Source organism: Trichocoleus sp. DQ-A1, from assembly GCF_039961955.1.
Lineage (GTDB): Bacteria > Cyanobacteriota > Cyanobacteriia > Cyanobacteriales > FACHB-T130 > FACHB-T130.
This window is the reverse complement of record NZ_JAMPKE010000018.1, coordinates 1-57,671: the sequence shown is the minus strand read 5'-3', so window position 1 is coordinate 57,671 and position 57,671 is coordinate 1. Positions and strand designations below refer to the sequence as shown.

33 protein-coding genes and 1 pseudogene (1 of these 34 running past the window's edge) are annotated in these 57,671 nt (G+C 46.9%); 15 read left to right on the top strand and 19 right to left on the bottom strand.

Annotation, left to right across the window (positions count from 1 at the left end; all coding sequences use genetic code 11):
• The 5 genes from NDI33_RS17495 to NDI33_RS17475 form a co-directional block, all read right to left on the bottom strand.
• Nucleotides 1-167 carry the 5' end (the start) of a non-ribosomal peptide synthetase gene (locus tag NDI33_RS17495; protein ID WP_190677443.1) on the bottom strand. It extends 5,755 nt beyond the left edge of the window, so the window shows 167 of its 5,922 coding nt (coding positions 1-167); the start codon lies at nt 165-167; its stop codon lies off the left edge, out of view.
• A complete protein-coding gene (locus NDI33_RS17490) occupies nt 157-4,935 on the bottom strand; it encodes a non-ribosomal peptide synthetase (RefSeq protein WP_190677441.1) in 4,779 nt (1,592 codons plus the stop codon). Before NDI33_RS17490 ends, NDI33_RS17495 begins: the two co-directional genes overlap by 11 nt.
• 3 nt (nt 4,936-4,938) lie before the next feature.
• Nucleotides 4,939-11,622, bottom strand: a complete 6,684-nt coding sequence (locus NDI33_RS17485) for a non-ribosomal peptide synthetase (RefSeq protein WP_190677438.1) — start codon at nt 11,620-11,622, stop codon at nt 4,939-4,941.
• A 295-nt stretch (nt 11,623-11,917) separates the two neighbouring features.
• Nucleotides 11,918-16,564 (bottom strand): type I polyketide synthase, encoded by a 4,647-nt coding sequence (locus NDI33_RS17480; protein WP_190677436.1) that lies wholly within the window; start codon nt 16,562-16,564, stop codon nt 11,918-11,920.
• Entirely contained in the window at nt 16,557-22,034 is a 5,478-nt protein-coding gene (locus tag NDI33_RS17475; RefSeq protein ID WP_190677434.1) for a non-ribosomal peptide synthetase, read from the bottom strand. The genes NDI33_RS17480 and NDI33_RS17475 overlap by 8 nt, the downstream gene beginning before the upstream one ends.
• Nucleotides 22,035-22,866: 832 nt before the next feature.
• On the opposite strand from NDI33_RS17475, the gene NDI33_RS17470 reads away from it, so the two are divergent.
• From NDI33_RS17470 to NDI33_RS17460, 3 genes are all read left to right on the top strand, one after another.
• Nucleotides 22,867-23,820 (top strand): sucrase ferredoxin, encoded by a 954-nt coding sequence (locus NDI33_RS17470; protein WP_190677432.1) that lies wholly within the window; start codon nt 22,867-22,869, stop codon nt 23,818-23,820.
• 380 nt (nt 23,821-24,200) lie between these two features.
• Nucleotides 24,201-25,043, top strand: a complete 843-nt coding sequence (locus NDI33_RS17465; RefSeq protein WP_199302548.1) for an iron-siderophore ABC transporter substrate-binding protein — start codon at nt 24,201-24,203, stop codon at nt 25,041-25,043.
• Nucleotides 25,044-25,153: 110 nt separating this feature from the next.
• The gene (locus tag NDI33_RS17460) at nt 25,154-26,473 is read left to right on the top strand and encodes an MFS transporter (RefSeq protein WP_190677428.1); all 1,320 of its coding nucleotides are present in this window, start codon (nt 25,154-25,156) and stop codon (nt 26,471-26,473) included.
• Between the two features lie 118 nt (nt 26,474-26,591).
• Here NDI33_RS17460 and NDI33_RS17455 read toward each other — a convergent pair whose 3' ends face one another.
• From NDI33_RS17455 to ptsP, 3 genes are all read right to left on the bottom strand, one after another.
• Nucleotides 26,592-27,869 (bottom strand): styrene monooxygenase/indole monooxygenase family protein, encoded by a 1,278-nt coding sequence (locus tag NDI33_RS17455; protein ID WP_190677426.1) that lies wholly within the window; start codon nt 27,867-27,869, stop codon nt 26,592-26,594.
• A 161-nt stretch (nt 27,870-28,030) separates the two neighbouring features.
• Nucleotides 28,031-28,396, bottom strand: a complete 366-nt coding sequence (locus tag NDI33_RS17450) for a Lin0512 family protein (RefSeq protein WP_190432074.1) — start codon at nt 28,394-28,396, stop codon at nt 28,031-28,033.
• Nucleotides 28,397-28,417: 21 nt separating this feature from the next.
• On the bottom strand, nt 28,418-30,922 hold the full coding sequence (gene ptsP, locus NDI33_RS17445) for a phosphoenolpyruvate--protein phosphotransferase (protein ID WP_190677503.1): 2,505 nt from the start codon (nt 30,920-30,922) through the stop codon (nt 28,418-28,420).
• A 66-nt stretch (nt 30,923-30,988) separates the two neighbouring features.
• On the opposite strand from ptsP, the gene NDI33_RS17440 reads away from it, so the two are divergent.
• Nucleotides 30,989-31,660 (top strand): HEAT repeat domain-containing protein, encoded by a 672-nt coding sequence (locus NDI33_RS17440; RefSeq protein ID WP_190415008.1) that lies wholly within the window; start codon nt 30,989-30,991, stop codon nt 31,658-31,660.
• Nucleotides 31,661-31,724: 64 nt separating this feature from the next.
• On the opposite strand, the gene NDI33_RS17435 is transcribed toward NDI33_RS17440, so the two are convergent.
• Entirely contained in the window at nt 31,725-32,249 is a 525-nt protein-coding gene (locus NDI33_RS17435; protein WP_190415007.1) for a hypothetical protein, read from the bottom strand.
• Nucleotides 32,250-32,386: 137 nt separating this feature from the next.
• Between NDI33_RS17435 and NDI33_RS17430 the strand changes: the two genes are divergently transcribed.
• Nucleotides 32,387-32,947, top strand: coding sequence for a phycobiliprotein lyase (locus NDI33_RS17430; protein WP_190432067.1), 561 nt, complete (start codon nt 32,387-32,389; stop codon nt 32,945-32,947).
• A 48-nt stretch (nt 32,948-32,995) separates the two neighbouring features.
• Here the strand turns inward: NDI33_RS17430 and NDI33_RS17425 are convergent, their stop codons facing one another.
• Together NDI33_RS17425 and NDI33_RS17420 are read right to left on the bottom strand one after the other, a co-directional pair.
• Nucleotides 32,996-33,709 carry a hypothetical protein gene (locus tag NDI33_RS17425; protein ID WP_190677424.1) on the bottom strand — a complete coding sequence of 238 codons (714 nt, stop codon included), beginning with the start codon at nt 33,707-33,709 and terminating at the stop codon, nt 32,996-32,998.
• Between the two features lie 201 nt (nt 33,710-33,910).
• Nucleotides 33,911-35,965 (bottom strand): S-layer homology domain-containing protein, encoded by a 2,055-nt coding sequence (locus NDI33_RS17420; RefSeq protein WP_190677422.1) that lies wholly within the window; start codon nt 35,963-35,965, stop codon nt 33,911-33,913.
• Nucleotides 35,966-36,064: 99 nt separating this feature from the next.
• Here NDI33_RS17420 and NDI33_RS17415 point away from each other — a divergent pair, with 99 nt between their 5' ends.
• The 5 genes from NDI33_RS17415 to purU all read left to right on the top strand — a co-directional run bounded on the left by NDI33_RS17415 (nt 36,065) and on the right by purU (nt 41,995).
• Nucleotides 36,065-37,117: an ABC transporter ATP-binding protein gene (locus NDI33_RS17415; protein ID WP_190677420.1), complete on the top strand. Its 1,053-nt coding sequence runs from the start codon at nt 36,065-36,067 to the stop codon at nt 37,115-37,117.
• Nucleotides 37,118-37,921 (top strand): ABC transporter permease, encoded by an 804-nt coding sequence (locus NDI33_RS17410; RefSeq protein ID WP_190677418.1) that lies wholly within the window; start codon nt 37,118-37,120, stop codon nt 37,919-37,921.
• A 251-nt stretch (nt 37,922-38,172) separates the two neighbouring features.
• Nucleotides 38,173-40,041 (top strand): Gldg family protein, encoded by a 1,869-nt coding sequence (locus NDI33_RS17405; protein ID WP_190677416.1) that lies wholly within the window; start codon nt 38,173-38,175, stop codon nt 40,039-40,041.
• 47 nt (nt 40,042-40,088) lie between these two features.
• Nucleotides 40,089-41,144 carry a DUF4340 domain-containing protein gene (locus NDI33_RS17400; RefSeq protein WP_190432160.1) on the top strand — a complete coding sequence of 352 codons (1,056 nt, stop codon included), beginning with the start codon at nt 40,089-40,091 and terminating at the stop codon, nt 41,142-41,144.
• Entirely contained in the window at nt 41,141-41,995 is an 855-nt protein-coding gene (gene purU, locus NDI33_RS17395; protein WP_190666742.1) for a formyltetrahydrofolate deformylase, read from the top strand. Before NDI33_RS17400 ends, purU begins: the two co-directional genes overlap by 4 nt.
• Nucleotides 41,996-42,007: 12 nt before the next feature.
• Here the strand turns inward: purU and NDI33_RS17390 are convergent, their stop codons facing one another.
• From NDI33_RS17390 to NDI33_RS17375, 4 genes are all read right to left on the bottom strand, one after another.
• Nucleotides 42,008-42,376: a hypothetical protein gene (locus NDI33_RS17390; RefSeq protein WP_190677414.1), complete on the bottom strand. Its 369-nt coding sequence runs from the start codon at nt 42,374-42,376 to the stop codon at nt 42,008-42,010.
• Between the two features lie 77 nt (nt 42,377-42,453).
• Nucleotides 42,454-42,951, bottom strand: coding sequence for a hypothetical protein (locus NDI33_RS17385; protein WP_190677412.1), 498 nt, complete (start codon nt 42,949-42,951; stop codon nt 42,454-42,456).
• Nucleotides 42,952-43,844: 893 nt separating this feature from the next.
• Nucleotides 43,845-44,804, bottom strand: a complete 960-nt coding sequence (locus NDI33_RS17380) for a peptidoglycan-binding domain-containing protein (protein WP_190677410.1) — start codon at nt 44,802-44,804, stop codon at nt 43,845-43,847.
• A 214-nt stretch (nt 44,805-45,018) separates the two neighbouring features.
• A complete protein-coding gene (locus NDI33_RS17375; protein ID WP_190677408.1) occupies nt 45,019-45,930 on the bottom strand; it encodes a peptidoglycan-binding protein in 912 nt (303 codons plus the stop codon).
• Between the two features lie 325 nt (nt 45,931-46,255).
• On the opposite strand from NDI33_RS17375, the gene NDI33_RS17370 reads away from it, so the two are divergent.
• The 3 genes from NDI33_RS17370 to NDI33_RS17360 all read left to right on the top strand — a co-directional run bounded on the left by NDI33_RS17370 (nt 46,256) and on the right by NDI33_RS17360 (nt 51,767).
• Entirely contained in the window at nt 46,256-49,876 is a 3,621-nt protein-coding gene (locus NDI33_RS17370) for an NB-ARC domain-containing protein (protein ID WP_190677406.1), read from the top strand.
• Between the two features lie 281 nt (nt 49,877-50,157).
• Nucleotides 50,158-50,817, top strand: a complete 660-nt coding sequence (locus NDI33_RS17365; protein ID WP_190414997.1) for a sigma-70 family RNA polymerase sigma factor — start codon at nt 50,158-50,160, stop codon at nt 50,815-50,817.
• 386 nt (nt 50,818-51,203) lie between these two features.
• Nucleotides 51,204-51,767 carry a Fis family transcriptional regulator gene (locus NDI33_RS17360; RefSeq protein ID WP_242033220.1) on the top strand — a complete coding sequence of 188 codons (564 nt, stop codon included), beginning with the start codon at nt 51,204-51,206 and terminating at the stop codon, nt 51,765-51,767.
• A gap of 56 nt (nt 51,768-51,823) precedes the next feature.
• Here NDI33_RS17360 and NDI33_RS17355 read toward each other — a convergent pair whose 3' ends face one another.
• Nucleotides 51,824-52,237, bottom strand: a complete 414-nt coding sequence (locus tag NDI33_RS17355; protein ID WP_190677402.1) for a gamma-glutamylcyclotransferase — start codon at nt 52,235-52,237, stop codon at nt 51,824-51,826.
• Nucleotides 52,238-52,665: 428 nt separating this feature from the next.
• Between NDI33_RS17355 and leuS the strand changes: the two genes are divergently transcribed.
• Together leuS and NDI33_RS17345 are read left to right on the top strand one after the other, a co-directional pair.
• A complete protein-coding gene (gene leuS / locus NDI33_RS17350) occupies nt 52,666-55,236 on the top strand; it encodes a leucine--tRNA ligase (protein ID WP_190677399.1) in 2,571 nt (856 codons plus the stop codon).
• A 362-nt stretch (nt 55,237-55,598) separates the two neighbouring features.
• Nucleotides 55,599-56,180 carry a TIGR00730 family Rossman fold protein gene (locus NDI33_RS17345; protein ID WP_190677397.1) on the top strand — a complete coding sequence of 194 codons (582 nt, stop codon included), beginning with the start codon at nt 55,599-55,601 and terminating at the stop codon, nt 56,178-56,180.
• Nucleotides 56,181-56,403: 223 nt separating this feature from the next.
• Here the strand turns inward: NDI33_RS17345 and NDI33_RS17340 are convergent, their stop codons facing one another.
• The 3 genes and pseudogenes from NDI33_RS17340 to NDI33_RS17330 form a co-directional block, all read right to left on the bottom strand.
• Entirely contained in the window at nt 56,404-56,982 is a 579-nt protein-coding gene (locus NDI33_RS17340) for a hypothetical protein (protein WP_190677395.1), read from the bottom strand.
• 309 nt (nt 56,983-57,291) lie between these two features.
• On the bottom strand, nt 57,292-57,513 hold the full coding sequence (locus tag NDI33_RS17335; protein WP_190432011.1) for a patatin-like phospholipase family protein: 222 nt from the start codon (nt 57,511-57,513) through the stop codon (nt 57,292-57,294).
• A gap of 34 nt (nt 57,514-57,547) precedes the next feature.
• Nucleotides 57,548-57,671: pseudogene (locus NDI33_RS17330) on the bottom strand (IS5/IS1182 family transposase); the annotation flags it as partial.

The following is a 57,671-nucleotide window of genomic DNA, read 5'->3' as shown; positions in this document are numbered from 1 at the left end:
ACGCTTTGCCAAGCTTGCTTAAACGCCAAGGCATTAAAATCTCCTTGCACCGTCCAGCTATACTGCTCGAAATACATTGCAGATTTTGGGGCATACAGCGTATGAAACAGCAACCCCTGCTGCATCGGTGAAAGTTCGTAAATGTCTTCTAGATTTTCAACTTTCATGGCGGCTGCCTTTGGCAGATTGACTAATTTGGGCGAGCAACTTGTCAAAGTCGCTGGTACTAGCTTTAGCGGCGATAAAGTCTGAGGGAGTGTAGCCGCCTGCTTCTGGAGATTGACAGTGGGCAATAAGCGATCGCAACGCCTCTATATATCTCTCAGCCAGTCGCTGCACTGTTTCCCGGCGATGTACCGATTCGCTAAAACTCCATTCCAGGCGCAGTTGACCGACTGCAACTAATCCATTAATTTCTAATAGATAGGCTCGGCTTCCCCGTGGGCTGTAAAGGTTTCCAGTAGATTCAGAGGCGATTTTAAATAGCGAGGATGGCGGTAAACTTTGGTCGAATTGACCAAGATAGTTGAAAGTTACCTCCGCTTGAGGCAATGCTTTTAGTGCCAAGGCGACTTCTTCGCTGCTGAGGTAGCGCAACACACCATAGCCAAAGCCACGATTGGGAATCCGGCGGAGTTGTTCTTTAACTGCTTTTAAAGCTTCTCCGGGTTTGCAATTTTTACCTACATTCAGCAGCACAGGAAAGACTGAAGTAAACCAGCCTACAGTGCGCGATAAATCGATTGATTCTGAGAACGTCTCTCGTCCGTGTCCCTCTAGATCCACGAGAACCGAATCCATCCCTGTCCATTGCGAAAAAGCTTGTCCCAAAGCGGTTAGTAACACATCGTTTATTTGGGTGTTATAAACCTTGGGAACTTCTTGTAATAGAGCTTGAGTTTCTTCTTGGCTCAAGCTAACGGATACGGTTTGAACCGTAGCCATTGTATTGATTCCATTAGCATCTACGGGTAAGCAATAAGTCGGTTTTTGCAATTCTGTCAGCCAATGATTTAGTTCTTGCTTTAATGCATCTGAATTTGCATACTCTCGTAGTTGTTCAGACCACTGTTTAAACGAAGTTGTTTTAGCTGGAAGTTGAATGAATTTGCCTTGACTGATTTGTTCGTAACTTGTCTGTAAATCTTCAAGTAGAACTCGCCAGGAAACACCATCAACTGCTAAGTGATGGATGACAATCAACAAACGGTTCGGCTGATTGTCGCCAAGCTGGAATAAAACAACTCGAATCAGTGACCCTTCAGATAAATTTAAGCTAGCTTGAAGTTCATTAGCCGTGTCTTCAATCGCTTGCTTTTGCTGATTTTCTGGCAGGTTAGAAAAATCAAGTTTGATGAGTGGTATTACTTCATCAACATCAGCGTAAAACTGTTGCCAACCGGATGCATCCTTGACAAAATGTAATCGAAGGGAATCGTGATGCTTCAGTAATGCCTGTACCACCTTTTTTAACTGATTGACATCCAGGCGTTGCCGGGTTTCCAGCAAAACTGCCTGATTCCAGTGGTGAACATCGAGTAAATTTTGTTCAAAGAACCATTGCTGAATTGGTGTCAGAAGTACCGATCCAGTGACGATACCTTGTTCGGCTTCAATCGTCGTCTGCGTCGTCCCTGCTACCGCCGCTAACTCTGCGATTGTTTGATATTGAAAAATTTGTTTTGGACTTATCTGAAGTCCTGCATCACGCGCTTTAGAAATTATCTGAAGACTCAGAATAGAATCTCCACCTAACTCAAAGAAGTTATCGTGAATGCCAATTTTATCAACTCCTAGAGCCTGCGACCAAACTCTCGCTAGAACTTCTTCCCTTATGGTTTGAGGTGCGGTGTAAGCTGCTTCAACTTGGGAACAACTGGGATCTAGAACTGGAAGCGATCGCCTATCTAATTTGCCATTAGGTGTTAGCGGTAAAGCCTCCAACACCACAAAAGCCGATGGCACCATATAATGCGGTAGCTTTTCCTTCAAGAAACTACGCAATTCTTTAATTAATTCTGACTCTTGTAGGGACGCGCATCTGTGCGTTTGCCCTAATTCAACATTACTAATATTCCTCACTATATAAGCAATCAAGCGTTGGTTTCCAGGTTCATTCTCGCCAGCTAAAACCACAGCCTCACGCACCGCAGGATGTTGACTTAACACCCCCTCAATTTCTCCTAGCTCAATCCGGTAGCCGCGAATTTTTACTTGATAGTCAATTCTGCCAATAAACTCAATATTCCCATCAGGCAGAAACCGCGCCAAATCTCCAGTTTTATAGAGACGGGACTCTGACTCATTACAGATTTCTTGCCCCCCCTCTCTGCTTGCGGAGAGAGGGCTAGGGGATGAGGTTCTTACTCTAAAAGGATTAGAAATAAACTTCTCTTGTGTCAACTCAGGACGGTTGAGATAACCCCGCGCCAAGCCAGCACCGCCAACGTACAACTCGCCAGGAACGCCGACAGGTAGTGGCTGTAAATGGGAGTCTAAGATGTAAAGCTGAGTGTTGGTAAAGGGACGCCCAATTGGTACTAACTGCTCACTAGATAAATTAGCCGTTCCTTCAAAATAAGAACTATCAATCGTGGCTTCTGTCAAGCCAAAAGAGTTAATCAGTCGCGTCTGACTTCCACAAAATTTGCGATTTTTTTCATACTCTCGTACATACCAACTATCAGAGCCGCAAATTAGCAGCCGCATAAAATCGAGACGTTTTTTGTTATCCTCTACATATTGAACTAAACCCCTTAAAACAGCCGGAACAAATTCCGCACAATTCACTTTTTCCTGGAGCATCAACTCATAAAGCTTTGGCGGCTCTAGTAAGAATTCGCGGGGACACAGAACCAACTTCCCACCAGAACATAAGGCGCGAATGAAGTCTCCTGTAAATACATCAAAGGAGAAATTCGCCATCTGAAGATGACAGCTAGATGCAGCGCGAAGTTGATAAGTTTCTTCCCAAGCTAGATAGATACTAACCAGGCTGCTATGCTGAATCATCACTCCTTTAGCTTTGCCAGTAGAACCGGAGGTATAGATAATATATGCCAGGTTCTCGGCAGTCACTTTGGTAAGTGGATTCTTGGTACTATTTTGTGAAATTACCTCCAAATCTGCATCTAGACACACAACTTTTGCTTCGTGTTGAGGCAGACTCTTTAACAACCGATTTTGAGTCAGCAACACAGGCACTTGGGTATCTGACAACATGAAAGCCAAGCGCTCTGAAGGATAGGCAGGGTCTAGCGGTACATAAGCGCCACCCGCTTTGAGAATGCCTAAAATTCCGACAATCATTTCTAGGGAGCGTTCTACACAGATGCCTACCAAAACTTCTGGTTTTACCCCTAGCTTTTGCAAGTGATGCGCTAGTTGATTCGCCTTAGCATTGAGTTGTGCATAAGTTAGTTGTTGGTTCTCAAATACAACGGCAACAGCATCTGGTGTCTTCTCTACCTGTGCTTCAAATAGCTGATGAATACAGTGATTTTGAGGGTAATTCGCTTGGGTGTCATTCCAGTCAACTAGCAACTGATGCTGTTCGGCTTCTGTCAGTAATGGCAAGTGTGATAGGGGGCGATCGCAATCAGCAACAATACCTTCCAGCAGGGTTTGAAAATGCCCCACCATGCGAGTAATCGTGGTCGCGTCAAACAGGTCAGTATTGTACTCAAACGAGCCAATCAATTCTTCTCCCCGTTCGACCATATCCAGGCTCAAATCGAACTGTGCCGTCCCGCTATCCACTTCCAAGGGACTCAAAGTTAGTCCCGACGCCAGTTGCATCGCTGGCATGGGAGCGTTGTTCAAGGCAAACCACACCTGAAATAGAGGATTTTGGCTCAAATCCCGTTCTGGTTGGAGTTCTTCTACTAGCTTTTCAAAGGGCAAATCCTGGTGAGCATAAGCACCTAACGTTACTTCCCGAACCCGATTTAGTAACTCTTTGAAAGTGGGATTGCCACTTAAATCTGTTCGCAGCACCAAGGTATTGACAAATAACCCGATTAATCCCTCAACTTCCGCTCGGTTGCGATTAGCGATCGCAGTCCCCACAATCAGGTCATCTTGGTTTGTATAGCGGTGTGCTAGCGTCTGAAATGCCGCCAGCAGTGTCATAAACAAAGTCACACCCATTTGCTGACTTAGCGATTTGAGCGCTGCTGTCAGGGTTTTGGAGAGGACAAAAGATTGCTTTTTCCCCGTGTAAGACTGAATGGCTGGTCGAGGGCGATCGCTTGGCAGTTGCAGCACTGGTAGAGAACCGCTCAACTGTTGTTTCCAGTAATTGAGCTGAGTTTCCAAAACTTTCCCCTGAAGCCAGTCGCGCTGCCAAACGGCAAAGTCTGCATACTGAATTGGAAGTTCCGGAAGCGGTGACGGGTTGCTATTAGAAAAGGCTTCGTAAAGTGCTGCCATTTCTCGCAGAAATACCCCCAAAGACCAACCATCCGAGATGATATGGTGCATGGTCAGTAGCAGCACATGATCTGCTTCATCCATTCGTAGCAGCGTGACTCGCCACAGAGGAACTTGCGTTAAGTCAAAAGGTTGTTGGATTTCCGCATTTGCTCTTGCAAAAATCTCAGCTTCTCGCTCAGTTATGGGTAGCGCTGTTAAATCTACAATCGGCAAGTTTAGAGTTAAGCTGGCTCGGATAACTTGCACTGGCTGACCATCTTCAACCGCAAACGTCGTCCGCAAAGCTTCATGGCGTTGCACCATTTCCTTGAGACTTTGCTCTAAAGCAGCAATGTTCAGCTTCCCTGTAAGGCGGACAGCGGCAGGAATGTTGTAGAAAGGACTGCCTGGTTCAAATTGATCCAGAAACCACAATCTCGATTGTGCAAAAGAAGTTGGAAGAACGAAAATATCGTCTTCTTGAATGTCTGTTGTAGCGTCCCAGGAAGAATGCAATGTCATCGTTTACTCTCCCTTTTTTGATTGATTATGGGAACCGCGTCGAGCCGTTCTGAAAATTGGCTGAATCGCCGCTTCCTGAGCATCAGCGTTACTCTCTTTAGTTTGGGCAATGCTTTCAGCAAGTCCAGCAATTGTTGGCAACTCAAATAGATTTCGCAAAGGAATTTCTACTTGAAATGTGCGGCGCACCTTAGAAATCAGTTGGGTTGCTACTAAAGAGTTACCACCTAACTCAAAGAAGTTGTCGTGAATACCTACCCGCTCAAGGTCGAGAACTTCAGTCCAAAGTTGCGCTAGTTTTTCTTCAACTGGATTCCGGGGAGCTATATAAGCAACTTTTGATAAAGATAGATTTTCCGGTGCAGGTAATGCTCGACGCTCGATTTTGCCATTTGCAGTTAAAGGTAACGCCTCTAAAAACATAAATGCAGATGGCACCATATAACTCGGCAGTTTCTGCTTCAAAAAGTCCTGTAGATCGTGAATACTGGGTGCTTGTTCTTTCGGCACAATGTAAGCGACTAAACGCTTGTCACCAGGGTTATCCTCCCGCAACAAAACTACTGTTTCTCGAATAGTTGGGTGCTGCATTAGCGCTGCTTCAATGTCTCCCAGTTCGATGCGGAAACCCCGCAGTTTTACCTGATTGTCAATCCTTCCGAGAAACTCAATGTTGCCATCAGGTAGATAACGCGCCAAATCTCCAGTTTTGTATAAGCGACTCTCCCCCAAAGAGTCCCCTGCTAAGGAAGGGGGCTGAATCGTTAGGTTTTTAAACGGATTAGGAATAAACTTCTGTTGTGTCAAATCAGGACGATTGAGATAGCCTCGCGCTAAGCCAACGCCGCCAATGTGGAGTTCCCCAGCCACACCGACTGGGACAGGTTGCAGGTGCCTATCGAGGATATAAAGTTGAGTATTGGCGATCGCGCGACCAATCGGAACGACAGGGAGTTCGCTTTGCCGTTGACAAGCCCAATAAGTAACATCAATGGCTGCTTCCGTTGGGCCATAAAGATTGTGTAATTCGGCATCCAACCGGGCAAAAAAGCGTTGCTGAAGTTCGGAAGATAAAGTCTCACCACTGCAAATCACTCGTTTGAGACATTGACATTTTTGCACTTCCAATTCTTCTAAAAAAACCTGAAGCATTGGTGGCACAAAATGAATGGTAGTGATTTGCTCAACAGCAATCAGCTCCACTAAATAAGCGCTATCTTGATGCCCTCTTGGTTTAGCGACAACCAGACGAGAACCCGTTATCAAAGGCCAAAAGAATTCCCATACAGAAACATCAAAGCTGAAGGGAGTTTTCTGTAAAACTCGGTCAGTTTGTGTTAGTTGATAAGTATCTTGCATCCACAGTAAGCGATTGCAGATACCGCGATGGGTATTCATTGCTCCTTTGGGAGTTCCTGTGGAACCAGAGGTGTAAATAACGTAAGCTAAATTTCCCGCATTTACACTGCTAGAAGGATTTTCTAAGCTCTCTTGGGCAATGCTTTCCCAATCTGCATCGAGGCATAAAACTTGAGCATTGTGTTTGGGAATATTTTCAACTAAATGCTGTTGAGTTAATAGTACGGTTACTTGAGAATCTGACAGCATGAAAGCTAGGCGCTCTGGAGGATAAGAAGGGTCGAGAGGAACATAAGCTCCACCCGCTTTGAGAATGCCAAGTAGTCCCACCACCATTTCTAGGGAGCGTTCCATACAAATACCAACCAAAACTTCTGGTTCTACGCCTAGCTTTTGCAAGCAATGCGCTACTTGGTTGGCTTGTTGATTTAATTCTTGATAAGTTAATTGTTTGCTTTCAAAAACAACAGCAATATTATCTGGTGTTTTCTCTACTTGAGCGGCAAATAGTTGATGAAAACAGGCATCTTTAGGGTAGTCAACCTGAGTGTCGTTCCATGCTACGAGTAACTGATGTTGTTCTTGCTCAGAAAGCAGAGTGGAGAACTCATAACGTGCCGAAGGTTGGCTTGCCATGACTTCAAGAGTCTTAGCGTAATATCCCCTAATCGCCTCTCTTTCTTGTAGAGGAAATGATGCTTGATATTCCAGCTTGACTTGAACGCGATCGCTGACCGGATTCAAGACAAAATTAGCAATTAAAGCAAAGTTTGTCTCTTCAAAAAAGGCTGCGTCTAATATCTCAATGCTTGCCAGACCTAAAACACTTTCATAAACATGAAAATGCGTAAAGTTGAAAGCTGTTTCAAAAAGCGATTCTCTATTTAAAACATTCTGCAACTCTGGCAGGGGATAGCGGCGAAAAGGTAGCAATTCCCGCTCAGAAGCAAAAGTTTGTTTTATTAAATCTATCCATGTTCCTCCTGGCAATTCTTGGCGAAATGGCAGCGTGTTCAGGAAAAGTCCTAGAACCTTTTCACCATCTTCTTTTTCTAGTCTGCCATTAGAGACTAAGCCAGTTAAAACGGCTGATTGACCGCTCAATAAACTTAATACTCGCAGGTGTGCTGCAAGCAGAACACTTTTTAGGGGAACGCCTGCGGATTCAGCGAGTTGCTTTAAACCTGCGGAAGTCTCAGAAGAGAGGAAAATTTCCTCCGCGCAGGATTTCTTTGGATGCGTTTCTTCAGCGGGAGGAAGCCAGCGAGGCAGTTTAGTAATCGTGCTGTCTTTTAACTTTTCGCTCCAAAAGCTGCGACATTTTTCGGAAGCGATCGCTTGACGTTCTAAAGATACGAAATCCCGGAAATTACTAACAGGTGATGGCGTTGCCAAACCTTTTTCACCTTTCAGCAACGCAGAATACTGTTGAAACAACTCGGAGAATAAAGAAGCTACGCTCCAGCCGTCGAGAATAGCATGGTGAAAGCTGAGAGTGAGTTGAAATGTTGACTCACTACGGCGATGTACCTGAAATTTCAGGAGGGGAGGACGAGTCCAATCAAAATTTCGGCTTTTTTCAATTTCAAACCAATTCGTGAGTGCGTCTGCTTGTTCAGTGTCAGAAAGATGGCTCCAATCTTCTACTTGCAGAGGAATTTTAACTGTGTGATGAACAAGTTGCAGGGGTTCCTTAAAGCTAGTTAAATCGAAGCCGGTGCGTAACACTGCATGACGACTGACTAAATGGTAAATCGCTGTTTGCAGTGCTTCGAGGTCAAAAGTTGCTTGCACCTGGAAGCTTACAATGTCGTGATAAACTGCTGTTTCTGGGCTGTATTCGCTATGGAACAGCATCCCCGCTTGCAACTTGGTGAGGGGATAGGCGTCCTCAATTCCATTGGGTAATTTTTGGCGATCTGCTTCCGAAATCAGGCTAAAAGGTGCAACGGGAGCAGTCTTTTCAATTTCACTCGCTTCTAGATGTGGTGCGAGTTCAGAAATCGTCTGATATTGGAAGAGTTGTTGTAGAGAGAAATTTAAGCCTCGGTTTTGTACAAGCGATCGCACTTGTATACTGCGAATCGAATCTCCACCCAAAGCAAAGAAGTTGTCGTGGATGCCAACTTGCTCCAGCTTGAGAACTTCGCGCCAAACTTCCGCTAACACCTGCTCTGCGGGCGTTATAGGTGCCACAAACGCATCGTCTAAGTTAGGTCTGGATACCCCCGGAGACGGCAATCCTTGCCGATCTATCTTGCCGTTGGGAGTGAGCGGTAAAGATTCCAAAGTCACAAAGGCAGATGGAATCGAATACTCTGGCAGTTTCTGTTGTAAGTAAGAGCGCAATTCGCTAACGGTGGGGACTGCTGTTGAGTTGGGAACCAGATAAGCCACCAATTTAGATCCCGCTTCATCTTCCCGAATTAGCACCACCACGTCTCGAATTTGGGGGTGCTGTGCTAATACCGATTCGATTTCTTCTAGTTCAATCCGAAAACCTCTGAGCTTGATTTGGCGATCGCATCTTCCCAAATACTCAATCGTTCCATCAGCTTGGTAACGCGCCAAATCCCCCGTTTTATAAAGGCGCGACCTCTCCCCCAGCCCCTCTCCTGCTAGGAGAGGGGAGCCGGACTCCCCCTTCCCTCGCAGGGAAGGGGGTTGGGGGGTTAGGTTCTCAAACGGATTGGGAATAAACTTCTCTGCTGTCAATTCAGGACGATTTAAATACCCTCTCGCCACTCCTGCACCGCCGATATGTAGCTCACCAATTACGCCAATCGGGACAGGTTGCAGATGCCGATCCAAAATATAAAGTTGCGTATTCGCAATCGGACGACCAATCGGAATTGATCCAGATTGATGCTTGCCTAAAGGAACTTGATAAATACAACAACCAACAACCGTTTCTGTCGGGCCATATTCATTTACCAACACAGTATCCGGAGCAAACTTTTGCCAAAACGCAACGCTTTGAGCTAAAAGATTTTCGCCGCCAATAATAAAGGCTCTAGTTCGACCTGCGACTTCCTCAGGTACTAACTGATGGCGCAGCAAATCCAACTGAGCCGGGGTGATTTTAATTAAACTAAAGTCACCACCTTGACGCAGCGCAATACTCAGAGCTTCGATACCCTGCGCTTCAGAAAGCAAGATTACCCGATTCCCCACTAATAAAGGTGAAAATAATCCGGTAATCGTCATATCGAAGCTCAGAGAAGAGTGAACTGGAGCGCCTTTCCCAGCTTCGACAGCGTAAGCTTGCGAACACCAACTTAAGTAATTAACCAGCCCTCGATGGGGAATCAAGGTTCCTTTTGGCTTACCCGTGGAACCGGAAGTATAGATGACGTAAGCGAGGTTATCGGCGTTAACTTCTCTGGCTGGACTGGCTATACTTTCTTGAGCAATGCAATCCCACTCTGCATCTAAACAAATAACTTTAGCGGTGTGGTGAGGTAGCTTTTCGATTAAATGCTGTTGAGTTAACAACACGGGCATCTGAGCGTCAGACAGCATGAAAGATAGGCGCTCTTGGGGATAGGAGGGGTCTAACGGCACATAAGCTCCCCCTGCCTTGAGAATGCCGATGAGTCCGACCATGATCTCCAAAGAGCGTTCTACACAGATGCCAACCAGAGATTCGGTTGTTATCCCCTGTTTTTGCAGATAATTCGCCAGTTGGTTCGCACGTTCATTTAATTGTTTGTAGGTGAGATGTTGCTCTTCAAATGTGAGCGCGTTCGCGGAGCGTGCGGTTAGCGCGATCGCATCCGGTGTTTTCTCGACCTGCTGTTCAAACAATTGATGAAAGCAGCTATCGGCAGGGTAATCAGTCTGAGTCTGATTCCACTCCACCAACAACTGATATCTTTCAGCCTCCATCAATAAGGGCAAATCCGACAAACGCCGATCGGGATTCGCCACAATACCTTCCAGCAGCGTTTGAAAATGCCCCAGCATCCGAGTAATCGTGGCTTCATCAAACAAGTCAGTGTTGTACTCTAATGACCCTGTTAGTCCTTGTTCGGTATCCGTTATCTCTAGCGTCAAATCAAACTTAGCAGTGCCAGTTTCCACCTCCACCAGACTCAAACTCAGACCTGGTAACTGTAAGGCTGTTTTAGGGGCAGTATGGAGGGCAAACATCACCTGGAACAGGGGTGCATAACTGCGATCGCGACTTGGCTGTAGTTCCTCTACCAGCCTTTCAAAGGGCAGATCCTGGTGAGCATAGGCTTGTAGCGCCACTTCTCGCACCCTCGCCAGCAATTCTCGAAAACTTATGTTTTCAGACAGCAGCGTGCGTAAAACTAGCGTGTTGACAAAAAACCCAATCAGATTCTCCGTTTCCCTCTGGCTACGATTGGTCATGGGAGTGCCAATCGAGATGTCTTCCTGCCCCGTATAGCGGTAAAGCAGCGTGTTAAAAGCCGCTAATAGCGTCATAAACAGCGTGCTTTCTGACTGCTGACTCAACGTTCTCAGCGATAAGGCAAGCGGTTGGGAAATGGTGAAAAATTGCCTAGCGCCCTTAAAAGTATTAACAGTTGGTCGCGGTCTATTTGTAGGCAGTTCCAGAATTGGGGAAGCACCCGTTAATTGCTGCTTCCAGTAGTTAAGCTGAGTTTCTAGAACTTCTCCCACAAGCTGCTGTCGTTGCCATGCCGCAAAGTCGGCATACTGAATTGGAAGTTCAGGTAAAGGTGAGGGATTTCCTTGACAAAAAGCTTCATACAATGCTGCCAATTCTTGAATAATCACACCACGAGACCAACCATCAGAAACAATGTGGTGCATCGTGAACAACATCAGGTGTTCTGCCTCACTCAGATGCAACAGCTTCACTCGCAGCAGTGGTTCCTGGGATAGGTCGAAAGGACGTTGTGCTTCCTCTTTTTTCGCATCTTCTAACACCTGCTGCCCTTCGTTTTCAGGCAAATCCCGCAAATCAATTACGGGCAGATTTAACACCAAATCTGAAAATTTTTCCTGCACGGGTTCTCCCCCCACCGCCATAAAACGGGTTTGCAGAACTTCGTGCCGTTGTCGAATTTTATTTAGACTTTTTTCTAGTGCTTTTACATTTAAAAATCCTGTCAATCGGATAGCGATGGGGACATTGTAAATAGGGCTAGCTGGCTCTAGCTGATGAAGAACCCACAGCCGTTGTTGATGAAAAGATAAAGGCAACAATTTGGAATCTTTTCGTTGAGTAATCGAGTGATTTTTAACAGAACTCAAACCCTTTTGTTTGAGCCGAAGTTCCAGTAGCGCCCGTTGTTCCGGAGATAAACCAGCAATTCTTTGAGAAATATTATTCATAATTAATTACCCATAAAAGCTTAGTGCTAGAGAAAGAACTGAGAGTATATAGCAATCCCATTTGATTCGTGAGATTTTTTTAACGAACCGCAGAGGACGCCGAGGGCGCAGAGGAAAGAGAAGAAGAGAGAAGATGAGTTCGCGAATCAAATAGGATTGCTATATAGCACCATAAACAATTTGTAAGATTTTCCATTTCTCTTCCTCTCTTCCTTGGCGCTCTTTGCGTCTTGGCGGTTCGTTCACAAAGATAATGTTCGCAAATCAGATATAACCGATCTAATTTTTATGCTTGCTAACGAAAGCTTGCTTGTGATTCTTTAGCAACCAGCGCTTGTATTTCATCCAAAGAGAGATTTTCCACCTCCGCTAACATCTTCTCAATCTCCGCCATTTGTTCTAGATTAGGCTGCTTTTCGGCAATGAAAGTAGCGAGTTCAGCGACTGTAGAAGCTTCAAATAGAAGAGTCCGCAACGGTAATTCCACTTGGAAAGTTTCACGCAGCCGGGAAATCGTTTGTACAGCCAGTAAAGAATGTCCGCCCAACTCAAAGAAGTTATCGTAAATTCCCACTTTTTCAAGTCCTATCAGTTCTTGCCAGATATTAGCAATACCTTGCTCAATCTCATTGCGAGGAGCAACATAGGCATTTGCTTGCAGGGGTCTGGGATGTCTTGTTGTCGATAATTGACTAAAATTCTCTGATTCTTGGGCGGCAGAAATTGATGAATTAAAGTTATTAGTCTGCTCAATTGCATCTGACAAATCTTGCGTTGAAATGATAACTTGAGAAAGGGAATTTTCCAAAATTCGGCTCAAGACATCCACCGCTTCTGCGGATAAAATTCCATTTTTCAGACTTTCTTCCCGCCACTGTTTGAGCTTTTCAGGAACGGCAGTATTCACCGCCATGCCAACTTCTTGCCACGCATCCCAGTTAATCGAGATTGTATGAGCGGATTTAAAAGGATTGCGGTGAGCAAAGGCATCCAAAAAGGCATTGGCAGCACTATAGTCTACTTGTCCAAATCCGCCTTGGATTGAGCTAAGAGATGAACAGAGAACCACGAAGTCTAAATTGACATCCTTGAGGACATCATTTAGTACCAAAGTTCCCATCACTTTAGGAGCAAAAACACTCTCAACAATTTCTGGTGTTTTGAGTTGAATCATGCCACCACCCGCAACTCCGGCAGCGTGGATAACCCCGTGAATCTCACCAAAGCGTTCTAGGGATTGCGCGATCGCATTCTGCATTTGTTCATCATTCGCAACATCGGCAGCAACTACCAGGACATCAGCACCTAATACTTCTAATTCCTGCAATTTCTGAATCTTACGGCTGGTAGGATCGAGCGCATCATGGGTTGCTAGCCATTGCTGCCACTGCTCTTTTGCAGGCAGTGCAGAACGTCCGATTAGAATTAACTTGGCTTGTACTGTCTTGGCGAGGTATTCGGCGAAGACTAAGCCCATCCCTCCCATGCCGCCTGTGATCAGGTAGACTCCCTCTTGTCGTAACCGGGTTTGGCTAGCTTTTTCTAGCGGGACTGGCTCAAATGTCTGAACCCAGCGGTGATTGCCACGGTAGGCAATCATCGAGTCTTTTGAATCTGCCCTTAGTTCTGCGAACAGTTGCTCTACTAAGTTGTTGGTTCCTGATTCCGAAAGCGCCACATCAACTTGACGACAATTGATGTGAGGATATTCTTGAGGAATAACTTTGCATGAACCGATGATGGTTGCTTTTTCAGGACACAATAGCTCATCGCCAATAATGTCATGAAGATTGTTACTGGCAACTAGAAGTTGAATGGAATTGCTAACGGGTTGTTGTCCTAGCGCTGGCGCTAAATAAATCAGACTGTAGAAACCGAGATTTTGGCTGGTTTCCAAGGACTGAGGCGGTGATTGGGTGATACTCCAGAGATGCGCGATCGCATTCGGGGCTTTCCCTTGTTCCCGCACGGCTTGAATCAAGGCGTAATAATCATCCTGGCAAGCTGGATTAATCGTGTAAGCGTTGCTATCAAGTTGCTTAAATTGCTCTCCAACCCGGACAGAAATCGCATCTTGTCCAACTTGTTGCAATCGGTTGACAATTTGAGAACCGATTCCACACTCATCCACAAAAATCAGGTAACACGCAGACGAAATCTCTCTCGTTTTGACCAGGGGAATTTGCTTCCAGGAAGGAACATAAAACCAGTCAGTGATATTGGATTTCCCTGGCTTGCTTTCACCTGTACTGGATGCTGGGGCTTGGGTTTCTGGGGCTTGGGTTTGAGGTTCAATCCAGTAGCGCTGACGTTCAAACGGGTAAGTCGGTAAAGGCACGCGGTGACGGTGTTCGCCAGCATAAAAAGCAGACCAATCCACCGAAACTCCTGCTAGCCAAAGCCGCCCTAAGATATCGAGGAAAAAGGCGATATCTGAGTTTTGCTCTTGGGGATGGCGTAACGAAGGCAATACCACTTGCCCGATTGCTTCATCGGAATGCTGTTTGGCAAGGGTACATAAACTACGCCCCGGACCCACTTCTAAGAGGATGCGATTTGGCTGTTGTAGTAAGGTAGAGATTCCCTGAGAAAAGCGTACTGTCTGCCGTAAATGCGTCGCCCAGTAATTAGGATCTGTCGCTTCTTCTGCTGTAATCCAAGTTCCCGTAACGTTGGAGATAAAGGGAATCTCAGGAGGATTCAGTTTAACTTTTTTCACTTCTTCAATGAATGGCTCTAATAGAGAATCCATCATCTGGGAATGAAAGGCATGAGAAGTATGCAAACGCCGACACTCGACACCTTTTGCTGTGAGTTGCGCTTCAATTGCGTCTATCGCGTCAAGGGTTCCGGAAACGACGCCCAAAGAAGGGGCATTACTGGCGGCTAAAGATAAATTCTCATTCAGTAGGCTTTGAATTTCTGCTTCTGGCAATGAAACGGCAAGCATTGCCCCGGCTGAGATTTGCTGCATCAGTCGCCCACGAATCGCCACCAAAGCTAAAGCGTCTTCAACAGACATGACACCCGCAAGGCAAGCCGCTACATATTCGCCAATGCTGTGACCAATCATCGCCTGGGGAGAAATGCCCCACGACATCCACAACTGAGCTAAGGCATACTCAATTACAAACAATGCGAGTTGCGCAAAGCAGGTTTGTTTGAGTTTTTCTGCGGCGGCTTCAGGATTCGCCTGGTTGGGATAAAGTAGCGATCGCAAATCCATCCCGATATGAGGTTGAAGAAGGGTAGCGCAACGGTCTACTTGTTCGCTAAATATCGGCTCAGTCTGGTAGAATTCCCGCCCCATATTCACATACTGCGCTCCCTGTCCGGGAAACATGAAGGCGATGGAGCGTTCAGTAGGCTCTTGGAAGTGAGTTAAAACTTTTTGAGGATCAGGGGTTTCCAATTGGTTTACTAACTCCTCAACCGTCTGGCAAACCAAGATCCGGCGATGTTCAAAAGCCCGACGACCTACTTGCAGGGTGTAAGCAACATCCGCCAAATTGAGATCGGGGTGCTGCTTGAGGTGAGCCGCCAAATTTGCCGTAGCCGTCTCCAGTGCCGATTCCGTTTTGGCGGAAAGCATTATCAATTGGCAGGGGCGAGAAGTTCCAGACGCTGCCATCGGGAATTCTTCGAGAACGACATGGGCGTTGGTGCCACCAATCCCCAAAGAACTGACTCCGGCGCGGCGCGGCGTTGCACTTGCCTTCCATTCCGTCAGCTGGGTATTGACGTAAAAGGGACTATTGGCAAAATCAATCTCAGGATTTGGCTGTTGAAAATTTAGGCTGGGTGGAATTAACTTGTGTTTCAGCGCCAAAACCGTCTTAATTAGTCCCGTAACTCCTGCTGCTGCATCCAGATGACCGATATTGGTTTTGACGGAACCGATGGCACAAAAGCCTTTTTTCTCGGTATTGGCACGAAAAACGTTAGAAAGTGCGGTAATTTCAATCGGATCGCCTAACGTGGTTCCGGTTCCGTGAGTTTCGATATAGGTGACAGTTTCCGGATCGACTCCAGCTAGCGCCAGTGCTTCTGCGATCGCGTCTGCTTGTCCGTTGACGCTGGGTGCTGTATACCCGACTTTCTCAGAACCATCGTTATTAATCGCCGAACCTTCAATGACCGCATGAATGCAGTCGCCATCTGCGATCGCATCCTCTAATCTTTTTAAAACGACCACTCCCACACCATTCCCAATAATGGTTCCCTGTGCATCAGCATCAAAGGCGCGGCAATGACCATCCGGAGATAAAATTCCCCCTTCTTGATATAGATAGCCGGTTTTTTGCGGTACCCGAATCGAAACTCCACCCGCCAACGCCATATCGCATTGGTAATTTAATAAACTTTGGCAAGCCAGAGTTGTCGCCACTAATGAAGTAGAACAAGCTGTTTGAACGGTCAGGCTTGGCCCTTTAAGATTTAATTTGTAAGAAACGCGAGTCGTGAGGAAATCTTTATCGTTGCTAATCAACTTTTGGAAACTGTCCGCCGACCCAATTTGGTCGCGATTTAAATTAAAAGATAAATAATTATTCAGGCTGGCACCTGCATAAACGCCAATGCGACTTTCACATCTTTGGGTGTCGTAACCAGCATTTTCCAGCGCTTCCCAAGCACACTCTAAAAATACCCGGTGTTGCGGGTCGGTCATTTCCGCTTCTTTGGGGTTAAATCCAAAGAAGGAAGCGTCAAAATACTCGACATCTTCTAATACGGCACCAGCTTTTACATGATTGGGATTATCGAGTAACTCTGGAGCGATTCCAGAAGCTGTTAATTCTTCATTGATGAAGACCGAAATTGATTCGACTCCATCGCGTAAATTTTGCCAAAATTCTTCGACATTCTTAGCACCGGGAAAGCGCCCACTCATGCCGATAATGGCAATGCCTTCCAGAGAATCGTAATTTGTAGCGCTATCCATGAGTCTTTCTACCTTGCTTGCTCAATAATTCTTTTTGGCGATTGATAGCCTCTATTTGCTTTCGAGCGCGCTGGACACTATCGCGTCCAACTTCGCGATCGCGCATCTCTTCAAAAGCAGGCTGTTGTTGGCTTAAATATTGCACCAGCGAATAAATGGTTGGGTTTTGAAACAAAGTAACGACTGATATCTCTCGGTTAAAAACTGTTTGCAGTTTGTGATTCACCTGAAGCATCAGTAATGAATGTCCCCCGAGATCAAAGAAATTATCGTGAATCCCGACTTTCTCTAAGTTCAGTACCGTTTGCCAAACAGTCGCAATTGTTTTTTCAATCTCCGATTGGGGAGGTTGATAAACTGCTAACTCTAAACGCTGATTTTCCGGAACAGGTAAGGCGCGACGATTGACTTTTCCATTGGGTGTCAGCGGCAAAGTCTCTAGGAATACGAAAGCCGAAGGCACCATGTATTCAGGAAGAGTTTGTTTTAAGCGATCGCGCAATTCATTAATCGAAAGTTCAGCATCGTGATTCGGAACTACATAAGCGACTAAGCGGCGGTCGTTGGGCATATCTTCTCTGGCAAGCACCACCGTTTCTCGCACCTGGGGATGTTGTAACAACACCGCCTCAATTTCTCCCAATTCGATACGGAAACCCCGAATTTTTACTTGGTGGTCAATTCTCCCCAAAAACTCAATGTTGCCATCTGGCAAATAGCGGGCTAAATCTCCGGTTTTGTAAAGGCGGCTCTCCCCCTTCCCCACGAGGGCAGAAGGCTCGTTGGTTACGTCTTTAAAAGGATTCTGAATAAACTTCTCTTGGGTCAACTCTGGTCGATTCAGATAACCTCTAGCTAAGCCAAAACCGCCAATGTGTAACTCGCCCGGAACGCCAATCGGGACAGGTTCTAAATGTGAATCTAAGAGATATATCTGCGTATTGGCAATCGGACGACCGATAGGAATAATTCGCCGTTGGCTGTTACGCTGGCAAGCCCAAAAAGTAACATCGATTGCCGCTTCTGTCGGCCCGTAAAGGTTATGTAATTCTACTGCACCTAGACGGATAAAAAAGCGCTTTTGCAAATCAAAAGGCAGAGCTTCACCGCTACAAAATACCCGTTTAAGACTGTTACATTTTACTACACTTAACTCCTCTAAGAATACTTGCAGCATGGAGGGGACAAAGTGCAGTGTCGTGATTCTTTGCTGGGAAATCAGTTGGACTAAATAACCGCTATCTTGATGACCACCTGGTTTGGCTAAAACGAGACTAGCACCCGTTAACAAAGGCAAGAAAAATTCCCAAACTGACACATCAAAGCCGAAGGGAGTCTTTTGCAAAACTCGGTCGGTTGTTGTTAATTGGTAAGTGTCTTGCATCCACAGCAAGCGATTGTTTAACCCCAGGTGGGTGTTCATCGCTCCCTTGGGCTTTCCTGTGGAACCGGAGGTGTAAATTACATAAGCCAAGTTCTCTGGTGTAGCAGATGAAAGAGGGTTTTCTGTACCCTCTTGGGTAATCGTTTCCCAGTCGGTATCTAAACAGATAATCGCTTGATGTTGCGGTAATTGATTAACCAAATATTGTTGAGTTAGCAGTAGTGACACTTGGGCATCTGCCAACATAAACGCTAAGCGCTCTTTCGGATACGTAGGGTCTAGAGGTACATAAGCACCACCCGCTTTTAAGATGCCTAAAAGAGCGACTACCATTTCCAGCGATCGCTCCATGCAGATGCCAACCAAAACATCTGGCTGTACGCCCATCTGTTGCAGGTGGTGAGCTAACTGGTTCGCTCGGTTATTTAACTCGCGGTAAGTTAGAGACTCGATGAATCCCGTCTCTATATTGTCGAAGATTAATGCGATCGCATCCGGTGTCTTTTCTACCTGCTGCTCAAATAGTTGATGGATACACTTTTGGGGGTAATCAACTTGAGTGTCATTCCACTCCACCAGCAAAGTATGACGCTCAGATGCAGTTAATAGCGGCAAATCTGATAAACACTGCTCTGGATCGGCAACAATTCCTTCCAGTAAGGTTTGGAAATGCCCTAACATTCGGGTGATGGTGTCCGCGTTGAACAAATCGGTGTTGTATTCCAGCGTCCCGCTCAATCCCTGTTCCGTATCTATCATCGATAGGAATAAATCAAACTTCGCGGTTCCGCTATCAACTTCTGAAGTTTTTAAAGTTAACTCTGGTAACGAAACCGTCGAAAATGCGGGATTCTGGAGGACGAACATTACCTGAAATATCGGGTTATAGCTCAGATCCCGACTCGACTGTAATTCCACCAGCTTCTCGAAAGGCAAATCTTGGTGAACATACGCATCAATTGCCACCTTTCGCACCCGTCCCAGCAATTCTTTAAAGCTGGGATTTCCTGCCAAATCGGTACGCAACACCAAGGTATTGACAAAGCACCCAATCAAGGATTCCAGTTCAGCGCGATCGCGGTTGGCAATCGGCGAACCAACTAAAATGTCCTCCTGTCCTGAATAACGGTAAAGCAACGTCTGAAACGCCGCCAGCAAGGTCATAAATAAGGTGACACCCTCCTGCTGACCTAGCATTTTGATTGCCTCAGTCAATGCTTTGGGCAGCACTAACTTCTGCTGCGCCCCCCGAAAAGTCTGAATTGGCGATCGCGCCCGGTCAGTTGGCAACTTTAATACTGGAAGTTCTCCCCCTAACTGCTGCTTCCAATAATTCAGATGAGTTTCTAGCTTCTCACCAGAGAACCATCGTTGTTGCCAATCGACATAATCAACATATTGGATGGGAAGTTCAGCAAGTGGCGAAGGCTTTCCGGTCGAGAAAGCTTCGTAAAGTGCTGTCAATTCTCGGACGAAAACTTTAACCGACCAACCATCAGCAACAATGTGGTGCAGCGTCAGCAGTAGCATCGACTCTTCTGCGGTTAGATGCAGCAGTTTTGCCCGGAATAACGGGGTTTGTGCCAAATCGAAGGGCGTTTGAGCCTCTGCGATCGCAAATTGTTGCGCTTGCGCTTGTCTCTCAGCATCGGGCAATTGCCGCAGATCCACCTCTGGTAAATTTAAGGTGACGCAGCTTTCCCCAGAAATCGCTTGCACGGGTTCGCCCTCCACTAGGGCAAAGCTTGTCCGCAAGATTTCGTGTCGCCGGATAATTTCGTGAATACTACGAACCAGCACTGGCACATCCAACCGTCCTGTCAGGCGAACCGCAATGGGAATGTTGTAAGCCGGAGTTCCTGGTTGCAGTTGATTGACAAACCACAATCTAGCTTGAGAAAAAGAAAGCGGATGCTCGTCAGTAGTTTTCTCAACTCTGCACAAAGGTATCGATGCAGACGGAACCGCCTGAGTCAGTTGGTCGAGTATCTGCGTTGCCAGTTGGGTAATGCTAACTCCCTCGAACAAATCCGCGATGGATACAGCTATCCCCAAATCAACCTCGATCCGATTCTTCAACTCGAAAACCATCAACGAGTCGAGACCAAAACGGCTCAAAGGCTGCTCAATACTAATATTTCCTCGATGATTCTTCCTCTGCGTTCTCTGCGTACTCTGCGGTTCGTTCCCAAAATCTAATTCAAACGACGCAACACCCAGTACCCGCGCCACTTGCCTTTGCAGATAAGCCTCTAATCGCTGCTGACGTTCTTCCGACTCAACAGCCAGCAACTCCTCGCGGGTGAGATTATCTTCATTTTCGACAGGATAGGAATTCTCTAAAATACTGCTACCAATAACATCCAATTCACCTGCAAGATACTCCGCACGAGTAGCGCGGCGTTGAATCTTCCCACTGGAAGTCTTGGGAATACTGCCACCTTTAATCAGAACGACCGCATAAACTTGTATCTCATGTTCTTCTGCAACTGCCTGACGAATGGCGGCGGTGACTTCCTCAACATTCGGTTTCGCGCGAAATTCTACCTCTTGCACCACGACAAGCCGTTCTTCATTGCCGACTTCTACCGCAAAAGCTGCACCACTGCCAGAACGCAATCCTGGATAGCTGCATTCTGCCGTTCGTTCAATGTCTTGGGGATAGAGGTTGCGACCCCGGATGATAATTAAATCTTTGGCTCGACCTGTGATGAACAGTTCGCCATTGTGCAAAAAGCCCAAGTCGCCTGTTCTTAAAAAAGGCTTTCCGTCCGTATCTGCCAGGGAGGCGCGGAAGGTTTGCACCGTCTCCTCTGGTCGATTCCAATAGGCGTGACCGACACTAGGACCTGAAACCCAAATTTCACCAATTTCATCTGGCGCACATCGGGTTAAAGTTTCAGGATTAGCAATAACAATCTCCTGTTCTGGTAAGGCGTTCCCGCAACCGACCAGAGGCTGGAAATTGTCGTCATCATTAGCATCAATGACTTGGTTGCGTTCTAGTGCCGTTTTTTGAACAGTTTTCGTTACCGCAACCGCTGCCTTAACACCACCAGAAACGATTAGGGTTGCCTCCGCCATCCCGTAACAGGGATAAAAAGCTGTTTTTAAAAAGCCGCAGGAAGCAAAGGCATCTGCAAACCGCTCTAAAGTATCTTGGCGGATGGGTTCTGCACCGTTAAAAGCGACACTCCATCTGCTTAAATCAAGGGTTTCTTTTTGCTCAGGTGTAATTTTCTGAACGCACAGTTCATAAGCGAAATTCGGGCCACCGCTGGTAGTCCCTTGGTAATCGGAGATCGCTTTCAGCCAGCGATACGGACTCACCAGAAAAGATGCGGGTGACATTAAGTAGCAAGGAAACCCGCCATACAAGGGTTGCAGGACGCCGCCGATAAGTCCCATGTCATGATATATCGGCAGCCAGGAGACAAATTTGCTACTGGGCGAATGTTCCATGAGCCGGTAAGTCATGGCGGCATTGTGCAGTAGGTTGCCATGAGTGAGCATGACTCCTTTCGGCGTTCCTGTAGAACCGGAGGTGTATTGCAGAAAAGCTAATGTGTCTTGATGAATGCTTGGCAGTTCCCAATTCTCTTCGATGCCATTGGGTAAGTTGTCCGTAGTTAGCCACTGGATGTCATTTGGGTCAGTTTTTTGAGCCAGAAGCGATCGCACTTTCGCAAAAATCGCTGTTGTGGTGAGCGCGATTTTCGCCTGTGCATCTTGCAAAATTGCTTGAATTCTCGGCGTGTTGCGTTGGTTGCGAGGCGGATAAGCGGGAACGGCGATCGCGCCTGCATACAAACAACCGAAAAATGCTGCTAGATAATCCAAACCCGGTGGATAAAGCAATAAGGCACGTTCGCCACTTAAACCCATCCCTTGCAGCTGGGATGCGATCGCTCTACTGCGCCGATCCAACTCTCGATAAGTCAGGTTCTCGCCTGGTGTTTCCCCATCCTGCAAGAAGGTAAACGCCAGTTTTTCCGGTTCGTTTACGGCTCTGTAGCGCAGAATGTCTGCTAGAGTGGCAATTTTCTTGGACGGGTTTTCTGGAAAATCTTGGCAAAAATCGACCATGTTACTTTTTCTGCTTTTTCAACCCTGAACTGTTGAATCCGACCACAAAGTTCAAACTCTCTAGTTCAAACTCTCTCGTCAAAGATTCGCATTGCCGAACGGAAACCGCCCATCTCTAGCTCCAATCCGGGTGGTTGGATTAAAAACTGAGCGCTTCATCTGTATTTGCTGTTAAATCGACGTTTTTGGGAGTTTTAGGAACCCTCGGCAGGGCAAAAAACCTCACAAATCCTGGTGTTGGCGTTAGGGTCAACGCTCCTCTTCAAGAGGGTTGTTAGCGGTAACTTTTCACTGCTATTGACATTCATTTTTAATAAGCTTGGATAACCTTAGTACAAAGCTTGCAAGTTTGGCAAGTAGCAATCGCAAAATTTTTTCAGAAATAAAATTCCGGCTTTTGCTCTTCTATGGGTTGGGGGAAGCATGACTTAAACTAGCCGGAAAGCTTCCCCCGACGCTTGTGCAGTAGAGTCTGACATAACCCCAGCCCTTCTCCTACAAGGAACGAGATTTGCTCCGCTTCCCTATCACGGAATGCGGCTGGGGGTTAGGCTTTGTATATGAGCGAACGGAAAACCGCTATAGTTTCATGCTCTCCCGGTCAAGGCGTGCAAATTTTTCTGGACGCTAAATCGGGTATTTTCAGAAAAAACTGACATGAGTTCTCAATAGACTAATTTTTTTTATACCCTTGACATTGGCAGATAAGACGTTATATGTTGCTGACCTAGTGATAATAACTTTCAATAACCAACTAGGTCGTAGTGAGCGCATCGATTGGGCGTGAGGAAATTTGAAGCAAACAAATTGTTACACCGCAAGTAATCAAGCGATGAATGGATTCTTTTGCGCCGAAGAGTCACGCCAAGCTGGAGAAGAGATTATCGGGTGTGCAACGAATCACAAAATCTATGTACTGATTGAGTGTCCACCGCCTTGGACACCCGATCCACTTGATTCAAAATTCCTCCCGGCTAATTTAAAAGCCTTGAAGGAGGAAATTGATACAGAGGAGCTTTCTGTTCGGGTTGTATTGATTCATCGCGACCAAACTAAGCGCGATCGCGGCAAGCGCCTGATAATTTTTCGAGAAAAAACCGGGCTTTCAGCAGGTTACACCAAGCAAGAATTTCTAGTTTCAGATATCAATGATGTAGCTTCTTTACTGAAAGACTGTTTAACAGGCAACGCTCCAGAACATGAAGCTATAAATATTCAAACAAGAGATATTTTAGTCTGTACCCACGGTAGCCATGATAAATGTTGTGCTAAGTATGGCAATCCTTTTTACAAAGCTGCCTTAGCTACTGTCTCTGACTTATCACTCGATCGTGTCCGCGTTTGGCAAACCAGTCACATTGGCGGTCATCGCTTTGCCCCTACTGCAATTGATTTTCCAGAGGGAAGATATTATGGCAGGCTCAACCAAAAATCATTTGCTGCCATTCTGACCCGAACGGGTGACATTCAGTGCTTGAACAATGTCTATCGTGGTTGGGGACTTTTACCTTGGGCAGCTCAAATCTTAGAAAAAGAACTCATCCTCAAATATGGCTGGGATTGGTTTAACTATCAGGTTGCCTATCAGATAATTGAGCGAAGCGAAGATGAAAGTTTTAATCAAGTTGAAATAACTTTTAAAACTCCGAATGGAGTTCTGAGTGTCTATAGAGCCGACATTATTGAAGATAAACATAAAACTCTTCATTTAAAAGGAGAATGTGACAGCAATGAATTGTATGAATTCAACCAATATATTACGAAAAACCTGGTAAGCATTTCGTAGTAATAGATAAATTTCTAAAAATATTATTTTAAGACATAGAGGTTATATTTCGACTGTCAAATCATCTTTTCCTTGCTTTGTATTCTTAACGTCTTGGTGGTCAAATATTTTTTAAAATTAATATGTTTTCAATTAAACAAATAGCCCGTTTTTTAAACAAAGTCGCTATTTATTTTCAGTATTTTACTTTCCGCTGTTATACAATTTGGAATTCAAAGACCAACTATAGTCAGCGTAATATCCGACTGTTGTTAATAACACTTTTAACAATTTGTATCGTTTCTGCCTGTGGGAATAATGCCAAAAAGAATGGGACGAATAACAGTATTAATGTTTCTCTAAACTTGCCTTCTCAAGCTGTACGAGTAGTCAAGCACGCAATGGGAGAAACAAAGGTTCCCGTTAATCCGCAGCGGGTAATTGTGCTGGGAAACTTGGAGAACGTCTTAGCTTTAGGTATCAAGCCTGTAGGTGCCACAACCTTAGGAGATGGGGAGTTTCCCTCCTACCTCCGGAATCAAACCGAAGGAATTACAAAACTTGGCATAAATGGGCAACCAAGCCTGGAGAAAATTTTGTTCTTGAAGCCAGACTTGATTTTGGGTTGGTCTTGGGATGAAGGAATCTATGAGAAGCTATCACAAATTGCCCCGACAGTTTTTGCTGAAGGGAGTATTACGTGGAAAGAGTGGCTGAGAACATTTGCCGAAGCGTTGGGTAAGACGCCAGAAGCCGAAAAGCTTTTAAGGAATTATAATCAGCGCGTCGAAACATTTAAAGAGCAAATGGGCGATCGCTTCTCGCAAATTCAGGTATCTGTGGTTAATTTTTGGGCAGATAAAGTCCGAATCTACATGAAGCGTTCCTTCAGTGGACTCATTCTCAATGATATCGGTATGCTTCGTCCATCAGCGCAGAATAAAGATAAAAACTCGGAAAATCTCTCATTAGAGCTAATTCCCAAAATGGAAGGTGATGCGATTTTCTTAGTACTCGGAGAAGGTAAGGAATCTAAGTTAAACCAATTTACAAATCATCCTCTTTGGTTCCAATTGAATGCGGTTAAACAAGGTAAGGTATACCAAGTCAATAGCGATGCCTGGATTAGCAGTTGGGGCATTATCGGAGCCAATCGAGTTCTCGATGACTTGTTTAAATATTTGGTAACAGAGAAATCAAGCAAGGGCAAGGAATTCCCTAAAGTTGCAGCTTTGACTCAATAGTTTAATCCCTAATCAAGATTCATCCAAAACCGCCCACAATCGATAAAACACTACATTCACCAATGGGAGGGATATTCTACTCGGATGGAAACCGCCTTAACAAAACTAATATGCGAACCTTCTTCATCATTTGGATCGGTCAGCTAGTCTCAACGATCGGTAGCTATATGACCAGTTTTGCCATCCAAATCTGGATGTGGGAACTGACTGGTCAGGCGACGGCACTTGCTTTAGTGGGTTTCTTTACCCTGGTGCCGAGTATCTTAATTACACCCATTGCTGGGCTAATTGTAGACCGCTGGAACCGCAAATTCCTGATGATGATTGGCGACACAGTGACAGCTTTGTGTACCCTGGTAATTCTTTGGCTGTACCTGACCAACCAATTGCAAATCTGGCATCTTTACATCGGTGGCGCGGTTAGCGGTGCTTTTAGCGAAATTCAAGCGCTGGCGTATTCAGTATCGATTGCAATGCTGGTGCCCAAACAGCATTACACCCGTGCCACTAGTCTGGATTCTGCGATTCATTACAGTTCGATTATTATTGCTCCAGCGCTGGCGGGTGTACTTTACTACACGATTGGATTTGCCGGGATCTCGCTCATCGATATCGTCACATTTGCGATCGCGATCGGCACCGTTCTCAAGATCCATATCCCCCAACCCACAAGTAGCGAGACATCCTCTCACGATAAAGGGATCTTCCAGCCGATTATCTTCGGCTTCCAGTATATTCTGGTGCGTCCCGGTCTGCTCGCCATTGTAGTCGCGGCGTCCTTGTTTTGGTTTGCCCACGATCTGGGCGCTGCCTTGTATGCACCGATGATTTTGGCACGCACGGGAAATGATGCCAGGGTCTTAGGCAGCATCGGTTCAGCAGCCGGATTCGGTGGGGTAACGGGAGCGTTTCTTTTGAGTGCCTGGGGCGGTTCTAAGCGCCGCATCCACGGCTTTTTACTGGCAATGGTAGGGGCGGGCCTGAGTAAAACCGTTTTTGGTTTGGGTCAGATGCCAATGATTTGGCTTCCCGCTCAGTTCTGCTCATCGCTGAATTTTCCCTTATTGACCAGTTCCAACACAGCAATCTTACTCAGCAAGGTAAGACCGGATGTGCAAGGACGGGTTTTTGCTGCTCGGTCGGCGATTAAGCAAGTCGTTAGCGCGATCGCTCTATTAATCGCTGGGCCACTTGCCGACCACGTTTTTGAACCAGCGATGATGCCAGGAGGTGTTCTTGCACCCATCCTCGGCAGGCTATTCGGCACGGGATCGGGTGCAGGGATGGCGCTTTTGTATGTCATCACTTCCATCAGCTTATTGCTGATTGGTTTGGGTGGGTATGGCTTCCGCGTGTTGCGCGACGTGGAAATCAGCTTACCTGACCATGATGTGGAGCCAGAAGTTGAGGACTCCAGATGCGGAGGCTGAGGGTGAGGTTTTTTAGGTGCAAGCCAGGTAAGCGGAAGCGGTTAATGAACGCTTCCGCTCTCAGTATTGCTGCATTATTAGAACTTGTGGCGCTAGTCGCTAGCTGTTTACCTCAGCGCTACCCAGCGATCGGCGCTACTGGTCGCCCTTCCTCCTGTTCTATCGAATTCAGCAACGTCTTCTTTGCTAAATATTTTTTACTTTCTTCAGGATCGAAAAACCACGGAGACAGATTGGGTGGATTGTTGATACCGTTCAAGTAATCCTTGGCAACTTCTGGATTTTGAGCCATTGCGATCGCAATCTCTTGCAGATGAGCTGGAGGCGTCAACAAGCAATCCGTTAAGGCATGCCCATGCTGACAATATTGCCAGAATTCATCGAAGACTTCCTGCATCCATGACTCATCAAAGCGTTGGTTGCCATGTTCGACAATCCGTTGCGCGACCAGATGTGCCATCTTTGTGGCGTTATTCGCTCCCTGCGCTCCAACGGGATCGTGCAAAATCACTGTATCGCCAATCCCCATCACCGTTGCACCTGATGGCAAACGACCAATCGGCTTACGCACAGTCGGTGTAATTGCCCCACGAACCCATGCTTGCTCGTCGGTTAATTCCATATCCTTGACTGTTTCGTAGTTCCACGGGGTCAATTCCTGGATGACTTGTTTGCTGAGTTCCACTAATTCTTGACCGGATTGCACCTGGCAAAACCGATCCATTGCTCCACCAGGGTAGGCTTCAAAGGCAACAGTGTAAGCGGAATCTTTGCTGTTGGTATAAAACGGAAACTGGAGCATCTCTCCAGCGCCGGGTATATTACTGACCTGAAAGGTGCGTCCCTTCATCGGATCTCCCTTGAGTCCGGTGTAAATTCCGCCAGCTAAATGGCGCTTTGGCTGGTCGTATTGGGATTTTTGCTCGTCCCGCTCAAACAAGGTCGAGAAGGAGCCACGACCAGCAGATACCACGACCAGATCGTAGTTTTGAGCAGACTCCTCTAAGTCCTGTAACGTCATTGCCTGAACAACTAATTCGCCGCCTCTGCGGACAAACTCCTGCATCCAAACGGATAATTTGAGGCGTTGATCCACACCTCGCCAAGGCTTTTCTAGAGTGGAGGAGACAACTAAGGCAACATTGCCCTGTGGGTCGCACAGGTTGTTATGAAATTGGTCGCAACCCAGAAACTGCTCATCCCAGAAATTGAGTCCCAAGTCACGCTCAAGTTGTAGCGCATCTGGAAACAACAATGGCATTGCCATGATTTTGCCATTGAGGATAGCTTCTGGGGTGCGATCGCTAAATAGAGTCACTGCATAGCCTGCATCCACCAGACTAATGCCTAAGTAAAGACCCGCTTGACCAGCGCCAATAATCGCAATTCGTTTCATGGGAGATCCTCCGGAGTTGAGTAGTTCTAGGTTTAAATGGCGATCGCTTTCAAAGAGAACTCAGCAAGTTACTTTAATAAATTAGCCGATACGAATCTATCTAATATCGGGACGCAGGCTTCCAAAACGAAGCGTGGCAAACGCTTCCACTTCCTACGCAACTAATCGGTTTCCACCAAAACGGTAACAGCCGCAACAGCGATGAGCATTTCGTCATTCTTATCATTGAGTGAGGCAATTGCTCGACCTTGAACGACCATTCCGCCAGACTCAACGGTGAGAGTTTTGCGACCAAAAGGTAACACAGCTAATACCTCCGCTTCCCGCACTTGCTCTGGGTAAGGCACTGCTACCTGTACTTCAACGATCATTTGGTCAGGGTCGCTTAAACCTGCCACTTCCCAGACACCTGGTAGAGCATTGTGAGCGATCGCATTCCTGACAGCTCTGGCTGCGGCGACAGTCGGTTCCTGTCCGTGCTGATCGATTCCCATCCCCATCTCGATAATTAAGCGTTTACGAGCCACCGTTACTCCTCTGACAACACTTTATGTTTTCAACTGACCTGCAATATATTCTCTGACTTCTTTGGCTGAATCTAGCTGCAAGACAGCAGATGCGATCGCTTCCGCTTCATCCATCCTCAACTTTGAAATTGCTGCTTTTACTGTAGAAATGGCTGGGGAGTTCATACTGAATTCATCAACGCCCAATCCGACTAAAATAGGTGTCGCTAACTCTGATGAAGCTAATTCGCCGCACACTCCCACCCAAATCCCAGCATGATGAGCAGCGGTAACAGTTTGCTGAATCATTCGCAGCACTGCTGGTTCAAAAGCATCAGCCAGAGTAGCCACTTTGGGATTTGTGCGATCGCTTGCCATGACATACTGACTTAAATCATTGGTGCCAATACTAAAAAAATCTACCTCTGCGGCTAGTTTGTCAGCCATTGTCACCGCTGCTGGCACTTCCACCATGATTCCGACTTCCATTGCTTCATCAAAACTCATCCCCAAAGAGCGCAATTCTGTCTTAGCGGCGGCTAAAATCTCTTTGGCGGCGCGGATTTCTCTCACGGATGCCACCATCGGAAACATGACCTTAATAGGGTGTTTGTGACTGGCGCGTAAAATTGCCCGTAGCTGAGTTTTCAGTAAATCTGGGGAATCCAGTAAATAGCGAATTCCCCGCCATCCTAGGAAGGGATTGGCTTCTGGTGGCAAGTTTAGGTAGGGGAGGGGTTTGTCCCCGCCAATATCGAGAGTGCGAATAATCAGGGGATGGGGGGATAGGATGGATGCGATCGCTTCATACGCTTCTCGTTGTTCTTCCTCAGTCGGGACGCTGACTCGATCGAAATACAAAAATTCACTCCGCAGCAATCCCACCCCTTCTGCACCCGTACTTACAGCAATTTTCGCCTCTTGTATTGTCAAAATATTTGCCATCACCTTAATTTGATGTCCATCGTGGGTGATAGCGGGTTGCTGTGCAGCAGATTGTAACGCTTGTTGTTGCGCCTGCTGGCGATTGCGTTTTGCTTGTAATTCTTGCAACTGCGTGTCGTCTGGTTGCACCCACACCTCGCCAGTTTCCCCATCCAAGGCGATGAGAGTGCCATTCTGCAAGCGCAGCAACTCAGCACCCACGCCTACAACCGCCGGAATGCCGAGCGATCGCGCTAAAATTCCACTGTGAGAAGTCGCACCGCCAGCAACCGTACAAATTCCCAAAACTTTGCCGGGATCTAATTGTGCCGTTTCCGAAGGAGTCAAGTCAGTTGCAACCAAAATCCCTGGTTCTGGCAAATTTATAGAAGCGGGTGCTGTACCTGTAAGCGATCGCATCACTCGCTGTCCCACGTCAAAGACATCAGCGGCGCGTGCTTGTAAGTACGAGTCTGGCAATGCTTCGTAAGCTGCAACTGTCTCATCGATAACAGTCTTCCAAGCTGCGGCGGCACTAAAATTCCGATCGAAAATCAGCTGGCGCGTGCGATCGATTACAAAGGGATCTTCTAAGCAAAGCAAATGAGCATCAAAAATCGCCGCTTGTGCTTCTCCCGCCGAAGCAGATATTTGGTGGCGGAGGGTTTGAATTTGATGACGAGTTTGCTCGATTGCTGTCTGTAACTGTTGCCATTCCGCTTCGGGATTGTCTGCTTGCTGTTTTACGTTGAGAACGGTGGGTTGATAGCTCGCAATATTGCCGATGGCAATACCCGCAGAGGCAGGAATCCCAGAAAACTGAGAATTAGAAATTGGGAATTGGGGTTGCTCCGGAAGCGGGGTTTCCCCACCCCGAACCTCCGCGACTGATTCCCCGAAGTTGGCTTCTACTAGCTGTTGCAAGGCTGCCAAGGCGGCTTGGGCATCCGCTCCAGAGGCAGCGATCGCTATCTCATTCCCTTGGCGGATGACCAGCGTAACGACTTGATTGATGCTTTTAGCATTGACCGATCCGCTGCTAGATGTGATGTTTTGTAACGTAATCTCAGATTGAAACTGGGAAGCGGTAGCAACAAATTTGGCAGCCGGACGGGCGTGCAAACCCATCTGATTTCGGACGGTGAGATGGATTACCTGACTTTGGGCACTTATTGGGGCACTGACCAATGCCCCGACGGACTCCGAAGGATTAATACCGGATAACTGGGAGGCTTTCGCTGCTAATGCTCCTCGTGCTTCGCGGATGACTTGCTCAATATTTGCACCGGAGGCTGCTGTTACCGCTGCGGCGATCGCTCCCTCTACCAGTGGTGCCTCGCAGAGTCTCACTTGATGCCGCCGTTCTTCTGGCAGAAACTCCAACGCCATTTCCGCACTCAGTACAGCACTCCCTAAATCCATCAAGATGAGGACTCCATCCTCACTGTAAACCGACTCAATCGCTTGATAAACCTGCATTGCATCCGTACCAAAGGGATTTTCCGGATCGTCAATTCCCGCTGCTAGAGCCAGTGACACGGCACCTTGAACCATTTGCTGCACTAACGCTTGCACTCCCTCTGCCAGCTTTCGACTATGCGATACGATGACAATTCCCACCATCTCTCCACCACTTCCTGAGATAACTCGCTCAATTATGTTAAGATTTATTAAAGAGCTTAGGATTTTATGACTCATCCCAGCTTAGAAAATATTGGTGCCCAGCTAGAAAGTCCGAATTCACGCGATCGCATGTTGGCGCTTGCCTCTTTGCGTGAAGTATCGGCAGATGACGCTGTACCCCTGATCAAAAAGGTTTTAGACGACGAAAACCTGCAAATTCGCTCAATGGCGGTGTTTGCACTGGGTCTTAAACCGACCGAAGAATGCTTTCCGATTCTCGTGAAATTGCTAGAAACTGACCCCGACTACGGGATTCGCGCCGACGCCGCTGGTGCCTTAGGTTACCTGTGCGATATCAGAGGATTTGAACCCTTGGTGCGGGCGTTCTACGAAGATACCGATTGGCTGGTGCGTTTCAGCGCCGCCGTTAGTTTGGGCAATTTAAAAGATCCCCGCGCTTTCGACGTACTGGTTCGGGCATTAGATAGCGAAGAAGTCGTGTTGCAACAGGCAGCGATCGCGGCACTCGGTGAAATTAAAGCAGTAGGAGCCGTCGATCAAATTCTCCGCTTTGCCCAAGCTGAGGATTGGCTTGTCCGTCAGCGGCTTGCCGAAGCCCTAGGACACTTGCCCAGCGCCAAGAGTATCTCCGCGCTCAATTACCTGGAAAAAGACCGTCATCCCCACGTTGCTACCGCTGCCACCATCTCCCTGAAGCGGCTATCTGAAAACAATTAAAAATTAGAAATTAAAAATGGGGGATTCTCCATTTTTAATTTTTAATGGGAACATTTTTAATTGCTTACAGCCAGTGAGCGACGGAAAACAAGCCATCTTCTACCTGAATATGCTCCACACCGCGCATCTTGACGATGGGCTGACCCTGATAAGATACGCACAGCCAACCACCGATGACGAAATCAACCGTAATCTCATTCGAGAAGATTTCGTCTAATCGCAGGATATCGATTCCCGACTCATCCTCAATGGTGTCAAAACCATCGCCGGGAGCGTAAATATAGACATCATTGCCGGGACCGCCATCTAAGCGATCGTCCCCTTCGCCGCCAACCAAGACATCGTCGCCGTTGCCTCCGAATAAGCGATCGCGCTCCGAACCCCCCAGTAAAAAGTCATCCCCACCTTCGCCATACAGGGAATCCTCGTCCTCTCCCCCTTGAATCAGGTCATTTCCTTGCCCACCGTGGATGATATCGTTGCCTGACTTGCCAACCAGGGTATCGTCGCCAGCATACCCAAAAATAACATCGTCGCACTGGGTGGCTTCAATGTAGTCATCGCTGGGAGTGCCATGAATTCTAGACATGATGCAGGTTTACTCATCCGAAAACTCTTTAACCTTTTATAAAGTAGAGGTCAGCGGTTATCACTCTCTCTAGCGACTGGTCAATCTAAGATATTGAAAGTGATGTTAAAAATTATTAGTCCAGAAGAGTTTGATTCATGGATATTCAAGAGTTTTTCCAGCTGAGTGCAGGCAAATGGTTTTCCCAGCGGACTAGTCACCATCTGGCTTTCAAGCAAGCAGAAAGTGGCAAGTCAGACATCAAGATCGAGATGCTCTCGGCAGAAGATCCGGAAGTGATCAAGCTCTGCGAACAGTACGAAGTTGACCCAGGCTTAGCTTGGGGAGGCGCTCGCGTTAGCTGGGATGGCACGATGGAGTGGGATCAAGAAAAGCACGCGGGTTCTAGCGTTCTCGTTCCGATTCCCGATCCAGAGAAGCCGAATGAAGGTCAGTTGCTGCGCGACATGGGCTATGCCGAAAAAGCATCGGTCGCCGGTCGCTATGTCATCGGTAGCGATAATTCATTCACGCTGATTACCGAGTATGAAACGATGTACTCGGAAGAACGCATCTGGTTTGCTAGCGAAAACTTGCGGCTACGAGCCAGCATTTTAAAGCGATTTGGCGGCTTCTCAATGGCTTCTTTTTGCTCGGAAATTCGCATGGGCGTCGCAAAGCCACAAGAAAAAGCCGCTGACACCGTCGCCAACACTTAAAAATTAAAAATGAGGATTGTTCATTTTTAATTTTCCGTTTTCAAGGGCTTAAGTCTCTTCATCACTCTGGGCAACGGCTTTGAGTTTTTGGTAAAACTCAGAATCATCTGCCGTTGGGATGAATTGGTGTATTGGTCGCTTGCTGACATCCCAGCGCGACCAATTTGCTTGATAATTTTTGTGGCTAGAACGCAGCGCAAGGCTGGCGTTGGCGTCTTCTGAATTGGCAACGTCCCTAGGGTTGTCCGTGTTTGTCGGTTCTGACAGGACGGAAGCAGCAGCCTCCTCTGGGGAAGGCGTCTGGGCGATCGCAATTGGGTGGGCGATCGCGATCGCCTCGTCACTGGCACCCACAGATGTTTCCGTTGAGGATGAATAAACTGGATTTATCGCGTCTTTCGCCTTGACTCGCTCTAAACTTGGCTCAAGGTTAGAAGCTAAGGTTGCTGGTAGCGGATCGGCTGCTTCCGTCAAATTTTGGGGAAAATTGCGGCAAACCAAGCGCTCAAAATCATAGTTAAAGTGATACAGGGCTTGACCGCGCCGAGACCAGAAATTTAAGATTTGCTCGACAGAAATCGCTTTGTAACGTCCCTGATAAAGCGCCTCAATCACGGCTAGAGGCACCCAGTCGGCACCAAAGTCGCGAACCCAATGGGCTACCAATTCCTCAGCCGTGTAACCCCTAATCAGTTCAAAACAATAGTAAAGAAGCAGCGTCGTTGCGTAGGCAGTAGCTGAGTCTTGTGTTGACTCTGTCATCAGAAGTTAACTTGGCAGACCAGAAATAATATTAATCGCAGATTAGCGTTTAGCTGTCATCGGTCATTAGTCAGTGGTGATATTTATATCTTGCACTCTCAGCACTCGTTCAGGAGAAGTATTGGACAAAAAGGGCATTTGCCTACGGGCGATAATTTATTGCGATCGCCCAAGATTTTTGTCCGAAGGCGAAAGCCCTAATTAAGCAGGCAATCGCCCAGTGGCGACTAATGCCTGATAAACCATAGCAGCTGCCTCGGCTCGTGTGGCTTCTCGATTTGGGTTGAGTTGTGCGGGTGCCGGGTGGTTCACAATGATACCTCTTTGTGTAGCAGCAGCAACAGCAGGGCGAGCATAGGCGGGAATCGCTGCGCGGTCTTCGTACTTGTCTAATAGTTTTTCATCCCCAGAGGCAAAGCCCAATCCACTCACCAGAGAGACAATCAGCTGGACTCTCAGAACCGGCTGCTGAGGGCGGAAGGTTTGGTCGGGAAATCCCGTAATGAAGCCACCGCTATAAGCTTGTTGAATCACCGACTGCGCCCAGAAAGTCGGGGGGATATCGGTAAACTGGATAGCTGGGCGTTTAGAAGTGGGGTTAAAAGCTTTAACTAATAAAGCCGCAAATCCCGCCCGATTGAGTCGATCCTCTGGCTTGAAAGTGCCATCGGCAAAGCCACCCAGCAGGTTTTGATTTGCCAATCCTCGAATAGAATTCTCTGCCCAGTGTCCCTGAATGTCGCTGAAGCTGGGAAGGGACGAGTCGGGATTCACTTCCGGATTGACAATATAGGGAGAAGCGATCGCCTTGACTTCCCCTGTGGTGACTAATGCCTGATAGATGAGTGCAGCAACTTCAGCGCGGGTAATGTCTCGCATCGGTTCAAGTTGTTGAACTTGGGGATAATTCACCACCATGCGCCTCGTGGTGGCAACAGCGACGGCATCTGTGGCGTAGCTGGGAATTTGAGCGCGATCGCCATAAACTCCCAAGACGCTAGAATTGCCCCCCGTAAGTGCCAAACCACTGACTAAAGATGCGATCGCCTGCACCCGCGTTAGATTTTGCCCCGGTCGAAATGTGTTATCTGGAAACCCAGAGATAAAACCCATCGATGCCGCCTTCGCGATCGCCCCCGCCGCCCAAAAATCTGCTGGAATATCCTTGAAACTGCTCTGATTTCCCGGTCGTGGCGGCAAGTTAAAGGTTTTCGCGATCGCTGCGGCATATTGGGCGCGAGTCATTGCCGCTTCTGGCTGAAACGTCCCATCCGGGAAGCCACTCATCAGATTTTTCGCCACTAGCGCCTGAATAAACGCTTCCGCCCAATAACCGGCAACATCGCTAAACTGGGCGGGTCCCATTGTAAAAGTAGCGGCAACCGTCGCCGCCACAAATTCCACCGTTCCCTGCACCCGCACTGGATTCAGCTGATTTCCCGCTGAGACGACCGCGAACCGCGTCAGATTTTGCAGATCGACTTCCCCGTTATCCCGCAAAATATTACCCGCTGGCTCTTGACGGCTCCCTAGCTGTGGTTTTGCCCCATCATTGATAATTAGCCCCGCTTGTGTATTTTTCTCAATGAGATTGCGACGCAGCACCGGGGTCGCGTCACGAGACAGAAAAATCCCCGCCCGATTCGCAAAAATCTTATTATCGGTAATTAGGGGAGCCGCTTGATCTCCAATCAAAATTCCGTAACCCGTTCTCTCTGCCACATTCCGACGCACTTCCCCCTTGGCATTGCGGACGAGAGAAAGACCTGTGGAGGCATTTTGGGTAAATACATTATCTAAAATTGCCGGTTTCGCAGTACCCGTGACAAAGACGCCATCGCGACTGCAACTGGTAAAGGTATTATTCGCCAGCCTTGGCGATGTCGATTCTATCCAAACCCCTGTCCCCTTCGCCCCCCGATTCGTCACTGAAACTCCCCGCAGTTGGGCATCCGTTTCCAGCCGCAGGGTAATATTTTGGGAGCCAAAGCTTGGGCTAATATATTCCCCACTGCCTTCGATTTGAATTCCCTTGCCTTTGCTGGATTCATTCCCTACCACCGTCACCCCAGCCGGGATTACCAGAGGAAATACTTCTCCCCCTGCCGCATTGTAAATCCCAGATGCCAACTGAATCGAAGTTCCGGCTTGAGCCTGTTTCAGGGCACGAGTCAGCGTCTTCAGTGGGGCAGATGAGTTCCCGACACTGTTATCTTTGCCAGTTGCTGGGTTGACATAAAGCATTGGTTGACCCATAAAGTAAAGAGTTTTGAATTTAGTCCTTTGTCATTTGTCCTTAGTTGTTTGCTTTTGACCAATGACCAATAACCAATGACCAATGACCGATGACCCATAATGATCGAAGTTGAAAATTTAAGCAAAATCTATGGCGCGACCCCAGCCATTCAGGATGTCACCTTTAATGTGGAACCTGGGGAAATTTTGGGCTTTTTGGGGCCGAATGGTGCCGGAAAAACGACAACCATGCGGATTTTGGCGGGATATCTACCCGCTTCCAGTGGGACTGCCCGGATTGCTGGGTACGATGTGCATGAAGATTTAATGGCGGTACGGCGGCGGATTGGATATTTACCGGAGACGCCACCTTTGTATCCTGACATGAGCGTGGAGGGATTTTTGCATTTTGTGGCGCGGCTAAAGGGGGTTCCCGGACGCGATCGCAAATCCCAAGTAAATTCAGCAATGGAACGCTGCAACCTCACCGAAAAACGCAAGGTACTCATCCGCAAGCTTTCTAAAGGCTTCCGCCAACGGGTTGGCATTGCCCAAGCGATCGTCCACGACCCACCCGCGATTATTTTAGATGAACCCACGGTTGGTCTCGATCCTCGCCAAATTATCGAGGTTCGCAACTTAATTAAAAGCCTTGCCGGTAGCCACACAATCATTCTCTCCACCCATATTTTGCCGGAAGTTAGCATGACTTGCAGCCGAGTGGCAATTATCAATCGGGGTCGGCTTGTGGCAACGAATAGCCCGGAAAATCTAGTAGCACAGCTAGCGGGCGGATCGGGCTATGAGTTGGAAATCGACGGGGATGTAGAAGCTGTGCAACATATGCTCTTAGTTTTGCCCGGAGTTCGTTTTGTCGAATCCATCCCCAGCCAGGAATTACCGCCCAATCGCACTCTTATCCGTGTAGTATCAGAACCGGGCACAGAACCGGCACGTGATATTGCTGCGGTTTTAATTGGGGCGGGGGTGGCATTGTATGAAATGCGACGCACTCGCGCTAGTCTTGAGGACGTGTTTATCGAACTGACAACCCAAGAAAAGGTCGTCGATATGGATACGGATGAAACCGATGGCAATGGGACATCCCCTCCCTCGCCAGCAGAAGCTACTGCCATCGTTGCCACAGATGAGCAATCTGGAGGAGTTGAATAAATGGGCGTAATTATTAGTAATATTTTGGCGATTTATCGCAAGGAATTGCAGGGCTATTTTGCTTCGCCGCTAGCATATATCGTCGCGGGTGCTTTCTGGTTTTTAGCTGGATTATTCTTCCTCACTGCATTGCAAAGTGAGAGCGATCGCGCTTTGGATATTTATTTTCAAGGGCAGCAAATCGGCGCACCCGTTCCCCCCATTGATGTCGCCTATAACACCCTCCAAAGCTTTCTTGGGGCAATGTTCTTTTTATCGTTATTTATTCTGCCCATTCTCTCAATGGGGCTGTATTCCGAGGAACGCAAGCGAGGGACTTTAGAGCTATTAGCCACTTCGCCAGTCACCAACTGGGCGGTGGCGGTGGGTAAATTGTTGGGGGTAGTGACATTTTTTATCACAATGGTGCTGCCGTTGCTGGCATACGAAGCGATCGCGTTTAATGCATCAAGCCCACCCCTACCCCCAGCGGTGCCGCTATTGGGTCATGCAGCATTAATCTTGGTTGCCACCGCGATTCTTAGCTTGGGAATGTTTATTTCTTCCCTCACCGAAAGCACCATCTTGGCAGCAATTCTTACCTTTGTGCTAATTTTATGCTTCTCGCTGATCGAGCTTTTAGCGAAACTGACCGGCGGCGTTTTAGGAGAGGCATGGAATCATTTATCTTTAGTCAAACATTACAACACTTTAGTCCAAGGTGTGGTTGATACCAGCAGTTTGATTATGTTTGCAAGCTACATTATCTTAGGCGTGTTTCTGACTGCTCAATCTATCGATGCCTTGCGCTATCAGCGTTCTTAAATTGACGAATGGCGAATCGCGAATGGAGTGGTTGCGATGAGAAGACCGAATGCGTGAGATGCAAGTAGCCCACACCTTAAAGGGTGGGGCTTGCGCCTACAAAGACCGCCTTCGAGGTTTCCTGCATCTCGATTGAACAGATCGGCACCCGCAAACCTATCATTGATGAACTGTTACCTAAGCTAAACACTTACCTAAAATCTATTGGCAGCAATTACCAATTACCAATTACTGATTACTGATTAGCCAACATGAAAACCATTAATTGGAAGTATTTAAAATATCTCTTTTTGCTTGGCCCAGTTCTGACAATTACGGGTCTAGTTGCTGGATTGGTATCCAGTAGCTGGGGTTCTGTGCCCGTAGGTTTAATCGTTGCTGGAATTGTAATTATTGGGTTATGGCTGCTATCTTTGGGCGGTTCGCCAAATGGCTTTTGGGGACGCCGGTCAACTCAGGCGGGAACCAATGCTCTAGCAGCAACGCTGGCGGTTTTGGTGATTTTGGGGCTGATTAATTTTCTGGGTGTTCGCCGTGTTGTGCGAGTGGATTTAACGGAAAATCAGCTATTTACCCTTGCCCCCCAGTCGCAGCAATTAGTGCAAAATTTATCGCAGCCAGTCAAGTTGTGGGTATTTGAAGAAAATCCGAATCCTCAAGACCAACAATTGCTGGAAAATTACCGACGATATGGCTCTCAATTTAGTTTTGAATTTGTCGATCCGCAACTGCGACCCGGACTGGCTCAAAGGTTTAACCTAAAATCTCTAGGGGAAGTTTATCTGGAATCGGAGGGACGACGAAAGCTCATCCAGACAGTGAATCCGCAGCGCGGGGAGAGCCTTTCAGAAACAGTGGTGACGAATGCGATCGCCCAAATTACGAGCGATCGCGTTGGCAAGGTTTACTTCCTCCAAGGTCACGGCGAACGGCCCTTACAAGCGGCGCAAGGAAGCATCTCTCAGGCGGTGACTAGCCTGGGAGAGAAAAGCTACACCACTCAACCCCTAGATTTGGCGAAAACTCCAGGAATCCCCCAAGATGCTGACCTCATCGTCATTGCTGGCCCCAAACGGGCGCTGTTTGCGGCTGAAATCACTGCTTTGAGCGATTACCTGAAGCGCGGCGGTAGGCTACTGGTGATGGTAGACCGGAATACCAATCCCGGTCTGGATAACTTGCTCAAAGATTGGGGCGTGAGGCTGGATAATCGTCTTGCCATTGACTTGTCCGGCGGTCAGGCGGGACTGAGTCCGGCGGTGATTATGGTTACGCGCTACGGTCAACATCCGATTACGAAAGATTTTCAGGATGGTCGTTCTTTCTACCCGTTTGCACGACCGATTGAAGTCACTCCCATCGCCGGTATCCAGGCGACGCCTTTGCTGGTGACCAATGACCAGAGTTGGGCTGAGAGCAATCCCGAAAGCGATCGCTTGCAGTTTAATCCCGAAAGCGATCGCCAAGGGCCTTTAATTCTCGGCGTCGCCCTAAATCGCGTCTATCCTCCCCAAAGCGCGTCTGCACCATCCCCAACTCCAACAGCAACTCCAGGGGCGACGACTCCAGGAGCAACCGCTAGCCCCACCCCCAGTGCGTCCCCAAGCCCAACAGCGACGACATCAGCTTCTCCCAGCCCAACCGCAACTGCTAGCCCCAGCCCGTCCCCAACTCCAACGGCGACGACATCAGCTTCTCCCAGCCCAACCGCAACTACTAGCCCCAGCCCGTCCCCAACTCCAACGGCGACGACATCAGCTTCTCCCTCCCCAACCGCAACTGCTAGCCCCAGCGCGTCCCCAAGCCCAACCAATTCACCGGCAAAGACGGCAAATGCTGACCAAAAGCCAACAGAATCCCGTCTAGTTGTCCTCGGTAATTCTGATTTTGCTAGTGATGGTTTATTTGAGCAGCAACTCAATGGAGATGTATTCCTCAACTCCGTCAGCTGGTTAAGCAAACAGGATGAGCAACTTTTATCCATCCGTCCCAAAGAAGTAAAAGACCGTCGCATCAACTTGTCCCAAGACCAAGCCAATCTATTGGGTTGGATAGCTGTGTTGATTATGCCCTTAATCGGGTTCATTACAGCTGGACTGGTTTGGTGGTTCAGACGTTAGTAATTTCAGATTTTGGATTTAATCTAAAATCAACTCGCGTGTTGATTATGAAGCTAAAACGAACAACTTGGATTCTGATACTATTGGCGCTGAGTTTGGGGGGATTCGTTTATTTTTATGAAATTAAAGGTGCCCCCCAGCGAGAAGCAGCACAGGCAAAACAAAAGGAAATCTTTTCTTTTGAAAAAGACCAGATACAGGCTTTGACAGTTAAAAGTCAGGAACAAACCTTGAAGTTTGAGCGAGTCACGCAGGAAGCTGTGGACAAGACGAGTATTTCTCAATGGCAGATGAAATCGCCCAGCGACGTCCCAGCCAGCGATCCATCTGTTTCATACTTGCTAAATTTACTGGTAGATGGCAAGAGCGATCGCACCCTCTCCATCTTCCCTAACCAGCTACAAGAATATGGACTCGACAAACCCCAAGCGACGGTAGAAGTAAGGCTAAATAATCAGCAAACTCATCAGATAATTTTGGGTAAGCCTAACTTCAATAGTAGTTTCTTGTATGCTCAAGTTGACCCCCCTGCACAGACCCCTCAGCAGCTAGAGGTGCTTTTAGTCCCGATAGACTTTGAGTATGGTGTAAAACGTCCTCTGTCAGAATGGAAAGCCAAGGAAGCGGTTCAAAAAAATAGTCCGGATAAAACCTCTGACAAAGCAACACCCTCTCAGTCACCTCAGCCGAGTCCGTCTTCTTCTCCAGCAAGTAAAAAAGATACTTCCGGCAAAAATTCAGACAAAGCAACACCCTCTCAGTCACCTCAGCCGAGTCCTTCTCCTTCCCCGGAAATTAAGAAAGATACTTCCGGCAAAAATTCAGACAAAGCAACACCCTCTCAGTCAAATAAACCTAGTCCCTCCCCCTCTCCAAAAACTACTAAAAACCAGCCTGCTGAAAAAGCAACACCGTCTAAGTCAGATAAGCCGAGTCCTTCTCCTTCCCCAGCAAGTCAGAAAGATACTTTAGACAAAAAACCAGACAAAGCAATACCCGCTAAGTCACCTCAGCCCAGCCCCTCTCCTTCACCAAAAAATAGTAAAACTGAGACTTTAAAAACCGAAAAGTCACCTCAGCCTAGCCCCTCTCCCTCACCATGAACAGCCCCACCGCAACGCTGCTAGTTTCCTGCCCCGATCGACGAGGATTGGTGGCAAAAATTGCTAATTTTATCTACGCTAATGGCGGTAATATTATTCATGCCGATCAGCACACCGATTTTGCGGCTGGGTTATTTCTCACCCGAATTGAGTGGCAGTTAGAAGATTTTAATCTACCGCGTGAGTTGATTGGCCCAGCATTTAACGCGATCGCGCAACCTCTACAAGCCAACTGGCAGTTGCACTTTTCCGACACAGTACCCCGGATTGCCATCTGGGTAAGCAAACAAGATCATTGTCTCTTTGACCTAATTTGGCGTCATAGAGCAAAAGAATTCTCCGCCGAAATTCCACTAATTATCAGCAACCATCCCGATTTACAAGATGTAGCCGCTCAATTTGACATCGACTATCATCACATTCCGATTACCAAAGAAACAAAATCACAGCAGGAAGCCAAACAATTAGAATTACTGCGGCAATACAACATTGATTTAGTTGTGCTGGCAAAATATATGCAAATCGTCAGCCCTGATTTTATTAGTCAATTTCCGCAAATTATTAATATTCATCACTCATTCTTACCTGCATTTGTAGGAGCTAATCCCTATCACAAAGCCTACGAACGCGGCGTCAAAATTATCGGTGCAACGGCTCACTATGTCACCGCCGACTTGGATGCAGGCCCCATTATTGAGCAAGATGTAGTGCGAGTCAGCCACCGAGATGAGGTTGACGATTTGATTCGCAAAGGCAAAGATTTAGAGCGAGTGGTATTAGCGAGAGCGGTGCGATCGCATTTGCGAAATCGCGTGCTGGTATACGGGAATCGCACAGTAGTCTTTGAGTAAGCAATATCTTACTCAAACACCATAATTTTGCTGTTTATTCCCAGATTGAGGCTTTTCAGGAAGACCGAATCTTGACTTCCGTTCTACATCTCCGATTCCTGTAGGATCGAAGCCAATCGGTACTTGATTCAATTCTGCTAATTTTTGGTCAACATAAAGAATAAACCGACTGGTTTCTGGGCGACTAAACTCATTCGGCTTTTCCGGTTCTGCACCAACTGTTGCACCAGTTGCTAAATAGCTGAGTACCTTATTTCTTAGAGAGACGTGTGCGATATATAAATCCCGGCTTGTCGTACTATTTTCATTTTGCCTAAAAATTCCCGGTAAATCGCCAAAAAATATTACAGAACCAGAGGCGACAATAAAGACGTTAATCACAGCATTATTGACTCTATCCCAGCCCTTTTTACTAATAAAGAACAAACAAATTCCTGCAACTAAAGCTGAAGCCGATGTCAAGGAAATTGAGACGTAGTATTGCTGGTAAAAAAAGTCATAATAGTCGCGTATCGATGACTTCGTGCCTGAATTTCTTCAAATTGCTGCTTTAGCCTCGTTTTTTCATCTTCTGAAGCATTTTTTATTCCTTCACTAAGTGGAGTAAAATTCTGTGTAGCTCCCAGCCATTCATTTGCCTTTTTACTCGCAGACCATTGCATTGAAAAGTAACCAATGCCAATTAGCATTAGCAAGCTACTTGTGAGCAAGAGATGTCCCAAGAGAGTTGGTTGTTGATTTGCACCAGTTTCAAAATTTTTTAAAAAGAATTGCCAGAAACGGTTTCCTTTCTGCGTTGAAATTTTTTCTTCGTTTTGTTTGATGGAAGTTGCTTCTAGCTGTTGATTGTCTAACTTATTAGTTTGTGTCATTTTTAAAACCTCTGTAAAAGTATAAGGTATTGTGCTTAAGTTACCTGTTTGAACTTGTAAATTTTGTGTTGGAGGCGATTGCATTTTTCTCGCTCTTATACTGTACAAAAGATACGATCGCGTTCCTACAAGTGGTTTGCTGGCGACCTTTTGTGCCTGAAACTGTTACGCTGGTCGTTGCTTGACAACAGTTTTAACCTGGTTTAGGTAAGAAGTCTACTGATAAAGGTAAAGAATAAGCTTGCAGCAAGTTAGCTATCCACATACAGGCAAGACCGATTGTGGTTGAATAAACAACCAGAAAGAGAAAGTCTAACCCCAGCCTAAAAGCAGCCCACCTTTTATCTGTTTCTTTCCAAGATTTGATGACCTAGAGAGCATTGAGTTCAAACTCTATGATGTCCTGTTTTAGGGAAATCGCGATAGCACAGCTGTTAAAAATAGAGTCAATGCCAGCAAGGACAAAAATACATGCACGTAGTTATTACCAGGAATAAACTAAAAAGGGTAGGGCATTTTCTTTTTTAGCGACAGCTTGTTTATTTTTTTCTGATGTCATATTTTTACTAGTTTCTTTATTTGTTCGTTAACTTCTTGCTTACAGAAACTTTCTACCCGCTTTTGCAAAGCGTAAAGTTTACTGACTTAATCAGTTAAAAATCTGATTGCGTGCATTGCTGGTAGGAGACCTAAAAATACGTCAAGATACATAGGTTTACTCTCTCACTTTTCCTGCCATTCAGTTAAATTTTTGCAGAAAGTTAACTAAAGCTATGTCTCTGTAGAACTTATCACCCTTGTCTTTGAGATTTATGCCAAAAGTTTGGTGTTATGGTGACGGCTAGTGCGATCGCGCCAAGGCTATCCATTTAAGGTTGCAATCTTTGTGTCCGTAAGGCGATCGCGCTAATAAAGATGCGATCGCCATGCAAGCTTTTAACGGAATTCGCTAAGATGGGCAGCGATCGCCCTAATAGCTAGCCTGGGAACTGCTTCACTAAGTCATCTCCGGGAATGATTGTTGTCACGAATCTGTATTCTTTATTGAGCTGGTAACGCTTATCCTGCTTAATCAGTGCCATAAAATCCCTGTGACCTTGCCGGGTGCGTCCTACAAGACAACCAGCACCAGCGTAGCCGATGTCATTGCGCGGATAGTCAAACCCATAGTGCTGATTGATGTCAAACATCCCTGTGTCCAGAAAGTCGCCTTTACGAATAAAGTCTTTGTTTTTGTCCCGGTAAACGGAGACGGGTGACACCTGCTCCAAGGCTTCATGTGGCTCAGCACCACTACCCCAATGAGTACCGACTTTCCAGGCTTTATACTGCCCAAAAGCAATCCGAGCGGCTCCGAATTCTTTGGCTCGTCCTTTCATTGGATTCAGAGTGTAAGCAGTACCGGGTTCTGTGGTTCCTTCCCAGTTTTGCCTAAGAATTGGCACTTCATTCGGAATCTCAATCACCAGGCGGCGGTCGTTGAAATGATTGGGAGCATCGCTATTTAGGCTGCCGTCTGCATCCATGCCCTCAACATAAACAATGTTGTACCTTTGCGGTCCTACCGAAACGCGGTAGTTCATTTTCAACATATAGCGGATGATGCGGGCTTCCAAATTATTTTTGGTTAGATCCACTTCAGGCTTAGGGACGACTGAGGGAGGAGTTTCAATCAATAATTTGGCTGTTACTAACCCAAGAAACCCTCTTTCCTCAGCCACTGCTGGCTCAGATGACTTCATTACATCCTGAAACTCAACCAGAGCGTTAGAAGAAATCGGACCAAACTTGCCATCAGCAGGTGGATCGAGAAACTTAAGCCAAATTAAAACCTCTTGAATATGTGTGGCTAATTCTTCGTCAGCAGCGATCGCTTCAATGCCATAGTCCACACTCTGGTTATTTAGTCGGGCATGGTAGAAAGTTTGCAAACGCATGGCTCTAAACCTCCAAAAGAATAGATGATATGAGTGCTAAAAAAAGACAGTCAGCAAGCGTTAAATCCCTAATCAACGCTCTGGGATTAACGCCTTAGTCAATTGCAAAGTTTTGTACTTAAGGCGGAACGAGTATCCAAAACCACTGCGCTATTTCTGCCGAGTTTTATTCCTAAAAATGGCTAAGCGATCTTTGGATAGGTTCTTAGAACTTTCAAAGGATGGGTGCTGCTGCAACAGGAGTTGTCGATGCTGGCTGTGAAGAACCGCTCAATGGCGTCCAACCTGGTAGCTTCTTGTGTGCATCCAGCGCCGCCCAAGTCAGCGGTCCTACATCACCATCGTCATTCAGTCCCACGCTTCTTTGAAACTTCATGATGATGCGCTCTGTTGCTGAATCAAAATCGTTATTAACAGTGAGAGGCTCAAACCCACAGCCATTAACTGTATGTTGAGCAACACCCACCCAAAACCCTTTGTCACCAAAGCGGAGGATCGGTCGTTGCCCATTCGTCAGTGGCGGTACAGCAGGTTGTACTGGATCGAAGCTGATATGTCCGAGGTGTTCGATTCGCTTGAGGATGGCAGCGACTCCTACCTGCGAAGAACCTGCATTTGGATCGAAGCGACCATCTGCGGTGAACTTGCCTTTAGTCCAGTGATTAGTCTTAGACCAAAGATAAGGCGAACGTCGTGGCGGTGTCGAGTTGCGTCCTGCACCTGTCTGATAACCCCAGCCGTTATATCTCTCGCAGTACCAAAGAATTTCTTCCGGAGTATCTAAGAAATTGACCTCATCTGTGCGTTTCATTGCCAAAGCATCAGCCGCCGACTCTTCCCAGGTAAAGGAAGGAGATCCTGAAATCGGTCTTCCATCTGGAACGTTCCTAGTTCTAGCACTGAGGCGATCGCCGTTGTGGAGATGCCCCTTAAAGGAAAGCGAGGCTTCAAGGCTATGAATAGCAGCAATGACGGGCCACCACACGCCACTTTCGCGCTGCGCCTGTTCGTACCGACCCCGGTTAGGTATAATCCTGGAAACAACTGCATCTGTGGCGCTTAAATCAGTTATTTTAACGGTGCGCCAAAGTTGCTGATAAGTATCTTTTATTTCTGTAAATTGCATTGCTTTTCCTTTTGCTTGATTAAGGTTTTCGTTTGTGCATAAACCCAAGTTAAGCTTTCTGTACTATGCTTGACAGTCGGAAAAGGTCATGAGAAATGTCAGAGCGATGTCAGATAAATGTCATCAAGATGGCAAAATAAATCCTGACAATCTCGTATACAAAAAGCTAGGACTGATTTTATAAAGGGAATTCCAAGCTTTTACACGTAATCCTTAAGAAAGTTTTTGAAGTTAGAAGGCAATCTAGATCGGGTAATGCAACTACTACCCGCTATTTGTGGAATTTAAAATCGCTCACATTTACTGCTGAGGCAAGTTTTAATAAATGACTGTTGAAGAAGCGCTAGAAATTGTCGAGACCGTTCTAGCTCAAGGACGTTTAAACAAAGTTCAAAAAATCGTCTTTGAGGAATCTTGGGAAGGGCAGTCTTACGAGGAGATTGCAAAAAAAAATACTTACGATCCTGGTTACGTTAGGGATGCTGGTTCTAAGTTGTGGAAGTTACTCTCAGAGGCATTTGGAGAGAAGGTAACAAAAAATAATTTGCAGTTAGTCTTGAAGGGGTATTCGCGCCGCGTCTTGTCATTGCAGCAGATGCCAGAAGTGGTGTCTAATCCGATTGCTCCTTCAATAGTGATCGCTCATAAACGTCAAGATTGGGGAGAGGCGGTTGACGTATCGCTTTTCTACGGACGCACAGAAGAACTCGCTACCCTAGAACAGTGGATCGTGAGCGATCGCTGTCGTCTAGTAGCATTACTGGGCATGGGCGGTATTGGTAAAACTTCTCTATCTGTGAAGCTGGTAGAACAAATTCACAATGAGTTTGATTATCTGATCTGGCGAAGTCTCCGCAATGCCCCACCCGTTCAAGATATTCTGGCAGACATCATCAAATTCCTATCCAACCAACAAGAAACTGATTTACCAGAAACCGTAGACGGTAAAGTATCGCGGCTGATTGAGTATTTACGCTCATCGCGCTGTCTGCTGGTACTGGATAATGTTGAGTCGATTTTACGTGAGGGCGATCGCGCTGGACATTACCGAGAAGAATACGAGGGTTATGGACAGCTATTAAGATGTGTGGCAGAAACAAACCATCAAAGCTGCTTGGTGCTAACCAGTCGGGAGAAACCCAAAGGAATAGCATCCAAGGAAGGCAAAACATTGCCAGTTAGAGCTATGCAACTAGCTGGTTTGACAGAAGTAGAAGGGTATAAAATTTTTCATGCCAAAGGTTTCTTAGTTTCAGAAGAAGAGCTAAAACTCCTAATGACTCGTTATCGAGGCAATCCACTAGCCTTGAAGATAGTTGCTACGACTATTCAAGAGTTATTTGATGGTAATATTTCTCAATTTCTAGAACAAGGCACATCAGTTTTTGGTGATATTTGGGATCTTTTAGACCATCAGTTTAATCGCTTGTGTACTTTAGAAAAGCAGATTATGTACTGGCTGGCAATCAATCGAGAGTGGGTTTCGCTACTAGAACTGCGAGAGGATATTGTACCACCAGTATCGCAACGTGAACTATTGGAAGCGCTGGAATCTCTACAACGGCGATCGCTGATAGAGAAAAAATCAGCAACTTTTACGCAACAGCCTGCGGTTATGGAATATATGCTCAACCGTTTAATTGAGCAGGTCTGCGAAGAAATTAAAAACAAACAAATAAAATTATTCAACAGCTATGCTCTCATTAAGGCTCAAACAAAAGACTACATTAGAGAAGCTCAGTTACACTTTATAGTTCAACCACTGCTAGATAGGTTGACGGCTATCTTTCGGTACGAAAACAAGATTATAGATTGTTTATCTAAAACTTTATTCACATTGCGAGATAATTTGCCTATAGAACCAGGATATGTAGGGGGAAATCTTCTCAATCTGCTTTGTCAACTACAGACAGATTTAAGTGGTTACGATCTTTCCTATCTAACTGTTTGGCAAGCTTATCTGAGGAATGTAAGTTTACATTATGTTAATTTCCAGAATGCCGATTTAGCTAAATCAGTTTTTACTGAAACCTTCGGCAGCATTTTGTCAGTTGCCTTTAGTCCAGATGGAAAACTTTTAGCTACAGCAGGTGAGACTGGCGAGATTCACCTGTGGCAAGTTTCAGATATGAAGCCACTTTTGACCTGTAAAAGTCATCTCCGTTGGATACTGTCAATCGCCTTTAGCCCGGATGGTCAAATCTTAGCCAGTTCCAGTGACGACCGAACGGTGAAGCTGTGGGATGTCCGTGACGGTAAGTGCCTGAGAACTTTGGAAGGTCATAGCAGTTGGGCTTGGTCAATTGCCTTTAGCCCAGATGGTCAAATCTTAGCGAGTTCCAGTGATGATAGAACGATTAAGCTATGGGATGTCCACACGGGTGAAGTTTTAAAAACTTTGCAGGGACACGGGAGTTTAGTTCGTACAGTTACCTTTAGCCCCGATGGTCGCACCTTAGCCACTGGCAGTAATGACTGCACTGTAAAGTTATGGGATGTTAGCAAGGGGAGCAGAGGGTTTGAAACTCACCCTTACAAAACCTTGGAGGGACATACTCATTGGGTACAGTCAATTGCTTTTAGTCCTGATGGTCGCACCTTAGCCACTGGCAGCGATGATTGCACTGTAAAGTTGTGGGATGTCAGTAAGAGTAGGGGCGAGTTTCAAACCCGCCCCTACAAAACTTTGGAGGGACATACTTCTTTAGTGCAATCAATTGCTTTTAGTCCTGATGGTCGTACCCTAGCGAGTAGCAGTCACGACCAGACAGTAAAGCTGTGGGATACCACTACCGGACAATGCCTTAAAACTTTGCAAGGACACGCGAGTCAGGTTTGGTCAGTTGCCTTTAGTCCCGATGGTCGTACCTTAGCGAGTGGCAGTGACGACCGAACGGTAAAGTTATGGGATGTCCACATGGGTCAAGTTTTGAGAACTCTATGGGGATACACGAATCGAGTGCGATCGGTCGCCTTCTGTCCTCAAGGTAAGACCTTAGCGAGTGGTAGTGGTGACGCTACAGTGAAGTTGTGGAATGTTTCGGATGGTGTAAAGACCCTGCATACAACGTCTCTACAAACTTTGCAGGGGCATAGTCACTGGGTGTTGTCAGTTACCTTTACTCCTCAAGGTAAAACCTTGGCTACTGCTAGCTGCGATCGCACTATCAGGCTGTGGGATGTCAGTAGCGGTCGATGCCTCAAAATATGCCGAGGGCATACCAACTGGGTATTGTCAGTTGCTTTTAGTCCTCAAGGTAAGACTCTGGTTAGTAGCAGTGGCGACCGTACCGTCAGGTTGTGGGATGTCGGTAGCGGTGAATGTCTGAAAACTTTGCAGGAGTTTACTAACTGGGTTTGGTCAGTTGTGTTTGACCCGGAAGGGAAAACTTTGGCGACTGGGAGTGGAGATCGCACTGTCAGGTTGTGGGATGTCAGTAGCGGTGAATGTTTGAAAACTTTGCAAGGGCATACCAACGGGGTTTGGTCTGTTGCCTTCAGTCCCAATGGTCAGATTCTCGCTAGTGCTAGCGATGACCGGACTGTCAGGTTGTGGGATGTCAGTAGCGGTGAATGTTTGAAAACTTTGCAAGGGCATACCAACGGGGTTTGGTCTGTTGCCTTTAGTCGAGATGGTCAAATTCTCGCGAGTGCTAGCGATGACCATACTGTCACGTTGTGGGATGTCAGTACAGGGCAATGCTTGAAAACGTTGCAGGGACATACCAATGGAGTTTGGTCAGTTGTCTTCAGTCCAGATGGACAAATACTCGCGAGTGCTGGGCAAGATGAAATGATTAAGCTTTGGGATGTAACGACAGGCGAGTGCGTGAACACCTTGAGAAGTGAAAGACCCTACGAAGGTATGAATATTACTGGCGTTACAGGTTTAACAGACGCGCAGAAAGCGACCCTGAAAGCGCTGGGGGCAGTAGCGTTGAAATGATATTTTCCTCATCCTCTGCAATCCTGGGTGTAATTATATTCGCCTGTAACTCCGACTAGAAATGACTTTCTCCTAAATCGCCCTTCCCCCTCTGCCTGGAAAGCTCTGGTTTTCCGGATGGAGTGTCACAAGTTCGTATTTATATGAATAACTCCCGACGTTGATCCTTCGATTCGCTACATTGGTGTAGAACGCCATTTAGCATTCCGCCGCAAGCGGGAACCATTGTCAAAGTGGCAGCGTCTTGGAGGGTTAGGATGTTTTAACCCCTATATCCATCCATGACTCAATCGATTCCTGTATCCTGGTCAACAGCTGAAGCAACGGTTTCTCAAGCGCCGGTGCAACCTGAAAAACTGTCAAACTACGATCTAATTCTGCATTGTCAGGCGGGGCTGCGTCCTGACCGCGCTGCCTTTGCCGAACTTTTGCGCCGGTATCAGTCTCATGTCGATAAGATTTTGTACCATCTGGCTCCAGATTGGCAGGATCGGGCAGATTTAGCTCAAGAAGTCTGGATTCGGGTTTACCGCAATATTAAGCGGTTGCAGGAGCCAGTCAAGTTCCGGGGATGGTTGAGCCGGATTGCCACGAACCTGTTTTATGATGAGCTGCGTAAACGCAAACGGGTGTCTCATCCGCTGTCGTTAGATGCGCCTCGCATGATGGATGACGGCGAAATGGATTGGGAAATTGCATCTGACAATCCAAGTCCCGACGAAGACATGACGACGCGGGAATTTTATGAACAGCTGCATGAAGCGATCGCCGATCTGCCAGAGGTGTTTCGCACTACCATCGTCCTGAGAGAAATCGAAGGCATGGCTTATGAAGAAATTGCCGAAATCACAGGTGTCTCCCTGGGAACGGTAAAATCTAGAATTGCTAGAGCGCGTCAGCGCCTGCAATCTCAGCTGCAAAACTACCTAGACGGAAATTAATCTAACTTAGGGATAGAATCTGGTTTCAGCTATTCGGTGGATTCGTACCTCCGGGGTTGCCGATTATCTTTAAAGCAGTAGGATAGCCTTCCTTGTTCGCTGAAGTGCTGCAAGGTGTGGCTTCCAAGAAACGATTTCAGATAGGTCGTGAAAAAAGGGTAAATTTTTACTGGGTGCGATCCCTTGCTAAAAACTAGACTAAGCGTAAATCGTTAAGTTCACCCTTGGTTGTCACGGATTAAGTCAGCTCCCCATTACTTGTGTTTTACTTCTTGGCAAAACAGTTAAGATTGTAATGAAATACAAGTTTCTACGTATATACTGAATGTGGCAAAGATTAGTGACTGCTCTGCTTTCCTATTGTGTGACTTGCTGGTGATGTGAAAATGACCTCTGATTTGAACAATCGTAAGGATTCTGGACAGCGGTGCCCTGCAAACGCACAAGTCTCTAAGGAGATGGATATTTTGCAACGCGATCGCTTTGAATTGCTCAGTGCTTACTTAGATAGTGAAGTAACCGCTGACGAGCGCAAACAAGTTCAGGAATGGCTTAAAAGTGACCCCAAAATGCAGTGTTTGTATACCAGACTGGTGAAGTTACGCCAGGGTTTACAAACAATTCCCGTTCCAGAGTCCGAGCAATCAGCACAACAGGCTATCAATCAAGTTTTCGGACGCATCAACCGCCGCCGATCCCAACGGGTTGCTGCGTGGGGCGGTGCAGCGATCGCAGCTTTGTTTGTCGGTGCTTTGTCAGGAATTCTTCCGGGTAATCACTCCCTGAGTCCCCAACTAGCAAAAGCTCCCATCTCAGAGACGGCAGCAGAGCCTTTGATGGTTGCCCTGAATCACCCCGCAGTGGAGATTCCCAAAGCAGCAGTCGCGGCTCCAGAAAAATTTGTGAAGCCATCAGTAGATGGATCTGACGCCAAGGGATATCAGAATTAATCTGCTCTGACTTAAAAAATATTGGGTAATGAGTGATGAGTTTTGGAATGAACTCATCACTCATTATTTTTTAAGCGGCTCCACCACCCAGAGGGCAGCAGAACCCCTTTTTGGTGTCGAACTTGAGCGGGGGTCATTAAGTAAGTCCAAGCCATTGCTAGCGGCTGCCCAGATAGGTTATAGGTTTCAATTTGGTGGCGGTTATATTCATTTTGTGCCTCTGGGCGATGAGGGTCATAACCTTCCAGATTATCAAGTGTCTGTAACACAGTTGAATCGGGAAACGTGAGTAAGAATCCGTGAATTTCTGCACTGCCAGGGATCATCGCGGGATACCCTCCTGGGAGGGAAAAAAGTTCACCGAATGCGATCGCTCTTTTTTCTTCCATTACCTTTCCAGCACAGTATCGCTCGTAATTGCACTCTCCAGGTTTCAAAGTGCCGTAAACAAAAACTTGTAAATTACTCACAATCTACTTGCCATAGATATGTAAAACATTGCTGCTAAAAAAATATTACTCTTGCTTAACACCGTAATTTCAAATAATTTATTAACCCCTATTCTTACTCTTTCTTCACGTTCTATATCGCTAATACATATAGGCTACCGTCCTTCGAGCATAGCAACGCGATCGCTAGTGCCTTCTAAGGGCAAAGCGCAGGCTCCGCAAACGCAGTTTTTTCAAAAAATCTCCACTCAATCAAATAGGATTGCGATAAACACTGATAATCCTTAGTGCAGTTCAGCTCCTATCTGCGTAGGATGTGGATATCTTCGGCGTCAGCAAAAAACAGAAAAATTTAAATCGATAGTGTAGCCTACCGTCCAGACTATGGTGAACAGTTGTGTCAGAATATTGAGGCAAACACGATTACTAATCCAGCAGGAGTTTTTTCCGTGGAGTCCCGTTACAACCCAGCAGCAATCGAGGAAAAGTGGCAACAAACTTGGGCAGAACAAAGCTTAGATCAAACCCCCACAGATAGCACTAAGCCCAAGTTCTATGCTCTGTCCATGTTCCCCTATCCATCGGGCAGCCTGCACATGGGACACGTCCGCAACTACACCATCACGGATGTGATTGCCCGACTCAAGCGGATGCAAGGGTATCGCGTACTCCATCCGATGGGTTGGGATGCCTTTGGTTTGCCAGCCGAAAATGCCGCTATTGACCGGGGTATTGCTCCCGGAAAATGGACTTATCAAAATATTGCTCAGATGCGGCATCAATTGCAGCAATTAGGGCTTTCAATCGACTGGAACCGCGAAGTTGCTACCTGTTCGCCGGATTATTACAAGTGGACGCAGTGGATCTTCTTGCAGTTTTTAAAAGCTGGACTGGCTTACCAGAAAGAAGCCGCCGTCAATTGGGACCCCATCGACCAGACGGTGCTGGCAAATGAACAAGTCGATAGCGAAGGCAAATCTTGGCGTTCCGGTGCCAAAGTCGAACGGAAAATGTTGCGGCAGTGGTTCCTGAAAATTACCGACTACGCCGAGCAATTGCTCAACGATTTGGACAAATTGAGCGGATGGCCCGATCGAGTCAAGTTGATGCAGGCGAACTGGATTGGTAAATCCACTGGCGCTTACTTAGAGTTTCCGATTGTCGGGTTGGATGAAAAAATTGGGGTTTTCACCACTCGTCCCGATACCGTCTATGGCGTGACTTACGTGGTGCTAGCGCCAGAACATCCTTTGACCGCCAAAGTAACGACTCCAGATCAAAAAGAGGCGGTAGAAGTATTTATCCAAGAAGTAGCCCAACAAAGCGAATTGGAACGCACCGCAGAGGATAAGCCAAAGCGCGGCATTCCAACTGGCGGGAAGGCGATGAATCCTTTTACAGGCGAAGAGATTCCCATCTGGATTGCCGACTACGTATTGTACGAGTACGGAACTGGGGCGGTGATGGGTGTTCCAGCCCACGATACGCGGGACTTCCGATTTGCTAAGGAGCAGAATCTCCCCATTCAGGTTGTAATTGTGCCGCCAGGAGATGATGTAGAGACGGGAAATTTCGGGTCTTTACAGCAGGCTTATACCGAACCTGGGATTGTGGTGAATTCAGACCGATTCAATGGGATGGATTCGACGGAAGCGAAAACAGCAATTGTTCAATACGCAGAAAAACAGGGTTGGGGGAAAGCGCGGGTGCAGTATCGCCTGCGAGATTGGTTAATTTCCCGGCAACGCTATTGGGGGGCACCCATTCCGGCAATTCACTGTCCCAGCTGCGGTACGGTGCCGGTGCCGGATGAAGACTTGCCGGTTCGATTGCCGGAAGAGGTAGAATTCACGGGTCGCGGGGCGTCTCCGTTGGCTCAGATGGAAGCTTTTGTCAATGTCCCTTGTCCCGCTTGCGGCACACCAGCCAAACGGGAGACGGACACGATGGATACATTTATTGATTCATCGTGGTATTTCTTGCGCTATCCCGATGCGAAGAACGAACAGCAAGTTTTCGACCCAGCAAAAACTAATGACTGGATGCCGGTAGACCAGTATGTGGGCGGGATTGAACACGCAATTTTGCACTTGTTGTACTCGCGGTTCTTTACCAAGGTTTTGAGAGACTGCGGTCTTTTAAACTTTGACGAACCCTTCCAACGCCTACTAACTCAGGGCATGGTGCAGGGCACTACCTACAAAAATCCTGCCTCTGACAAATACATTCCAGCGGCACAGGTAGACCCAGCCGATCCAAAAGACCCAGAAACGGGGGAACCGTTGCAAGTCTTTTATGAAAAGATGTCCAAGTCGAAGTACAACGGCATCGATCCAGAGGAAGTCCTCGCCAAGTACGGGGCAGATACGGCGCGGATGTTTATCTTGTTCAAGGCACCCCCAGAAAAAGATTTGGAATGGGATGATGCCGACGTTGAGGGACAATTTCGCTTCCTCAACCGCGTCTGGCGATTGGTGGCAGAATTTGTCGCTCATCCCTCTAGCCCCCCAGATAAAGGCAGGGAGATGAATAAGGGCGAAAAAGACTTGCGACGGGCAATTCACGGGGCGATTCAAGCAGTTACGGAAGATTTAGAGGGCGAGTATCAATTCAATACAGCGATTTCTGAGTTAATGAAGTTGAGCAATTCTTTAGCTGATGCCAAATGCAAAGACTCGCCAGTGTATGCCGAAGGGATAGAAACTCTGATTCACCTGATGGCTCCTTTTGCTCCTCACATTGCTGAAGAACTTTGGAACACAATCGGTCACAGCGATTCGGTACATACCCAAACTTGGCCTACCGTCGATCCGGCTGCCTTGGTGGTCGATGAAATCACGCTGGTGATTCAAGTCATGGGCAAAACCCGTGGGGCGATTCAAGTGCCCGCTGATGCGAATCGGGAAGCTTTAGAACAGTTCGCCCGTGAGTCAGAAGTTGCTCAGCGGTTCATCGAAGGCAAGGAAATTAAAAAGGTGATTGTGGTGCCTGGAAAGTTGGTGAATTTCGTGGTGGGTTGAAACAAGAGACTACGCGATCGCACTCGTGCCATCTCGGTTCAGAAAAAGAGCGCGATCGCAATTCCATCAAATTGCCAAAGCGTCACATCATTTTCAATAATCCTCGTGCTTGAACTTCTCAAAGTCTTTGGGCGAAACTTGTTCTTCAGCAGCTGCCTGACCAATCTTGCTCTGGACTAGATTGCTCTGGAATCAGAAGAAAGTTTTGATAACTGGTTGCAAGTCTAAAAATCACCCATTCAGGTGAGTCAGCTGGATGAAGTACTCAAGTGTCTGGGATAAGAGAATTTGGTGTTACGCAAGGCACGATGTCACATCAAATGTTTTGGTAAGGTTTATTAGGAGTTGGGGTAGCGATCGGGATGAAAAGCGTATGCATTTTTTGCGGTTCCAATAAAGGCTTACGACCCGCCTACGCGGAGGCAGCCCAGCAAATGGGTGAAGCGCTAGCACTCCGAGGAATTAGTCTAGTCTACGGTGGTGGAAATGTTGGATTAATGGGAATAGTTGCCGATGCGGCACTAGCAGCAGGAGGTGAGGTCATTGGTGTGATTCCTAAAGCCTTAGTGGACAAGGAAATTGCTCACAGGGGTCTAACCGATCTGCGAGTTGTTGGTTCAATGCACGAGCGCAAAGCCTTAATGGCAGAACTGTCGGATGCTTTTGTGGCACTACCAGGAGGCTATGGAACGTTTGAGGAATTTTGCGAGGTGCTGACTTGGGCACAACTAGGCATACACCAAAAGCCATGCGGTCTGCTGAATATCGAGGGTTATTATGACCACCTGATTGCGTTCTTCGATCGCGCGGTTGGCGAAGCGTTTTTGCGTCCTCAGCACCGTTCGCTTGTGCTGGAAGAGCAGGAACCGATGCTACTACTTGATACGCTGGCTGGATATCAACCGCTCTTAATCGATAAGTGGATTGGTCTTAACGAGACTTGACCAAGAAGGCGCTAGTGCAGCGACAGCAAAGTAACTGACCACTTCCTGGAAACGAGGGGATGAGGGGGTGAGGGGGTGATATCAACTGATCACTTACTTCTGCCGTGATGCACTAGGGAGTGGGGCTAGAGCGTTGGAAAGAGAAGAGGACTAGACCAAGGTGGCAGAAATAACCCAGAGGGTGAAATTCTCCTCCTCACCCTCTCACCCCCTCACCCCCTCATCAGCGCTGGAACTGGGAAACTAAGGCTTCAACTTGATCTACGCAGTCGATAGATGTCACTGAGTTTGGGTCGATGTTTGGCGGTAATTTCAGCTGCTTGAAGCGTTTCTTTGTAAATGAGGTTGTATAGCGGTGATAGGTGAGCAACTTGCGGTTGAAGTCCTCAACCGCCTGGGAGGGTGACGTTTCAGGACTTGAGCTACCTGTTTCTAACGGTTGCATTCCGTTAATGGAAGGTACGGAAACATCTGACAGCTCACGATTAATCTGCTCGGATCTAGGTGTATAGCTAATCAGCTTCATTAAAACGTTTTGCTGTACGTTTGTGTCTTCCATTAAGTCTCCGATTGCATAGCCCGCCCTGTTGAGCATCGTATATTTTTTTGCCTCACCTAACTTAATCGACTGGTTACTGAACCCTGTACCAATTGAAATCAGCAAGAGGTTATCGGTACCCGTTTCCCAACCAATTCCATATTCTTTTTGAGTTGCTTCCACAAACAACTGGAATGATGGGTTGTTAAACATACTCACAGCACCATCAACAAATTCATACTCTTGATTGCCGACAGCAAACATATGAGGCGGGAAAAAAGTTGGTGCAGCAGAACTTGCTCAAACGATATGCCAGAGTGGAATTTCGCTATTACTCTTGAAGAATTGGTTATTTGGATGGTTAACGAGGAACCAGGCTCCATCAGTTGTTACATTCTTGGAAACAATCATCAAGAGTGTTTTCAGTTGATCTGATCCAAGGGTGATGTCACCTAGAATAGACTTTATATTTTGCTCTAGCGGCCCTGAATCGTACTTTGACCACAGTTGCCCGAGCAGCCAACGTTTACTAAACATTGTCTGAGCATCGTTATAAAAAATATCACGCAATGCTCACGCTGACATTCCTTTAGCGAGTCCTGCTGCTAAAATTGCACCTGCACTCGTGCCGCTAATGAAGTCGAAGTAATCAGCCAAACACTTCCAAGGCGAGTTAGGTTGGTTGCAGAGTATGTCTTCTAACTTAATTAGAATTTCAGCAACGATCAATCCGCGAATACCGCCACCATCCATTGACACTAAGCGCTTGGGTCGTTTTAAATTCAATTTGTTCAAGGTTATTGCTTATTCCTTAGACCTCCTGCATGAATCAGGAGGCAGGTGCCAGTTCGTAGTTCAGCAAGCCAGCAATTAGGTTTAAGCGCAAACCAAATCTCTGCCTGCGATTGCGATAACGTCCTGAAAAAATGCGAAAAATCTTGAAGCGGCGAATC

Bases quoted from the DNA above. Each gene is read 5' to 3' on its own strand.
- NDI33_RS17340 (WP_190677395.1), bottom strand. From the start codon at position 56,982: ATGTTTGCTGTCGGCAATCAAGAGTATGAATTTGTTGATGGTGCTGTG.
- NDI33_RS17485 (WP_190677438.1), bottom strand. From the start codon at position 11,622: ATGAATAATATTTCTCAAAGAATTGCTGGTTTATCTCCGGAACAACGG.
- NDI33_RS17455 (WP_190677426.1), bottom strand. From the start codon at position 27,869: ATGAAACGAATTGCGATTATTGGCGCTGGTCAAGCGGGTCTTTACTTA.
- NDI33_RS17475 (WP_190677434.1), bottom strand. From the start codon at position 22,034: ATGGTCGATTTTTGCCAAGATTTTCCAGAAAACCCGTCCAAGAAAATT.
- NDI33_RS17435 (WP_190415007.1), bottom strand. From the start codon at position 32,249: ATGTCTAGAATTCATGGCACTCCCAGCGATGACTACATTGAAGCCACC.
- NDI33_RS17370 (WP_190677406.1), top strand. From the start codon at position 46,256: ATGACTGTTGAAGAAGCGCTAGAAATTGTCGAGACCGTTCTAGCTCAA.
- NDI33_RS17440 (WP_190415008.1), top strand. From the start codon at position 30,989: ATGACTCATCCCAGCTTAGAAAATATTGGTGCCCAGCTAGAAAGTCCG.
- NDI33_RS17480 (WP_190677436.1), bottom strand. From the start codon at position 16,564: ATGGATAGCGCTACAAATTACGATTCTCTGGAAGGCATTGCCATTATC.
- NDI33_RS17385 (WP_190677412.1), bottom strand. From the start codon at position 42,951: ATGCAATCGCCTCCAACACAAAATTTACAAGTTCAAACAGGTAACTTA.
- NDI33_RS17405 (WP_190677416.1), top strand. From the start codon at position 38,173: ATGAAAACCATTAATTGGAAGTATTTAAAATATCTCTTTTTGCTTGGC.
- NDI33_RS17400 (WP_190432160.1), top strand. From the start codon at position 40,089: ATGAAGCTAAAACGAACAACTTGGATTCTGATACTATTGGCGCTGAGT.
- NDI33_RS17375 (WP_190677408.1), bottom strand. From the start codon at position 45,930: ATGCAATTTACAGAAATAAAAGATACTTATCAGCAACTTTGGCGCACC.
- NDI33_RS17490 (WP_190677441.1), bottom strand. From the start codon at position 4,935: ATGACATTGCATTCTTCCTGGGACGCTACAACAGACATTCAAGAAGAC.
- NDI33_RS17465 (WP_199302548.1), top strand. From the start codon at position 24,201: ATGGGAGAAACAAAGGTTCCCGTTAATCCGCAGCGGGTAATTGTGCTG.
- NDI33_RS17410 (WP_190677418.1), top strand. From the start codon at position 37,118: ATGGGCGTAATTATTAGTAATATTTTGGCGATTTATCGCAAGGAATTG.
- NDI33_RS17365 (WP_190414997.1), top strand. From the start codon at position 50,158: ATGACTCAATCGATTCCTGTATCCTGGTCAACAGCTGAAGCAACGGTT.
- purU (WP_190666742.1), top strand. From the start codon at position 41,141: ATGAACAGCCCCACCGCAACGCTGCTAGTTTCCTGCCCCGATCGACGA.
- NDI33_RS17430 (WP_190432067.1), top strand. From the start codon at position 32,387: ATGGATATTCAAGAGTTTTTCCAGCTGAGTGCAGGCAAATGGTTTTCC.
- NDI33_RS17415 (WP_190677420.1), top strand. From the start codon at position 36,065: ATGATCGAAGTTGAAAATTTAAGCAAAATCTATGGCGCGACCCCAGCC.
- NDI33_RS17460 (WP_190677428.1), top strand. From the start codon at position 25,154: ATGCGAACCTTCTTCATCATTTGGATCGGTCAGCTAGTCTCAACGATC.
- NDI33_RS17420 (WP_190677422.1), bottom strand. From the start codon at position 35,965: ATGGGTCAACCAATGCTTTATGTCAACCCAGCAACTGGCAAAGATAAC.
- NDI33_RS17425 (WP_190677424.1), bottom strand. From the start codon at position 33,709: ATGACAGAGTCAACACAAGACTCAGCTACTGCCTACGCAACGACGCTG.
- NDI33_RS17360 (WP_242033220.1), top strand. From the start codon at position 51,204: ATGACCTCTGATTTGAACAATCGTAAGGATTCTGGACAGCGGTGCCCT.
- NDI33_RS17470 (WP_190677432.1), top strand. From the start codon at position 22,867: ATGAATGGATTCTTTTGCGCCGAAGAGTCACGCCAAGCTGGAGAAGAG.
- NDI33_RS17380 (WP_190677410.1), bottom strand. From the start codon at position 44,804: ATGCGTTTGCAAACTTTCTACCATGCCCGACTAAATAACCAGAGTGTG.
- NDI33_RS17345 (WP_190677397.1), top strand. From the start codon at position 55,599: ATGAAAAGCGTATGCATTTTTTGCGGTTCCAATAAAGGCTTACGACCC.
- ptsP (WP_190677503.1), bottom strand. From the start codon at position 30,922: ATGGTGGGAATTGTCATCGTATCGCATAGTCGAAAGCTGGCAGAGGGA.